52 protein-coding genes and 2 tRNA genes (2 of these 54 only partly in view) are annotated in these 57,015 nt (G+C 64.5%); 34 read left to right on the forward strand and 20 right to left on the reverse strand.

What is annotated here, in order from left to right; translation table 11 throughout:
- Positions 1–200 carry the 5' end (the start) of a TIGR01777 family oxidoreductase gene (locus CKW37_RS23610; protein ID WP_095158637.1) on the reverse strand. The gene continues 703 nt to the left of window position 1, outside the view, so 200 of the gene's 903 nt are visible here — the first part of the coding sequence; it begins with the start codon at positions 198–200; its stop codon lies beyond the left edge, outside the window.
- Positions 201–393: 193 nt separating this feature from the next.
- On the opposite strand from CKW37_RS23610, the gene CKW37_RS23615 reads away from it, so the two are divergent.
- The 5 genes from CKW37_RS23615 (at position 394) to CKW37_RS23635 (ending at position 5,462) form a co-directional block, all read left to right on the forward strand.
- A complete protein-coding gene (locus tag CKW37_RS23615; protein WP_095158638.1) occupies positions 394–1,380 on the forward strand; it encodes an NAD(P)/FAD-dependent oxidoreductase in 987 nt (328 codons plus the stop codon).
- Between the two features lie 109 nt (positions 1,381–1,489).
- Positions 1,490–2,446 (forward strand): DUF523 and DUF1722 domain-containing protein, encoded by a 957-nt coding sequence (locus tag CKW37_RS23620; RefSeq protein ID WP_095158639.1) that lies wholly within the window; start codon positions 1,490–1,492, stop codon positions 2,444–2,446.
- The gene (locus CKW37_RS23625; protein WP_095158640.1) at positions 2,436–3,335 is read left to right on the forward strand and encodes a MerR family transcriptional regulator; all 900 of its coding nucleotides are present in this window, start codon (positions 2,436–2,438) and stop codon (positions 3,333–3,335) included. Before CKW37_RS23620 ends, CKW37_RS23625 begins: the two co-directional genes overlap by 11 nt.
- A complete protein-coding gene (gene phrB, locus CKW37_RS23630; protein ID WP_095158641.1) occupies positions 3,335–4,774 on the forward strand; it encodes a deoxyribodipyrimidine photo-lyase in 1,440 nt (479 codons plus the stop codon). Before CKW37_RS23625 ends, phrB begins: the two co-directional genes overlap by 1 nt.
- A complete protein-coding gene (locus CKW37_RS23635) occupies positions 4,764–5,462 on the forward strand; it encodes an SDR family oxidoreductase (protein ID WP_159985310.1) in 699 nt (232 codons plus the stop codon). Before phrB ends, CKW37_RS23635 begins: the two co-directional genes overlap by 11 nt.
- Before the next feature lie 49 nt (positions 5,463–5,511).
- Here CKW37_RS23635 and CKW37_RS23640 read toward each other — a convergent pair whose 3' ends face one another.
- The 6 genes from CKW37_RS23640 to hemA form a co-directional block, all read right to left on the reverse strand.
- Positions 5,512–6,030 carry an acyloxyacyl hydrolase gene (locus tag CKW37_RS23640; protein WP_095158643.1) on the reverse strand — a complete coding sequence of 173 codons (519 nt, stop codon included), beginning with the start codon at positions 6,028–6,030 and terminating at the stop codon, positions 5,512–5,514.
- 115 nt (positions 6,031–6,145) lie between these two features.
- A complete protein-coding gene (gene murI / locus CKW37_RS23645) occupies positions 6,146–6,946 on the reverse strand; it encodes a glutamate racemase (protein WP_095158644.1) in 801 nt (266 codons plus the stop codon).
- The gene (locus tag CKW37_RS23650; protein ID WP_095158645.1) at positions 6,939–7,694 is read right to left on the reverse strand and encodes a molybdopterin-synthase adenylyltransferase MoeB; all 756 of its coding nucleotides are present in this window, start codon (positions 7,692–7,694) and stop codon (positions 6,939–6,941) included. The genes murI and CKW37_RS23650 overlap by 8 nt, the downstream gene beginning before the upstream one ends.
- Complete coding sequence (prmC, locus tag CKW37_RS23655) at positions 7,688–8,518, reverse strand: peptide chain release factor N(5)-glutamine methyltransferase (RefSeq protein WP_095158646.1); 831 nt, start codon at positions 8,516–8,518, stop codon at positions 7,688–7,690. Before prmC ends, CKW37_RS23650 begins: the two co-directional genes overlap by 7 nt.
- Positions 8,519–9,601: a peptide chain release factor 1 gene (gene prfA / locus CKW37_RS23660; protein WP_095158647.1), complete on the reverse strand. Its 1,083-nt coding sequence runs from the start codon at positions 9,599–9,601 to the stop codon at positions 8,519–8,521. It abuts the gene before it with no gap.
- Positions 9,598–10,875, reverse strand: a complete 1,278-nt coding sequence (gene hemA, locus CKW37_RS23665) for a glutamyl-tRNA reductase (RefSeq protein ID WP_095158648.1) — start codon at positions 10,873–10,875, stop codon at positions 9,598–9,600. The genes prfA and hemA overlap by 4 nt, the downstream gene beginning before the upstream one ends.
- 177 nt (positions 10,876–11,052) lie before the next feature.
- Between hemA and CKW37_RS23670 the strand changes: the two genes are divergently transcribed.
- The 8 genes from CKW37_RS23670 to ychF all read left to right on the forward strand — a co-directional run bounded on the left by CKW37_RS23670 (position 11,053) and on the right by ychF (position 17,866).
- Positions 11,053–12,780, forward strand: coding sequence for a tetratricopeptide repeat protein (locus CKW37_RS23670; protein WP_095158649.1), 1,728 nt, complete (start codon positions 11,053–11,055; stop codon positions 12,778–12,780).
- Between the two features lie 3 nt (positions 12,781–12,783).
- Positions 12,784–13,401, forward strand: coding sequence for a lipoprotein insertase outer membrane protein LolB (gene lolB / locus CKW37_RS23675; protein WP_095158650.1), 618 nt, complete (start codon positions 12,784–12,786; stop codon positions 13,399–13,401).
- Between the two features lies 1 nt (position 13,402).
- On the forward strand, positions 13,403–14,248 hold the full coding sequence (gene ispE / locus CKW37_RS23680; RefSeq protein WP_095158651.1) for a 4-(cytidine 5'-diphospho)-2-C-methyl-D-erythritol kinase: 846 nt from the start codon (positions 13,403–13,405) through the stop codon (positions 14,246–14,248).
- Between the two features lie 34 nt (positions 14,249–14,282).
- Positions 14,283–14,357, forward strand: a tRNA-Gln gene (locus tag CKW37_RS23685).
- A 48-nt stretch (positions 14,358–14,405) separates the two neighbouring features.
- Positions 14,406–15,347: a ribose-phosphate pyrophosphokinase gene (locus tag CKW37_RS23690; protein ID WP_009405962.1), complete on the forward strand. Its 942-nt coding sequence runs from the start codon at positions 14,406–14,408 to the stop codon at positions 15,345–15,347.
- A gap of 139 nt (positions 15,348–15,486) precedes the next feature.
- On the forward strand, positions 15,487–16,083 hold the full coding sequence (locus CKW37_RS23695; RefSeq protein WP_095158652.1) for a 50S ribosomal protein L25/general stress protein Ctc: 597 nt from the start codon (positions 15,487–15,489) through the stop codon (positions 16,081–16,083).
- A gap of 76 nt (positions 16,084–16,159) precedes the next feature.
- Positions 16,160–16,744 carry an aminoacyl-tRNA hydrolase gene (gene pth / locus CKW37_RS23700; protein WP_095158653.1) on the forward strand — a complete coding sequence of 195 codons (585 nt, stop codon included), beginning with the start codon at positions 16,160–16,162 and terminating at the stop codon, positions 16,742–16,744.
- A gap of 21 nt (positions 16,745–16,765) precedes the next feature.
- Positions 16,766–17,866, forward strand: coding sequence for a redox-regulated ATPase YchF (gene ychF, locus CKW37_RS23705; RefSeq protein WP_095158654.1), 1,101 nt, complete (start codon positions 16,766–16,768; stop codon positions 17,864–17,866).
- A gap of 72 nt (positions 17,867–17,938) precedes the next feature.
- On the opposite strand, the gene CKW37_RS23710 is transcribed toward ychF, so the two are convergent.
- Both CKW37_RS23710 and CKW37_RS23715 read right to left on the reverse strand, forming a co-directional pair.
- On the reverse strand, positions 17,939–18,958 hold the full coding sequence (locus CKW37_RS23710) for an LLM class oxidoreductase (RefSeq protein ID WP_218241357.1): 1,020 nt from the start codon (positions 18,956–18,958) through the stop codon (positions 17,939–17,941).
- A 14-nt stretch (positions 18,959–18,972) separates the two neighbouring features.
- Positions 18,973–19,596, reverse strand: a complete 624-nt coding sequence (locus CKW37_RS23715) for a glutathione S-transferase family protein (RefSeq protein WP_095158655.1) — start codon at positions 19,594–19,596, stop codon at positions 18,973–18,975.
- A 144-nt stretch (positions 19,597–19,740) separates the two neighbouring features.
- Here CKW37_RS23715 and gcvA point away from each other — a divergent pair, with 144 nt between their 5' ends.
- A complete protein-coding gene (gene gcvA, locus CKW37_RS23720; RefSeq protein WP_095158656.1) occupies positions 19,741–20,631 on the forward strand; it encodes a transcriptional regulator GcvA in 891 nt (296 codons plus the stop codon).
- Between the two features lie 102 nt (positions 20,632–20,733).
- Positions 20,734–21,633 (forward strand): sterol desaturase family protein, encoded by a 900-nt coding sequence (locus tag CKW37_RS23725; RefSeq protein WP_095158657.1) that lies wholly within the window; start codon positions 20,734–20,736, stop codon positions 21,631–21,633.
- Here CKW37_RS23725 and CKW37_RS23730 read toward each other — a convergent pair.
- Positions 21,610–22,296, reverse strand: coding sequence for a helix-turn-helix domain-containing protein (locus tag CKW37_RS23730; protein ID WP_095158658.1), 687 nt, complete (start codon positions 22,294–22,296; stop codon positions 21,610–21,612). The two genes, CKW37_RS23725 and CKW37_RS23730, sit on opposite strands and share 24 nt — an antisense overlap.
- A 237-nt stretch (positions 22,297–22,533) precedes the next feature.
- Between CKW37_RS23730 and CKW37_RS23735 the strand changes: the two genes are divergently transcribed.
- The 9 genes from CKW37_RS23735 to CKW37_RS23775 all read left to right on the forward strand — a co-directional run bounded on the left by CKW37_RS23735 (position 22,534) and on the right by CKW37_RS23775 (position 34,513).
- Complete coding sequence (locus tag CKW37_RS23735; protein ID WP_095158659.1) at positions 22,534–23,043, forward strand: sigma-70 family RNA polymerase sigma factor; 510 nt, start codon at positions 22,534–22,536, stop codon at positions 23,041–23,043.
- Positions 23,040–23,999, forward strand: coding sequence for a FecR family protein (locus tag CKW37_RS23740; RefSeq protein ID WP_095158660.1), 960 nt, complete (start codon positions 23,040–23,042; stop codon positions 23,997–23,999). Before CKW37_RS23735 ends, CKW37_RS23740 begins: the two co-directional genes overlap by 4 nt.
- Before the next feature lie 102 nt (positions 24,000–24,101).
- Positions 24,102–26,870 (forward strand): TonB-dependent receptor, encoded by a 2,769-nt coding sequence (locus CKW37_RS23745; RefSeq protein ID WP_095158661.1) that lies wholly within the window; start codon positions 24,102–24,104, stop codon positions 26,868–26,870.
- A 15-nt stretch (positions 26,871–26,885) separates the two neighbouring features.
- The gene (locus CKW37_RS23750) at positions 26,886–28,712 is read left to right on the forward strand and encodes an iron ABC transporter permease (RefSeq protein ID WP_095158662.1); all 1,827 of its coding nucleotides are present in this window, start codon (positions 26,886–26,888) and stop codon (positions 28,710–28,712) included.
- A 2-nt stretch (positions 28,713–28,714) separates the two neighbouring features.
- Complete coding sequence (locus CKW37_RS23755) at positions 28,715–29,890, forward strand: ABC transporter ATP-binding protein (RefSeq protein WP_095158663.1); 1,176 nt, start codon at positions 28,715–28,717, stop codon at positions 29,888–29,890.
- Positions 29,887–31,008: an ABC transporter substrate-binding protein gene (locus tag CKW37_RS23760; protein WP_095158664.1), complete on the forward strand. Its 1,122-nt coding sequence runs from the start codon at positions 29,887–29,889 to the stop codon at positions 31,006–31,008. The genes CKW37_RS23755 and CKW37_RS23760 overlap by 4 nt, the downstream gene beginning before the upstream one ends.
- 21 nt (positions 31,009–31,029) lie before the next feature.
- On the forward strand, positions 31,030–32,079 hold the full coding sequence (locus tag CKW37_RS23765) for an amidohydrolase family protein (protein WP_095158665.1): 1,050 nt from the start codon (positions 31,030–31,032) through the stop codon (positions 32,077–32,079).
- A 13-nt stretch (positions 32,080–32,092) separates the two neighbouring features.
- The gene (locus CKW37_RS23770) at positions 32,093–32,620 is read left to right on the forward strand and encodes a DOPA 4,5-dioxygenase family protein (RefSeq protein ID WP_095158666.1); all 528 of its coding nucleotides are present in this window, start codon (positions 32,093–32,095) and stop codon (positions 32,618–32,620) included.
- A gap of 87 nt (positions 32,621–32,707) precedes the next feature.
- A complete protein-coding gene (locus CKW37_RS23775) occupies positions 32,708–34,513 on the forward strand; it encodes an ABC transporter ATP-binding protein (protein ID WP_095158667.1) in 1,806 nt (601 codons plus the stop codon).
- Between the two features lie 177 nt (positions 34,514–34,690).
- Here CKW37_RS23775 and CKW37_RS23780 read toward each other — a convergent pair whose 3' ends face one another.
- Positions 34,691–35,782, reverse strand: a complete 1,092-nt coding sequence (locus CKW37_RS23780; RefSeq protein ID WP_095158668.1) for an NADH:flavin oxidoreductase/NADH oxidase — start codon at positions 35,780–35,782, stop codon at positions 34,691–34,693.
- Between the two features lie 50 nt (positions 35,783–35,832).
- Between CKW37_RS23780 and CKW37_RS23785 the strand changes: the two genes are divergently transcribed.
- A complete protein-coding gene (locus CKW37_RS23785) occupies positions 35,833–36,168 on the forward strand; it encodes a helix-turn-helix transcriptional regulator (RefSeq protein ID WP_095158669.1) in 336 nt (111 codons plus the stop codon).
- 7 nt (positions 36,169–36,175) lie between these two features.
- Here the strand turns inward: CKW37_RS23785 and CKW37_RS23790 are convergent, their stop codons facing one another.
- Positions 36,176–37,375 (reverse strand): MFS transporter, encoded by a 1,200-nt coding sequence (locus tag CKW37_RS23790; protein WP_095158670.1) that lies wholly within the window; start codon positions 37,373–37,375, stop codon positions 36,176–36,178.
- 127 nt (positions 37,376–37,502) lie between these two features.
- Between CKW37_RS23790 and CKW37_RS23795 the strand changes: the two genes are divergently transcribed.
- The 4 genes from CKW37_RS23795 (at position 37,503) to CKW37_RS23810 (ending at position 41,854) form a co-directional block, all read left to right on the forward strand.
- The gene (locus CKW37_RS23795) at positions 37,503–38,093 is read left to right on the forward strand and encodes a TetR/AcrR family transcriptional regulator (protein WP_095158671.1); all 591 of its coding nucleotides are present in this window, start codon (positions 37,503–37,505) and stop codon (positions 38,091–38,093) included.
- 278 nt (positions 38,094–38,371) lie between these two features.
- Complete coding sequence (locus tag CKW37_RS23800; protein WP_095158672.1) at positions 38,372–39,427, forward strand: aromatic ring-hydroxylating dioxygenase subunit alpha; 1,056 nt, start codon at positions 38,372–38,374, stop codon at positions 39,425–39,427.
- Positions 39,428–39,449: 22 nt separating this feature from the next.
- Positions 39,450–40,808, forward strand: a complete 1,359-nt coding sequence (locus CKW37_RS23805; protein WP_095158673.1) for an FAD-dependent oxidoreductase — start codon at positions 39,450–39,452, stop codon at positions 40,806–40,808.
- A 116-nt stretch (positions 40,809–40,924) separates the two neighbouring features.
- The gene (locus tag CKW37_RS23810) at positions 40,925–41,854 is read left to right on the forward strand and encodes a LysR family transcriptional regulator (protein ID WP_095158674.1); all 930 of its coding nucleotides are present in this window, start codon (positions 40,925–40,927) and stop codon (positions 41,852–41,854) included.
- 24 nt (positions 41,855–41,878) lie between these two features.
- Here the strand turns inward: CKW37_RS23810 and CKW37_RS23815 are convergent, their stop codons facing one another.
- The 4 genes from CKW37_RS23815 to CKW37_RS23825 all read right to left on the reverse strand — a co-directional run bounded on the left by CKW37_RS23815 (position 41,879) and on the right by CKW37_RS23825 (position 46,049).
- Complete coding sequence (locus CKW37_RS23815; protein ID WP_095158675.1) at positions 41,879–43,036, reverse strand: MFS transporter; 1,158 nt, start codon at positions 43,034–43,036, stop codon at positions 41,879–41,881.
- Between the two features lie 100 nt (positions 43,037–43,136).
- Entirely contained in the window at positions 43,137–43,280 is a 144-nt protein-coding gene (locus CKW37_RS33020; protein ID WP_177454474.1) for a hypothetical protein, read from the reverse strand.
- 95 nt (positions 43,281–43,375) lie between these two features.
- Positions 43,376–44,740 (reverse strand): diguanylate cyclase, encoded by a 1,365-nt coding sequence (locus tag CKW37_RS23820; protein ID WP_095158676.1) that lies wholly within the window; start codon positions 44,738–44,740, stop codon positions 43,376–43,378.
- 100 nt (positions 44,741–44,840) lie between these two features.
- Positions 44,841–46,049, reverse strand: a complete 1,209-nt coding sequence (locus CKW37_RS23825; protein WP_095158677.1) for an MFS transporter — start codon at positions 46,047–46,049, stop codon at positions 44,841–44,843.
- Between the two features lie 146 nt (positions 46,050–46,195).
- Between CKW37_RS23825 and CKW37_RS23830 the strand changes: the two genes are divergently transcribed.
- The 4 genes from CKW37_RS23830 to CKW37_RS23845 all read left to right on the forward strand — a co-directional run bounded on the left by CKW37_RS23830 (position 46,196) and on the right by CKW37_RS23845 (position 50,333).
- Positions 46,196–46,717, forward strand: coding sequence for an RNA polymerase sigma factor (locus tag CKW37_RS23830; protein ID WP_095158678.1), 522 nt, complete (start codon positions 46,196–46,198; stop codon positions 46,715–46,717).
- Positions 46,714–47,646 (forward strand): FecR domain-containing protein, encoded by a 933-nt coding sequence (locus CKW37_RS23835; protein WP_095158679.1) that lies wholly within the window; start codon positions 46,714–46,716, stop codon positions 47,644–47,646. Before CKW37_RS23830 ends, CKW37_RS23835 begins: the two co-directional genes overlap by 4 nt.
- Before the next feature lie 93 nt (positions 47,647–47,739).
- Positions 47,740–50,163: a TonB-dependent receptor gene (locus tag CKW37_RS23840; RefSeq protein WP_095158680.1), complete on the forward strand. Its 2,424-nt coding sequence runs from the start codon at positions 47,740–47,742 to the stop codon at positions 50,161–50,163.
- Between the two features lie 93 nt (positions 50,164–50,256).
- A tRNA-Met gene (locus CKW37_RS23845) sits at positions 50,257–50,333 on the forward strand.
- A 190-nt stretch (positions 50,334–50,523) separates the two neighbouring features.
- Here CKW37_RS23845 and metE read toward each other — a convergent pair.
- On the reverse strand, positions 50,524–52,821 hold the full coding sequence (metE, locus tag CKW37_RS23850; protein WP_095158681.1) for a 5-methyltetrahydropteroyltriglutamate--homocysteine S-methyltransferase: 2,298 nt from the start codon (positions 52,819–52,821) through the stop codon (positions 50,524–50,526).
- 218 nt (positions 52,822–53,039) lie between these two features.
- On the opposite strand from metE, the gene CKW37_RS23855 reads away from it, so the two are divergent.
- Entirely contained in the window at positions 53,040–54,515 is a 1,476-nt protein-coding gene (locus tag CKW37_RS23855) for a methylenetetrahydrofolate reductase C-terminal domain-containing protein (RefSeq protein WP_095158682.1), read from the forward strand.
- On the opposite strand, the gene CKW37_RS23860 is transcribed toward CKW37_RS23855, so the two are convergent.
- The 3 genes from CKW37_RS23860 to CKW37_RS23870 all read right to left on the reverse strand — a co-directional run.
- A complete protein-coding gene (locus tag CKW37_RS23860) occupies positions 54,516–54,974 on the reverse strand; it encodes a type II toxin-antitoxin system HipA family toxin (protein WP_095158683.1) in 459 nt (152 codons plus the stop codon).
- A gap of 130 nt (positions 54,975–55,104) precedes the next feature.
- On the reverse strand, positions 55,105–55,434 hold the full coding sequence (locus CKW37_RS23865; protein WP_095158684.1) for a DUF3325 domain-containing protein: 330 nt from the start codon (positions 55,432–55,434) through the stop codon (positions 55,105–55,107).
- A gap of 1 nt (position 55,435) precedes the next feature.
- A protein-coding gene (locus tag CKW37_RS23870; protein WP_095158685.1) for a PepSY domain-containing protein crosses the window boundary here: on the reverse strand, positions 55,436–57,015 show its 3' portion. Its footprint extends 19 nt past the window's final position; 1,580 of the gene's 1,599 nt are visible here — the last part of the coding sequence; its start codon lies off the right edge, out of view; the stop codon is at positions 55,436–55,438.

Consider the following 57,015-nt stretch of genomic DNA (forward strand, 5'->3'; position numbering starts at 1 on the left):
CCGGCCAGGTTGATGACCGCATCCAGCGGCCCGTCGCCGTAAGCCTCCAGCTCGCTGATGCCGCGAACGCCGGCACCGCAAAGCCGGCCAACCTGATCGGCACGACGGCTCCAGACCGTCAGTCGATGACCCTGGTCGAGCCAGTGGCGACACAGTTGCTGTCCAATCAGGCCGGTACCACCGGTCAGCAATATATTCATGGCCGTGTCCTCATGATGGCGCTCGCTGGTCTACTTTTAAAAGCAAGGCACTTTTTTGACCGTTCACTCTGGGATAAACATAGGCCAACCTGTTGCAACGAGCCGACTGATCTTATACAAAACCCTGGAGTTGTACAGGTTTGTCCGACAGCGTGGCTGTCTGTACCTACTAGAAGGTTCAAAGAGGCCCATCATGACCGTACCTATCGCCATCATCGGTGCCGGCATTGCCGGACTCTCTGCCGCCCAGGCCTTGCAGAAGGAAGGACTGACCGTCCACCTGTTCGACAAGGGGCACGGCAGCGGCGGACGTATGGCCAGCAAGCGCAGCGAAGCCGGGGCGCTGGACCTCGGTGCGCAATACTTCACCGCCCGCGACCGCCGTTTCGTCGAGCAGATCCAGCACTGGCAAGCCAAGGGCTGGGTCGCGGAGTGGAAGCCACAGCTCTACAACTACCGCGACGGCCAGTTGAGCCCTTCGCCGGACGAACAGACCCGCTGGGTCGGCACGCCGCGCATGAGCGCCATCACCCGCGGCCTGCTCAAGGACGTCACGGTGAACTTCAGTTGCCGCATCAGTGAAGTCTTCCGCGGCAAACAGTACTGGCACCTGCAAGACACCGAAGGCTGCAGCCACGGCCCGTTCAGCAAGGTCATCGTCGCCGTGCCTGCACCGCAGGCCGCGGCCTTGCTGGCCGCCACGCCGAAACTCGCCGCCGCCGCGGCCGGCGTGCAGATGGAGCCGACCTGGGCCATCGCCCTCGGCTTCGACACCCCGCTGGCCACGCCCATGCAGGGCTGCTTCGTGCAGGACTGCGCGCTCGACTGGCTGGCGCGCAACCGCAGCAAGCCGGGACGCGAGGAGCGCCTGGACACCTGGGTGCTGCACGCCACCTCGGCCTGGAGCAAACAGCACATCGACTTGCAGAAAGAGGCGGTGATCGAACAGTTGCTGGGCGATTTCGCCGAGCTGGTCGGCTGTGCGGTCCCGGCACCGAGCTTCACCCTGGCGCACCGCTGGCTCTACGCACGCCCCGCCAGCAACCATGAGTGGGGCGCACTCGCCGATGCCGACCTGGGCCTCTATGCCTGCGGCGACTGGTGCCTGTCGGGCCGGGTCGAAGGCGCGTGGCTCAGCGGCCAGGAAGCCGCCCGCCGATTGATCGAACACCTCGAATAAACCCCGCGGGCAACGCGACCTCTACAGAAATATTGACTTGTACAACTTCCGGCTTATGCTGAGCGAAGTTGTACAGGTTTTTATCTTTGTACAAGAAAGGTTGCCCACCATGCCCGCTACCAAGCCCAAAATTGCCCTCAGCGCCTGCCTCGCCGGTAAAGAAGTCCGCTTCAATGGCGGTCACAAGGAATCGCGCCTGTGCACCGAAGCGCTGGCGGAGCATTTCGAGCTGGTGCCCATCTGCCCCGAAGTGGCGATCGGCCTGGGCACGCCCCGTGCCGCGATCCACCTTGCCGGCGATCCCGCCCAGCCTCGCGCCGTCAACAGCCGCGACGACACCATCGATGTTTCCGATGCGCTGATCCAGTACGCCGACCAGATGGCCGTCGAGCTGGACGATATCTGCGGCTACATCTTCATGCAGAAATCGCCGTCCTGCGGGCTGGAGCGCATCAAGGTCTACCAGGCCAACGGCTACCCCGCACGCGAGCGCGCCAGCGGCCTGTATGCCGCGCGTTTTCGCGAACTGCGCCCGGACCTGCCGCTGGAAGAAGAAGGCCGGCTGTGCGATCCGGTGCTGCGGGAAAATTTCATCATCCGCGTGCTGGCCTATGCCGACTGGCAACGCCTGTGCGCCGAGGGCCTGAGCCGTCACGCGCTGATCGCCTTCCACTCCCGCTACAAGTACCAATTGATGGCGCACAACCCCGAGCAATACAAAGTGCTCGGCAAGCTGCTGGGCAGCATGAGCCGCCAGGACGACCCGCAGCAGATCGGCCCGGCGTATTTCAGCCAGTTGATCGCCGCGCTGCGCCGCTGCGCCAACCGCGGCACCCACGGCAATGTGCTGATGCACCTGAGCGGTTACCTGCGGCGCTTCCTCGACGCCGGGGACAAGCAGGAAATCCGCCGCGTGATCGAGCAATACATGGCCGGGATCGTCCCGCTGGTGGTGCCGCTGACGCTGCTCAAGCACCACCTCAATCATCATCCCGATGCGTACTTGCTGAGCCAGGTCTACCTGCAGCCGCACCCGGAAAACCTGAGCCTGCGCAATGCCATCTGAACCGCTGCTGCCCATTCGCGAAATCTCACGGCTGACCGGCGTAAACCCGGTCACCCTGCGCGCCTGGGAGCGGCGTTATGGCCTGGTGGTGCCGCAGCGCACCAGCAAGGGCCACCGGCTGTACAGCAGCGATCAGGTGGAACGCATCCGCAGCATTCTGTCGTGGCTCAACCGTGGAGTTGCGGTCAGTCAGGTGCTGCCGCTGCTCGACAGCGACAAGTCGCCCGAGCAGAGCATTCCCGGAGACGACTGGCAGGCGCTGCGCACCCACCTCACCGAGTGCATCGCCCACCTCGCCGAGCGCCAGCTCGACCAGCAGTTCAACCAGGCCATGGCGCTCTACCCCGCCACCACCTTATGCGAACAATTGCTGTTGCCCCTGCTCGGCCACCTCGAAGCACGCTGGCAAACCCACCCTACCGCCCGCCTCGAACAGGGCTTCTTCCACAGTTGGCTGCGCAGCAAGCTGGGGCTTCGGGTGTACCACAACAACCGCCAGTGCAACGGCGCGCCGGCGATGCTGATCAATGGCGGAGCCCTGCCATTCGATCCGCAGTTGTGGCTGTGCGCCTGGCTGGTGAGCGATGCCGGCTGCCCGGTGGAAGTGTTCGACAGCACCCTGCCCGCCCGCGACCTGGCACTGGGCGTCGAGCAACTGGGCGCGAGGGCGGTGCTGGTCAGCATTAATACCGCCCAGGACAGCGACCGCCTGCAACGCACCCTCGCGCCGCTGAGCGTACCGAAACTCCTGTTCGGCGCCGCGGTCACTTTACACAAGCATGCGTTGCCGACAGATCCCGATTGGCACTTGCTCGACTCGCCCCTGGCGGCGTGCCGGTGCCTGCAAGACCTCAAGCCGCTTGCCGCGGAAAAAAACGGACCCGAATAATGCAATTGATCTGGCTGCGCAGCGACCTGCGCCTGCATGACAACACCGCCCTGGCCGCCGCGTGCGAGCGCGGCCCGTGCCTGGCGCTCTGGCTGGTCAGCCCGGCGCAATGGAAGCGTCACGATGACGCCGCCTGCAAGGTGGACTTCTGGCTGCGCAATCTGGAGGCGCTGAAACAGGCGCTCGGCGAACTGAACATCCCGCTGCTTATTCGTGTAGCCGATGACTGGAAAGACGCACCCCGGGTGCTCCACGAGGTATGCCGGGAGCACGGCGTGCAGGATGTGCACGTCAACGAGGAATACGGGATCAACGAACAGCAGCGTGATCGCGACGTCGGCGAATACCTGCAACAGCATGGCATCGGCCTGCACAGCTACCTTGATCAGTTGCTGTTCAAACCGGGCACGGTGCTCACTCGCCAGGGCGGTTACTTCAAGGTCTTCACCCAGTTCCGCAAGCTCTGTTACCAGCGCCTGCACCACGGCCTGCCCGCCTTGCAGCCGTTGCCGCGCAAGCAGGCGAAGACTGCCATCGCCAGTGACGATGTCCCACGACATATCGAAGGCTTTCCCACTCCCGCAGCGTCGCTGCGCGAGCAGTGGCCGGCAGGCGAAGACCACGCCCGCGAGCGACTGGCCGGCTTCGTCGAAGACGACATGGCGGACTACACCGAACAACGCGACCTGCCCGCCGTCGACGGCACCAGCCAACTGTCGCCCTACCTCGCCGCCGGGGTGATTTCCGTGCGCCAGTGCCTGCACGCCGCGATTGCCAACAACTACGGCGAGTTCGAAAGCGGCAATCCCGGCGCCGTTACCTGGGTCAACGAGTTGCTCTGGCGCGAGTTCTACAAACATGTACTCGTCGGCTATCCAAGGGTTTCTCGCCACCGCGCCTTCCGCCCGGCGACCGAAGCGGTGAAATGGCGCGACGCCCCCAAAGACCTCGCCGCCTGGCAGGAGGGCCGCACCGGCATCCCGATTGTCGATGCCGCCATGCGCCAATTGCTCGCCACCGGCTGGATGCACAACCGCCTGCGCATGGTGGTGGCGATGTTCCTGAGCAAGAACCTGCTGATCGACTGGCGCGAGGGCGAAGCTTTTTTCATGCGCCATCTGATAGACGGCGACCTGGCCGCAAACAACGGCGGTTGGCAGTGGAGTGCGTCCACGGGCACCGACGCTGCGCCGTATTTCCGGGTGTTCAACCCCGTCAGCCAATCCGAGCGCTTCGACAGCAAGGGCCGCTTCCTGCGACACTGGCTGCCGGAGTTGAAAGCGCTGGACGATAAGGATATCCACAGCCCCGGCGGGCTGTTCGGCGTGCAAGGTTATCCACAGCCCATCGTCGACCTTGGCCCAAGCCGCCAGCGCGCCATCGACGCTTTCCGACAACTGCCCAAAGAGCACAGCAACGAAGATGCCCTTGAATACTGAGGATCCGAAACGTATCTGGGTAACCGGCGCCAGCGGTGGTTTGGGCCATGCGTTGGCAGCACAGTTGCTCATGCTCGGTCACCATGTGGCGATCAGCGGCCGCGCGCCATTCGACCCCCTTCCCGACAGCCTCGCCCGGCACTGCCTGGTACTGGACGGTGACTTGAGCGATGCCGCGCAAGCCGAGCAGATGAGCCAGCGTATCCAGCAACGCTGGGGCGCGCTCGACACCCTGATCCTCAACGCAGGGACATGCGACTACCTCGACGCGGAGTCCAGCGGTACGGACATGTTCGAAGCACTGATCCAGAGCAACCTGTCTGCCAGCACCCAGTGCCTGCAAAGCGCCCTGCCGCTCTTGCAGGCGGGACAGACGGCCCACGTCGTGGCCATCCTGAGCAGCATCACCGCGCTCCAGCAACATGAGAGCAGCCAGTGGCCCTCGGCGCAGAACAGCCTGGGGCAGTGGTTCAGTGAGGTTCGCAGCGTGCTTTCGCCCAAGGAAATCGACCTCACGCTGGTCGCGCCGCAGAACCTGAAAAAGCCCGTCACCCTGGCCGTGGCACTGCCGCAGAACTGGGACGCGCAAAGCGCCGCGCAAGCGATTATCCAGCGCTTGTCTCAGCGGATGCCCGTAATGGTTCTGGAAGCGTTGTCGGTCAGCAGTCTGTGGCCGTTGCGGCGTTGACCGAAAATGAAACCGGGGCCGCAATAGCGGCCCCGGTCACGTGTAGCGATCAGAGCGACATGCGGTAATGCAGGGCGAAACTCTCGACACCATCGTTCGGCTGGCTGAGGCCCGCGTTGGAATAGTGGATCGCCCGAATCCCCACTTCATGCCCCCCGGCAAAGCGCAGGCCAAAGCCGATGCGGTCTTCGAACTGGAAGGACGAACCCAGTTTGTTGCTTTCAAGTTCGGTGTGAGCAAATGCGGCCACCCCGACGCCGGCCTCGATGTACGGCTTGACCGACTCGCCGGCGAATTCATAAACGAACACCGGCGCGAACGACAGGCTGTGGTTGTTCGACGTCTTGTCCCCGTCCCAGAAGGTGTAGCCGCCGTCCCAGTAGCCGGTCAGACGGCCGACACTGGTCTGCCACCAACTGGCATCCCAGTTGGATTGCACGCCGATGCGGTAGGTCATGGTGGAGTCGCTGGTCTGGCCGACAGCGAAGGTGATATCCGCGGCCTGTGCGGTGAAGGTGTGCCCCAGGGTTGCGGCTGCAACCACAGCCAAGCAAAGCAGTTTCTTCATGAGAAACGTCCTTTTAAATCCGTTTGTTGGTTTTTTTGTCTCATCAGACAACGTAGTAGAAATCAGCGCATGCAAAGGAGTTCACTGGATTTCGACGTTTTTTTTCCTACGTCGATTACCTATTGAAGCTTTGCACACAGTCAGATTTATTCCACAACAAAGGCAGGATGTTTCGCAGATGTTCGGGGTCGGCACTGGTCCAGAACTGTGTAGGACGCGCGGGGCCGGCCGCCAGAAGGTGGCGCTCGGCCAGCAGCCGCTGGAGTTGCCGGGCCACGGCGGCGCCAGTGTCGATGATGGCCACCGATGCCGGGACCATTTCGGCCAGCAGGGGCTTGAGGAAGGGGTAATGGGTGCAACCAAGAATGATGGTGTCGCACCCTGCCGCCAGGAGCGGTTCGACATAGCCTTGCAAGAGCTGGCGCAAGGCCGGGCTGTCGAGGTCACCCGACTCGATCAATTCCACCAGCCCCGGGCAGGGCTGGGTCACCACCCGCACATCCGTGGCGAAGCGATCGAGCAAGGCCGCGAACTTGGCGCTCTGCAGGGTGCCGGTGGTGGCCAGCACCCCGACCACGCCGCTGCGGGTTGCCGCCGCGGCCGGTTTCACCGCCGGTTCCATGCCCACCAGCGGCCATTGCGGGAAACGCTCGCGAAGGTCGGCGGCGGCGGCAACGGTGGCGGTATTGCAGGCCAGGACCACGGCCTTGACGCCCTGCTCCTGGAAGAATTCGGCCACCTTGCGGCAGCGCTGGCGAATGAACTCCGGGGACTTCTCGCCATAGGGAATATTGCCGCAGTCGGCCACGTACAGCAGCGACTCATTGGGCAGCAGCCGGTTGATTTCCGCCAGCACCGACAGGCCGCCGACACCGGAGTCGAACACGCCGACCGGCGCTGCCGAGGCCTCAGCCATGGACGGTCCCACAGACGGCGCAACCCGGATCGCGCTTGACCCGCAACTCGCGGAAACGCGTGCCCAGTGCATCGATCAACAGCAGGCGTCCCACCAGCGGCTCGCCGAAGCCCGCAAGCAGCTTCAGTGCTTCGAGCGCCTGAAGGCTGCCGACCAGCCCCACCAGCGGCCCGACCACACCGGCTTCGCTGCAGGTCAGTTCGGCATCGCTGCCGTGGCCGTAGAGGCAGTGGTAGCACGGACTTTCAGGGCGACGGGGATCGAACACCGACAATTGCCCTTCCAGACGGATCGCCGCGCCGCTGACCAGCGGCTTGCCGGCCTTGACGCACGCCGCGTTGACCGCTTCGCGGGTAGCGAAATTGTCCGAGCAGTCCAGCACTAGGTCCACGGCATCCACCGCTGCGGCCAGGGAATCTTCATCGAGCGCCTGGCGATGCGGCACCAGATTGATATCCGGGTTGATCGCGCGCAGCCGCGTCAGCGCCGAGTCCACCTTGGGCTGACCGACCGAAGCGCTGTCATGGATGATCTGCCGTTGCAGGTTGGTCAGGTCAACCGTGTCGAAATCCGCCAGGTGCAGGGTGCCGACACCTGCGGCCGCCAGGTACAAGGCCACCGGCGAGCCAAGGCCGCCGAGGCCGATAATCAATGCGCGGCTGTCCTTGAGGCGCAACTGGCCGTCGATATCGATCTGCGCCAGGAGGATCTGGCGGCTGTAACGCAGCAGTTCCTCGTCGGTCAGCACGACAGGCGCCCCAGGGTGATGCGCTCGTGGCCACCCAGGTCGAGGCGGCTTTCGATCTGTTCGAAGCCGTGCCGGGCCAGCAGTTCGCGGACCGCGGCGGCCTGGTCGTAGCCGTGCTCCAGCAGCAGCCAGCCACCCGCCAGCAGGTGAGCCGGCGCCTCGGCGACGATCTGGCGCAGGTCGTCCAGGCCATCATTGCCCGCCACCAGCGCACTGCTGGGCTCGAAACGCACATCGCCGGCGACCAGATGCGGGTCTTCGGCGGCAATGTAAGGCGGGTTGCTGATGATCAACTGGAAACGCTGTTCGGCGAGTGCACTGAACCAGTGGCTGGTGAGCACGGTGACGTTGTCCAGTTGCAGGCGCTGGCGATTGCGCTCGGCCAGGGCCACGGCTTCCAGCACCCGGTCGACTGCGGTCACCTGCCATTGCCGGCGCTCGCTGGCCAGGGCCAGAGCAATGGCGCCGGTTCCGGTGCCGAGGTCGAGCACTTTCGCCGGCTCGGCGGGCAGCAATGCCAGGGCGGTTTCCACCAGCAGCTCGGTTTCCGGGCGCGGGATCAGGGTATGCGGCGCGACTTCCAGGTCCAGGTTCCAGAACCCTTGCTGGCCGAGAATATAGGCCACCGGCTCACCCGCGCGACGGCGCTGCAGGTAGCTGGCGAACGTCTGCGCCGCCTCGCTGCTGACGATGCGCTCCGGCCAGGTGTGAAGGTAACTGCGGGATTTGCCGATGGCGGCAGCCAGGAGCAGTTCGATATCCAGACGCGCGGTCGGCGAGTCGGGAAGCTCCGCGCCGCGAAGCAGGCTGGCAATGATGGTCATTTAGTCACCCAGTGCGGCCAGTTGATCGGCCTGGTATTCGGCCAGCAGCGGCTCGATGATCGCATCCACGCCACCCGCGAGCACTTCGTCCAGCGAGTAGAGCGTCAGGTTGATGCGGTGGTCGGTGACCCGACCCTGTGGATAGTTGTAGGTGCGGATGCGCTCGGAGCGGTCGCCGGAACCGACCAGCAGCTTGCGCTCGCTGGCGATGGCATTCTGCGCGGCGCTGGTCTGCATGTCGTTGAGCCGCGCCGACAGCCAGGACATGGCCCGCGCGCGGTTCTTGTGCTGCGAGCGCTCTTCCTGGCACTCGACCACTGTGCCGGTAGGCAAGTGGGTGATGCGGATCGCCGAGTCGGTCTTGTTCACGTGCTGACCACCGGCGCCCGAGGCGCGGTAGGTATCGACGCGCAGGTCGGCCGGGTTGATCTCGATCGCCGCTTGTTCATCCGGCTCGGGCAGCACCGCCACGGTGCAGGCCGAGGTGTGGATACGGCCCTGGGATTCGGTTTCCGGCACCCGCTGCACGCGGTGCGCGCCGGACTCGAACTTGAGCTTGCCGTAGACACTGTCGCCCTCGACGCGGGCGATGATTTCCTTGTAGCCGCCGTGCTCACCCTCGTTTTCCGAGAGGATTTCCAGGCGCCAGCCACGCCGCTCGGCGTAGCGCGAATACATGCGGAACAGGTCCCCGGAGAAGATCGCCGCCTCGTCGCCGCCGGTCCCTGCGCGGATTTCCAGGAACACGTTGCGGCCGTCGTTGGGGTCCTTGGGCAGCAGCAGGCGTTGCAACTGGGCTTCCAGTTCCTGCAGTTGCTCCTTGGCTTCACGAACTTCTTCGACAGCCATTTCCCGCATGTCGGGGTCGCTGTCCTTGAGCAGTGCCTGGGCCTGCTCGAGGTCGTCCTGCAACTTGCACCACTGGGCATACCCGGCAGCCACCGGTTCGACCTCGGCATACTCGCGGGAGTAGGCGCGGAAACGGGTCTGGTCGGAAATGACCTCGGCATCGCCCAGCAGGGCGGTCAGTTCCTCGAAGCGGTCCTGGAGGATTTCCAGTTTTCTGAGCAGCGACGCTTTCATTGCGGGGTTTTATCCGTGGAGCCCTCGTTGAGGGCAAAGAGTTCCTGGGCCATGGCCAACGCATCGTGGCGGCCTTCGGCGGAGAGCTTTTTCAGTTGCACGCTGGGCGCATGCAGCAGCTTGTTGGTCAGGCCGCGGGCCAGTTGCACCAGGACCTCCTCGGCGCTGGAACCGTTGGCCAGCAGGCGCTGGGCCTTTTGCAGTTCCTCGTCGCGCAGACGCTCGCTCTGCTGGCGGTACGCCTTGAGCACGTCCACCGCGGCCAGCGCGCGCAGGCGCGACATGAAGTCTTCGGCGCCCACCGTCACCAGTTCTTCTGCGGCCTGGGCGGCGCCTTGACGGCTCTTGAGGTTTTCCGCGACCACGTCGTGGAGGTCGTCGACCGTATAAAGGTAGACGTCATCCAGTTCGCCCACTTGCGGCTCGATATCCCGCGGCACGGCGATGTCGACCATGAAGATCGGCTTGTGCCGGCGCAGTTTCAGCGCACTTTCGACCGCGCCCTTGCCAAGAATCGGCAACTGGCTGGCGGTGGAGCTGATGACGATGTCGCTGTTGACCAGCTCTTGCGGAATGTCCGCCAGCAACACCGCATGGGCACCGAACTGCTCGGCCAGGATGCTCGCGCGCTCCAGTGTGCGGTTGGCCACGACAATGCGGCGTACGCCCTGCTCGTGCAGGTGCCGGGCGACCAGGGTGATGGTCTCGCCGGCGCCGATCAGCAGCGCCTGGCTGCGGCCCAGGTCACTGAAGATCTGCTTGGCCAGGCTGACTGCGGCGAAGGCCACCGACACCGGGTTCTCGCCGATGGCGGTATCGGTGCGCACCTGCTTGGCGGCGCTGAACGTGGCCTGGAACAGCCGGCCCAGCAGCGGCCCGATGGTCCCGGCCTCGCGAGCCACGGCGTAGGCGGACTTCATCTGGCCGAGGATCTGCGGCTCGCCCAGCACCAGCGAGTCGAGCCCGGAAGCCACGCGCATCATGTGCCGGACGGCGGCATGATCCTCGTGGATATAGGCACTGGCGCGCAGTTCATCGACGCTCAACTGGTGATAGTCGGCCAGCCAGCGCAGCACCTCATCGGCCGTCAGGTGGTCCTGCTCGATGTACAGTTCGCTGCGATTGCAGGTCGAAAGGATTGCGGCTTCCCGGCTGGTAGTCAGTCGGCAGAGCTGCTGCAAGGCTTCCACCATCTGCTCGGGGGTAAACGCCACGCGCTCGCGTACGTCTACCGAGGCAGTCTTATGATTGATACCGAGGGCAAGAAAGGCCATTCAAGGTCGCTGGTTGTGACGTGAAGCCGATAATTGTCCTACTTCGCTGGATCGAGAACAACCACCGCTCGCGATTGTCTCTAATACACTGTATCCACACCCCCCATCGCGAGTGGGTTTGCCATGACGCTTGTGTCATGATGGCCCGACCGCAGGTTAGTCGCCCAAAATCTCCTTATGAATAGATCTTCCGCGTTGCTCCTTGCCCTTGCCCTGCTCCAGGGTTGCCAGGCTTTGCCAGGTGCCCGGGACGCCACACCGCCCGCCGGACAGCAGGTCGCGCCGACCGCCGCGCCCGAGCCGACGGTCTACGGCTCGTTCACCCAGGACACCCTCTATAGTCTGTTGGTCGCCGAGCTGGCGGGGCAGCGCAATCGCTTCGATATCGCCCTGGACAACTACGTGATCCAGGCCGAAAAGACCCAGGATCCGGCCATTTCCGAGCGCGCCTTCCGCATCGCCGAATACCTCGGTGCCGACCAGTCCGCGCTGGACACCTCGTTGATCTGGGCGAAAAACGACCCTGAAAACATCGATGCGCAGCGCGCCGCCGCGATCCAGCTGGCCCGCGCCGGGCGCTACGACGACTCCATGGTGTTCATGGAAAAGGTGCTGCAAGGCCAGGGCGACACGCATTTCGACTTCCTTGCCCTGTCCGCCGCCGAAACCGATCAGGACACCCGCGACGGCCTGCAAAAAAGTTTCGACCGCCTGCTGCAAAAGTACCCGGACAACAGCCAGTTGGTGTTCGGCAAGGCCCTGCTGCTGCAACAGGACGGCAAGTCCCAGGCGGCCCTGAGCCTGCTTGAAGAACATCCGCCGCAAGACGACGAAATCGCTCCGGTGCTGCTCCGCGCCCGCCTGCTGCAAAGCCTCGACCGCGGCCCGGAAGCCCTGCCGCTGCTGCGCAAGACCATCGCCCGCCACCCCGACGACAAGCGCCTGCGCCTGACCTACGCGCGGATGTTGGTGGAACAGGACCGGGTCGATGACGCCAAGGTCGAGTTCGCCAGCCTGCTGCAGCAATACCCGGACGACGACGAACTGCGCTATTCCCTGGCGCTGGTCAGCCTCGAGGCCAAGGCCTACGACGAAGCGGCCACCTACCTGGAAGACCTGATCACCCGCGAAAGCCATGTCGATGCCGCGCACCTGAACCTGGGCCGCATCCGCGAGGAGCGCAACGACCTGGAAGGCGCGCTGGCCGAATACGCCCAGGTCGGCCCCGGCAACGATTACCTGGCGGCGCAATTGCGCCAGGCCGATATCCTCATCGCCAACGGCCGCGCAGACGAAGCAACGCGCCGCCTCGACGCCGCCCGCGAAGCCCAGCCCGACTACGCGATCCAGCTTTATCTGATCGAAGCCGAGACCCTGGGCAACAACGGAAAGGATGCACAGGCGCTGCGGGTGCTGGAAAAAGCCATCAAGCAGTACCCCGACGACCTCAACCTGCTCTACACCCGCGCCATGCTCGCCGAGAAACGCGACGATCTGTCGCAGATGGAAAAGGACCTGCGCAGCATCATCACCCGCGAGCCGGAAAACGCCATGGCGCTCAACGCCCTCGGCTACACCCTCGCCGACCGCACCACGCGCTACGGCGAAGCCAAGGACCTGATCGAAAAAGCCCACCGGATCAACCCGGACGACCCCGCCGTGCTCGACAGCCTCGGCTGGGTGAACTACCGCCTGGGCAACCTCGACGAAGCCGAGCGCCTGCTGCGCCGGGCCCTTGAGCGCTTCCCCGACCATGAAGTCGCGGCGCACCTGGGCGAAGTGCTCTGGGCCAACGGCAAGCGTCGCGAGGCGCGCCAGGTCTGGGCCAAGGCCTTTGAAGCGCAACCCGACAGCACCATCCTGCGCAAGACCGTCCTGCGCCTGACCGGATCCGAGACTCTTTAAACCATGTTCTTGCGCCATCTCATTACGTTCAGCCTGATTGCCCTGCTCGCCGGTTGCACCGGCTTCGGATCCCGCGAAGCCGTCGAAGGCCAGGGCAGCCCGCAACTCTGGCGTGAGCACAAACAGCAGTTGAGCACCCTCGACGGCTGGCAGATCAACGGCAAAGTCGGCATTCGCGCACCGAAGGATTCCGGCAGCGGCACCCTGTTCTGGCTGCAACGCCAGGATTACTACGACATCCGCCTGTCCGGCCCGCTGGGTCGCGGCGCCGCCCGCCTGACCGGTCGTCCGGGCCAGGTAGTGCTGGAAGTCGCCAACCAGGGCCGTTTCGAAGCGCAATCGCCGGAAACCCTGCTGGCCGAGCAACTGGGCTGGGAGTTGCCGGTGTCGCACCTGGTCTGGTGGGTCCGTGGCCTGCCGGCTCCCGACAGCAAAAGCCGCCTGACCCTCGACGGCAACAGCCGCCTGGCCAGCCTCGAGCAGGATGGCTGGCAGGTGGAATACAGCAACTACACCCTGCAGAACGGTTACTGGCTGCCGGAACGCCTGAAGATGCATGGCCAGAACCTGGACGTGACGGTGGTCCTCAAGGAATGGCAACCGCGCCAACTGGGGCACTGACATGAGCACGCTGACCCTGCCCGCCCCGGCCAAGCTCAACCTGATGCTGCACATTCTTGGCCGTCGCCCCGACGGTTATCACGAGTTGCAAACGATCTTCCAGTTCCTCGATCACGGTGACGAACTGCGCTTCGCCGTTCGCGAAGACGGTGAAATCCACCTGCGCACCGAGATCGACAGTGTTCCCCACGACAGCAACCTGATCGTCCGCGCCGCACGCAAATTGCAGCAGTTGACCGGCACCCCGCTGGGCGCCGACATCTGGCTGACCAAGGTGTTGCCCATGGGCGGCGGCATCGGTGGCGGCAGTTCGGATGCGGCCACCACGCTGCTCGGGCTGGATCACTTGTGGAAAACCGGTTGCAGCGAAGATCAACTGGCTGAACTGGGCCTGGGCCTGGGCGCCGACGTACCGGTTTTCGTCCGCGGACACGCAGCGTTCGCCGAGGGCGTGGGTGAAAAACTCACGCCCGTGGACCCTGAAGAGCCGTGGTATGTCGTGCTGGTCCCACAAGTGTCTGTAAGTACAGCAGAAATTTTTTCACACCCTTTGTTGACACGTGATTCAAAGCCCATTAAAGTGCGCCCCGTTCCCAAGGGAAACAGTCGTAATGACTGCCAAGCGGTAGTTGAGCAAAGTTACCCAGAAGTACGTAACGCCTTGAGTTTGTTAAACAAATTCACTGATGCAAGGCTCACCGGAACTGGAAGTTGTGTGTTTGGGGCCTTCCCAGACAAAGCTGAAGCTGATAAAGTTTTGGCCCTTCTTGCAGAGACCCAAACAGGGTTCGTGGCAAAGGGAAGCAACATATCAATGTTGCATCGCACGTTACGAAGTCTGCTCTAGGAATCGAGTACAAGGTACTCGCAGCAACAGATACAGGGGCGTCGCCAAGCGGTAAGGCAGCAGGTTTTGATCCTGCCATGCGTTGGTTCGAATCCAGCCGCCCCTGCCATTTTCCTTATACTCATCCAGGTATACCCTCAGCCTTCAGGTACTGCGCGTGTCCAAGATGATGGTCTTTACGGGGAACGCCAACCCCGATCTGGCTCGGCGCGTCGTGCGTCAGCTGCATATCCCACTGGGTGATGTTTCTGTCGGTAAGTTCTCCGACGGCGAAATCAGCACTGAGATTAATGAAAACGTCCGCGGTAAAGACGTCTTTATCATTCAGCCGACTTGCGCGCCAACCAACGATAATCTGATGGAACTGGTAGTGATGGCTGATGCCTTCCGCCGCTCCTCAGCGTCTCGAATCACTGCCGTGATTCCTTACTTCGGATATGCCCGCCAGGATCGCCGTCCGCGTTCGGCGCGTGTAGCTATCAGCGCCAAAGTTGTCGCTGACATGCTCACCGTCGTAGGTATCGACCGTGTTCTCACCGTCGACCTGCACGCTGACCAGATCCAGGGTTTCTTCGATATTCCGGTAGATAACATCTACGGCTCCCCCGTTCTGGTGGATGACATCGAAGACCAGCGTTTCGAAAACCTCATGATCGTTTCCCCGGACATCGGTGGTGTCGTGCGTGCACGTGCCGTCGCCAAGTCCCTGGGTGTCGATCTGGGGATCATCGACAAACGCCGCGAGAAGGCCAATCACTCCGAAGTGATGCATATCATCGGTGATGTCGAAGGACGTACCTGTATTCTCGTCGACGATATGGTCGATACCGCCGGCACGTTGTGCCATGCGGCCAAGGCCCTGAAAGAACACGGCGCTGCCAAGGTTTACGCCTATTGCACGCACCCTGTCCTCTCCGGTCGCGCGATCGAGAATATCGAGAATTCCGTGCTCGACGAGCTGGTGGTGACCAACACCATCCCGCTGTCCGCCGCCGCACAAGCCTGTGACCGTATCCGTCAACTGGATATCGCACCGGTAGTTGCCGAAGCGGTTCGCCGCATCAGCAATGAAGAATCGATCAGCGCGATGTTCCGCTGAGGGCTTGCCCTCGCGAACACCCCGTTGACGTAAAGCGCCCCGCCCCAACACCTGTTGTTGGGGCGGGGCTTTTTTGCCCACCCCGCTTTGGCGCTGGTCGCAAACGCCACTCGGGGGATGGCTACTCTGGAGATACAAAATGACTGATTTCACTCTGAACGCCCAAGCGCGTACCGACCTGGGGAAAGGTGCGAGCCGCCGCCTGCGTCGTCTCGCCGCCCAAGTTCCTGCCGTTGTATACGGTGGCGACAAAGCGCCTGCATCGATCGTAATGCTGGCTAAAGAAGTGGCCAAGCTGTTCGAAAACGAAGCTGCCTACAGCCACGTTATCGAGCTGAACATCGACGGCGTTAAAGAAAACGTCGTGGTCAAGGCCATGCAACGTCACCCAGCCAAGCAGTTCATCCTGCACGCCGACTTCGTTCGCGTTGTTGCTGGCCAGAAACTGACCGCCAAAGTACCGGTTCACTTCATCAACGAAGAAGCCCCGGTCAAGAAAGGCGGCGAAATCTCCCACGTAGTGGCCGAGATCGAAGTTTCCTGCGAAGCCAAAGACCTGCCTGAGTTCATCGAAGTCGACCTGGCCAACGCCGAAATCGGCACCATCATTCACCTGTCGGACCTGAAAGCTCCGAAAGGCGTTGAGTTCCTGGCTCTGACCCACGGTGATGACAAGGCTGTTGCCAACGTCCACGCCCCGCGCGTAGCACCTGAAGCAGAAGGCGCTGCCGAGTAATCCACTCGGTACGCCGGTGTTGACCGGGTTGCGGTGCTGACACCGCAACCCCCAACTCCAAGGAAGAGCCCCTGACGTGACAGCCATCCAGTTGATCGTCGGCCTGGGAAACCCGGGCCCCGAATACGAACAGACCCGGCATAACGCAGGGGCTCTTTTCGTTGAACGCATTGCCAGCGCCCAGCGTGTCAATCTGACTGCTGACCGCAAGTATTTCGGCCTGACGGCAAAATTCAGCCATCAGGGCAACGATGTTCGTCTGTTGATCCCGACCACCTACATGAACCGCAGCGGCCAGTCCGTTGCTGCACTGGCCAATTTTTTCCGTATCGAGCCAGATGCCATCCTGGTGGCCCACGACGAACTCGACCTGCCTCCGGGCGTCGCCAAACTCAAGAAAGGCGGCGGCCACGGCGGGCACAACGGCCTGCGCGACATCATCGCGCAGCTCGGCAACAAGAATGACTTTCACCGTCTGCGGCTTGGCATTGGCCACCCGGGTGATGCCAAGCTGGTGTCCAACTTCGTCCTGGGCAAGGCGCCGCGCGCCGAGCAGGAGAAGCTGGACGCCAGTATCGATTTTGCCCTCGGCGTGCTGCCGGACATCCTCGCCGGTGACTGGACGCGTGCGATGAGAGAGCTGCACAGCCAGAAGGCCTGACTTCACGAAGAGGGATTCACCATGGGATTCAATTGCGGCATCGTCGGCCTGCCCAACGTCGGCAAGTCCACCCTGTTCAACGCCTTGACCAAATCCGGTATCGCGGCGGAGAACTTCCCCTTCTGCACCATCGAGCCGAACAGCGGCATCGTGCCAATGCCCGATGCGCGCCTGGACGCCCTGGCTGCGATCGTCAAACCGCAGCGCATCCTGCCGACCACCATGGAATTCGTCGACATCGCCGGCCTGGTGGCGGGCGCGTCCAAGGGTGAAGGCCTGGGCAACAAGTTCCTCGCCAACATCCGCGAAACCGATGCCATCGCCCACGTCGTGCGCTGCTTCGAAGACGAGAACGTGATCCACGTTTCCAATAGCGTCGACCCCAAGCGCGACATCGAGATCATCGACCTGGAACTGATCTTCGCCGACCTCGACAGCTGCGAGAAGCAACTGCAGAAAGTCACCCGCAACGCCAAGGGCGGTGACAAGGAAGCACTGGCGCAGAAAGCCATCCTGGAAAAACTCATCCCCCACTTCACCGAAGGCAAGCCTGCGCGCAGCCTGATGAAGACCATGGGCGAAGACGAGAAAGCCGTGATCCGTGGCTTCCACCTGCTGACCAGCAAGCCGGTGATGTACATCGCCAACGTTGCTGAAGACGGCTTCGAGAACAACCCGCACCTGGACGTAGTCCGTGCCATCGCCGAAGAAGAAGGCGCGGTCGTGGTGCCGGTGTGCAACAAGATCGAAGCGGAAATCGCCGAGCTGGACGAAGGCGAAGAGAAGGACATGTTCCTCGAGGCCCTGGGCCTGGAAGAGCCGGGCCTGAACCGCGTGATCCGCGCCGGTTACGGCCTGCTCAACCTGCAGACCTACTTCACCGCCGGCGTGCAGGAAGTTCGCGCCTGGACCGTGCGCATCGGCGCCACCGCCCCGCAAGCGGCCGGCGTGATCCACACCGACTTCGAGAAAGGCTTCATCCGCGCCGAAGTGGTCGCCTACGACGACTTCATCCAGTACAAGGGTGAAAGCGGCGCGAAGGAAGCCGGCAAATGGCGTCTGGAAGGCAAGGACTACATCGTCAAGGACGGTGACGTGATGCACTTCCGCTTCAACGTCTAAGCGCCACGCCCGCATCACCCAAAACCCCTTGAGGCCAACCGCCTCAAGGGGTTTTTCATTTCCAGTGCCCCGTCACCACGGCACCGGCAACGCGGGCGGCCCCTGCAACGACGGGAAATGCGGCAACACCTCCTCGGCCAGTTCCTGGATCACCTCCGCCGCGGGGCGTTGCGAGAACTGGATGCCCAGCGCCGCATGATTCACCCCCGCCGCCTGCCAGCGCTCCAGCAGGGCGATCAGGCCATTGCGCCCGGTGCGCAGGACGAAGCCGCCGCGCAGCGGCGTCGGTGGGTGGTCGGGGTCGTCCATCAGGTCCAGCCATTCATTGGTCATGTGCGGGCGAAAACCACCGTCCGGGATCCGCTCGCGCCACGCGCGGATCTTCTCGGCCAAATGCTGCGGCCCGCGCACGGTGTGGGTCGCGTCCGGGTAGGTCAGCCAGCCGTCGGCCTGCTCGGCGATCCAGTCCAGCGACTGGCCGGATGAACGGGTGACGATCAGCGGGACCGAGCCGGTAGCCGGCTTTGGCAGCAACTGTGCGACGCTGACGTGCCCCAGCGGCGAGTCCACCTCCAGCGCCCCCGCCGCCATGAGCTGACGGAAGTAACGCACCGACTGGGCGAAGCGCTCGCCGCGCCGGGCATGCTCCAGGCCATAGGCGGGAAATTCGATGGGCCGGTCACCCGAGGCGATACCCAGCACCAGTCGTCCACCGGACAACTGGTCGATGGTTGCGCTGGCCTTGGCCAGGTCGATCGGATGGCGCAGCGAGAAAATGATGCTGCCGGTGGCCAGCGCGACATTCCGCGTGCGGGCGGCGAGAAAGGCCAGGTAGGTGAACGGATCGAACACCTGCCCGGCGTCGCCGAAGTGCGGATCGAACAGCGGGATATCACGGACCCACACCGCGGCGAACCCGAGCCGGTCGATCGCGCTCACCCGTTCCGCCTGGCCGGCGAGGACGCTCATGTCGCCCTCGTAGAATCGCAGCGGCAGGAAGATCCCGAGGGTCAGGCGGTCCGGGGCGAACATGCGCCGATAGCCAGGATGGTCGTGGAACGCGGAATACGGGGCGCCTTTGAAGCGACTCATGTCCTCTCCCCCACTCATGCGCCGGTCGCCACGGCGGGCAGCGTCACGCCTTTCTGTACCGCCGGCCGCGCCGCGACGCGTTCATGCCAGGCGCTCAGGTGACGGTACTGGCTGAAATCGAAGTCGATGATCCGGGCGATATGGCTCCAGCCGAACTGGGCGATATCGGCGATGGAGTAGCGGTCGCCCGCCAGCCAGGGGTGCGCGGACAGGCGCTGATCGAGCACGGCGAAGGCATCGGCGGTCAGCCGCCGGAAACGCTCGATGGCGGCGGGCACCGGCTGCTCGGCGAACACTTCGAAATGAACACGCTGGCCCATGATCGGCCCGACGCTGGAGGCGTGAAACTGCAGCCACTTGATCGCCTCCCAGCGTCCTTGCAGGTCTCGCGGCAGCAGTTGCCCGGTCTTCTCGGCGAGGTACAACAGGATGGCGGCGGACTCGAACAACGTCACGCCGGTGTCGTCGTCGACCAGCACCGGGATGCGCCCGTGGGGATTGAGCGCCAGGAATTCCGGCAGGCGGTGCTCCCCGGCGTCGATGCGAATGTGGTGCAGGCGATACGGCAGGCCCAGTTCTTCCAGAGCGATGCTGGCCTTGAAACCATTGGGCGAGCTGTCGGAGTAGAGGTGGATCATCAACGGGCTCCTTGCGGGTGATGCCGACTTTCTCCTTGAGAAAGCCTGGCTAAACCAGAACAATCCGGCTCAGCCCATGGTCGCCTCGTCTGTGCCCAGACAGAAACGATTTGATCTTCACTCACTCTTTAGGTCAGCTAAACCTTGAATCCTGTCTTTCCACTGCTCGCACTGCGCGCGTTCGCCGAAGTCGGTCGCCACGGCAGCATCAAGCATGCGGCCGCCGCGTTGGGCGTCACCTCGGGGGCGGTGAGCCAGCAGATCCGTCACCTGGAAGAGCGTGTCGGCCTGCCGCTGTTCGTGCGCAGCCGTCTGCGCATGGAACTGACCGAGGCCGGTGCGCGGGTTTATCCAACGCTGCTGATGGCCTTCGACCAGATCGAACAGGCCCTGCACCTCCTCGAAGCCAGCCGCGCACGCCGCACCCTGACGATCAGCACCGTGCCCTCCTTTGCCGCCTCCTGGCTGGTGCCGCGGCTGGGGCGCTTCAATGCTCGTCATGCGGATATCGAAGTCCGCGTCGAAGCGTCGGCGGGGTTGGTGGATCTTCAGCGTGACCGAGTCGATGTCGCCATCCGTCATGGCCTCGGCGACTATGCCGGGCTGCTGTCGGAGCACCTGATGGCCCCGGTGCTGTTGCCGGTCGCCAGCCCAGCGTTGCTGGCGTCGGGACCGCCGCTGCGGGAGCCGGCCGACTGCCTCGACTATCCGCTGCTTCAGGATTCCGACCGCGCCGACTGGGCGCTGTGGCTCGCGGCACATGGCGCGGCCGAAGACCCACGAGCCGAGCGCGGCACCGCGTTCGACGATGATTATTTGCTGATTCGCGCCGCAGTCGCCGGACAAGGACTGGCGCTGGTGCCGCAGGAATATGCGCGGGAGGAAATTGCCGAAGGCCGCCTCGCGCTGGCGCTGGATAAACCCTGGCCGGCGCGCTTCGCGTATTACCTGGTGATGCTGCCCGAGGCCGGGCAGCGGCAGGAAGTGGCGGCGTTCGTGGCGTGGATCCGGGAAGAGGCACACGCTGCGCACTGACCCGGAAACGCCTTGAGCAACGACCGTCATGCGCCGTTTGTTCAAGCGCGGCCAAGGCCCCCTGGCCGAAACTCGCGGCTCCACTTTTCAAGGAGCAGCGAGATGCGCAGCCTGTACGGTCCAGTGTTTTTCTTCGGTTTCATCGGCGCCGGCGTGTACCTCGTCACACGCGGCGCGAGCCCCGGCTGGCTGCTATTGTTGCTGGTGGCGGCGATAGCCGTGAGCGCACTGTGCGAGCAGCTATGGCCGTATCGCCCGCACTGGAACACACCGCAGAACGACAGCCGCCGGGACGCCATTCACGCCGCCGTCAATGAAAGCCTCAACGTGATGAGCATCGCGGCCATTCCACTGATCGCCATGCTGCTGCCCGATGTCGGGATCTGGCCGAGTCACTGGCCGGTCGGTGGGCAATTGCTGCTGGCGCTGCCGATCGCCGACCTGGGAATCACCCTGGTGCACTACGCCAGCCACCGTTGCGCGCCGTTGTGGCGGTTGCATGCGGTGCATCACAGCGTCACCCGGCTCTATGGTTTCAATGGCCTGATGAAGCATCCGTTGCACCAGTTGCTCGAAGCGCTGGGCGGAACCTTGCCCCTGCTGCTGTGCGGGTTGCCGCAAGAGGTGACGGCGCTGCTGGCGTTCAGCATTTCCATCCAGTTGCTGCTGCAACACAGCAATGTTGACATGCGCATCGGCGCGCTGCGCCATGTGTTCGCCTGGGCGCCCGTGCACCGCCTGCATCACTTGAAGTACGGGACCAACGGCGATGTGAACTTCGCGCTGTTCTTCAGCGTGTGGGATCGCCTGCTGGGCACCGCCCTGCATTTGCCGGGTTACCCGCTGGCCAACGATGACCTGGGAATCGGCGACCATCCCGACTACCCGGTGGCCTACGGGGCGCAACTGCGCCAGCCGTTCACCGGCGCCCAGGCGACGCATCCGCCCGCACCCTTGCCCGCCGGTCTGCGCGATGCACTAGCCGATCACGTGCAGGCGTAGATGGCGCACGCTGTGGTCGGCGCGAATGCCGAAGTGGCGGCGGACACAGCGCGACAAATGCGCGGAATCGGAGAAACCGGCAGTCGCCGCCGCCGTGGTCAGGCTGCTGCCCGACAAGGCGAGCTGCAAGGCGAAACGCAAGCGCTGCCACAACACCAGCCGGCGCACGGACGCGCCCAGTTGCCCGCTGAACAACCGCTCCAGTTGACTGATGGAAAGCGCCGCCTCGTTGGCCAACACCGAGGCCGGCAACGTATCGGCGTCGAGCAGGCGAATGCGCTGCAACGCTTTCGATAACCGGGGCTGCAAGGGACGGCGGGGACGGTTGTTCAGCATTTCGATCAACTGACCGGGGTCGGCCCCGGCCTGTTCGCAAGCGTACCGCAGTGCCGGCAACTCGAACGCCAGCGGCTCGGCGAACAGGCTGATCAGCGGTTGCTCGGTGAGGATCGCGTGCTGTCGGCCCGACTCGATCGGCACCACGGCGCCGCGTTCGAGCGTGCCGTCGACCAGCGCCTCGACGCTGCCTTCACAAGCGATCAGCACCTGATGGGGATAGTGCGCGTGGTAATCGGTGTGGCCTGCCCGGCCGGCGATCAGGCAGTAGTCGGTTGCCAGCCAGAGGTCGCCTTGCCAGCGCGGGTCCGGTTGCTGCTGTTGCACGGGTTCCTCCGAGGTTTTTTACGAAAAGTCGCCAAACAGCGGCGCGCCCTTCTTATTCAAAAACGGCATTTACTTCGCCGTTTTTATTCTTTCACCCCTCAGTACCATTCGTTCATAGTCCGCCCACTGTCGACACCAAACTGACAGGGCGCACCGTCACGAAAGGACGCCGAGATCGAATCGCTGGCCGAACACCTTACACAGGGGCAAGGCAGCAGCTTCTTTTGCGTGAAAGACATGACTGCTTCAAGCGCGGAAAATCGGGAACGAATCGGGCAACTGTTCAAACTCAATTACCAGTGGCTATGCGCGCGCGTCCGTGCGCGCATGGACTGCCCACACAACGCGGAAGACATCGCCGCGGAAACCTTCGCCCGGGTACTGACCATGCCCGATCCAGCCGCCTTTCGCGAGCCTCGGGCATTGTTGAGCACCATCGCCCAGCGGCTGATCTATGAAGGCTGGCGGCGTCGCGACCTGTCGCGCGCCTATCTCCAGGCCATGCAAAACATCCCCGAAGTCTTTCATCCCTCGCCGGAAGAACAAATGATGCTGATTGAAAGCCTGATGGCAATCGACCAGTTGCTCGACGGGCTTAACCGCCAGGCCAAAGCGGTGTTCATCCTCAACCAGATCGAGGGCCTGCCGTATTCGAAGATCTGTGAACGGCTGGGTATTTCCCTCGGCACCGTGCATGGCTACATGGCTCAGGCACTGCGTTGCTGTTACCACGTGTTCGAATCATGAAGACCGCACCTGACCGGGCACTGAAGGATCAGATCGCCGAAGAGGCCATCCTGTGGATGGTGCGTTTGCAGTCCGGCGAAGTCAGCCCGGGTGAGCACCAGGCGTTCGAAGCGTGGCGCGCTACCGACAGCCGCCACGCCGACGCCTTCAAGCGCATCCAGAACGGGCTCGATACCGCGCAAGGCTCGCCGCTGCGCGGACGTCCGAGTGCGCCGCTACTTCACGCCATCAACGCGCCGTCCGGGCGCCGCACGTTCCTGCGCAACAGCCTGGCACTCGGCGGCCTGGCCCTGTCGGTCGGCTTGCTGGGCCGAGCGGTACAGTGGTCCTCGTCCAATGACCTGCAAACCGGCACGGCCGAGCGCCGCAACTGGCAGTTGGCCGACGGCAGCCGCCTGCAACTCAATGCCCGCAGCCGGGTGTCCACCGCGTTCGTCGACAACCAGCGCCAGTTGCAACTGCACCAGGGCGAGCTGGTGCTCGATGTCGCCAAGGACGCTCACATACCGTTTGTCCTGCGCACGGCTCAAGGCGTGATCAGGAGCAACGGCGGGCGCCTGATGGTTCGCCAAAACCCCGATGCGACGCGCATTGCCACCCTCGACGGGCCGCTGCGCCTGATGCCCGAGCGCGGCGCGGTGGTCACCATCGAGTCGCGCCGCAGCGTGCTGTTCGACGACAGCACCATCGTCCATCAGCAGCCGATGATGAGAGGCGAAGCGGCCTGGCTGGATGGCTGGCTGGAAGCGCGTAACCAGCCTCTGGCCGAGGTCGTCGAGACGATCCGCAGCTATCGCCCCGGCATCGTCAGGCTCGACAGCAGCCTTGCCGACCTGACCGTCAGCGGCCTGTACCCACTGGACAACAGCGATCAATCCCTGGAGATGCTCGAACAGCAACTGCCCATCAGGGTGCGGCGCTTCAGCGCGTACTGGATCAGCATCGAGCGCGCCTGAGCCGGTTCTATCGATAAGCCAAAACGATCTAGGGCAAAAATGAAAATTCACTGAAGCAGTTGCTCATGGAGGATTACATCTCCGTGAATAGTGAAATTCGAAATGCCGAAACAGACCCGCAACTTCGCCCTTGCCCCCCTCGCCTATGCGCTGATGCTGAGCCTCGCGGCAGTGCCGGAAATCGCTGCTGCCGAAGACAGCGCCAAAGCCGATCAGCACCACGAGTACTTCGCCATCGATGCAGGCCCGCTCGCCGACACGCTGCTGACGATCTCTCACCAGACCCGCACCCCGATCTCCTTCGACCAGGCCTCGCTGGAAGGCTTGAACAGCCCGGCCATCCGCGGCGACCTCAGCCGCGACCAGGCCATCGAACGAGCCCTGCGCGACACCGGCCTGCAGGCCAACTACACGCCCAGCGGCGCCATCGTCATCAGCCTGGCCGGGGCGAAGCGTGCGGCGGCGCAACCGGTCAAAGCCCCCCGGGCGCACAGTTCGTCGCCGGCGGCGCAATCCGATACGACGCTGGCCACCGTGGTGACGCTCGGCACCCGGCGCCAGGACGTCACGGCCCTGAAAAGCCTGGCCCCCGTGGAACTGATCTCCCCCGAGCAAATCCAGAACACGGGTGCCGTCACGCTCAACCAGGCCCTTACCCAACTGGTGCCGTCGTTCAACTTTCCGCAGGGCCAGAACGCCTCCAAAGGCACCAGCGCGGTGCGCGCCGCCTCACTGCGCGGGCTGAGCCCCGCCTACACGCTGATCCTCGTCAACGGCAAACGCCGCAACCCCACCGGGCGCCTGTCAGGCGTCGATCCGTGGGGCGCCGATCAACTGGTGGAGCTGAACAACATTCCCATCAGCGCCATCGAGCGGGTGGAAGTCCTGCGTGATGGTGCATCGGCCCAGTACGGCTCGGATGCCATCGCCGGCGTGCTCAATATCGTGCTCAAGGAGCGCGACAGCGGCGGCGCCCTGCAGAGCCGCTACGGCCAGTACAAAAAGGGCGACGGCGAAACCCGCAACGCCAGCGGCTGGTGGGGCACCAGCCTGCCGGGCGACGGCTTCCTCACCCTCAGCGCCGATGGCCTGAGCAACAACCCGGTGGACCGCAGCGGCGTCGACCACCAGTACGTCAACGCCGGCCCGGCAGGCGACCTGAGAACTGGGCGCTGGGGCCAAGGCGGACGCGAACAGGGCTCGCTGCTGGCCAACGCCGAGTTGGGGCTGAACGACCAGGCCAGGCTCTACACCACGCTCAACTACGGCTACTCGAACAACATCAACGATGTGAACCCCAACTACTCGAGCTCGCGAGACAACATCAAGGCGATCTACCCCAACGGCTTTCAGCCGCGGGTGTCGGAAAAGCGCTATGACCAGTCAGCGGTCGCCGGCCTGAAATACACGGACGACCTGCTCGGCAACTTCGACCTGTCGGTGTCCTACGGCAAGAACGAGGTCAAGGGCTACCTGGAAAACAGCCTCAGCCCGAGTTACGGCCTGGCCTCGGCGACGCACTTCTACCGCGGCGCCAGCGAGAGCAAGACCACCAACCTGGCGCTCGACTGGGACCACGACCTGGACTTCAGTTGGGCACCGTCGCCCTGGACCCTGTCGGGCGGCGTCGCCTACCGGCATGAAAACTTCGCCATCAACGAGATCGGCGACGAGCAATCCTGGGACTACGGCGGCGGGCTGATCCCCGCGGGACAACTGGGTGCCGGGCAGCGCGCGCGGTTTGGCGCCGTGGACATCGCCGGCATCAACCCGGACGACCTCGGCAGCCTGTCGCGCAACGTCTACGGGCTCTACGCGGGCCTCGAAGGCCACCTGACCGAAAAGCTCGAACTGGGCACCGCCTTGCGTGCGGAAAACTATTCGGACTTTGGCGATACGGTCAACGGCAAGCTCTCGGCGCGCTACACCTTCACGCCTGAGTTCGCCGTGCGCTCCACCTTCAGCACCGGCTACCGGGCCCCGAGCCTGGGCCAACTGTCGACCCAGACCACCACCTACACCGGTAACTGGAGCTTCGACGGCGGCGCGGCCGCGCCAGGCCGCACCCGCCTGTTTCGCCCTGGCGACAGCGCCGTGTCGGCCTTCGGCGCCAAGGCGCTGGACGCGGTAAAAGCCAAGAACCTGTCGCTCGGATTCGTCTGGACCCCCACCGATCGCACGTCCCTGACCATCGATGCCTACCGCATCGACATCGACGGCAACATCCTCGCGACCTCGACGCTGCAAGACCCCGCCAACAACAGCTCCACCGCCGTGCGCGACATCCTCGCCCAGGCCGGCCTGAGCGCCTTTACCGGCGCCTCGTTCTACACCAACGGTTATGACACCAAGACCCGCGGCGTCGATGCCCAACTCAAGCATCGCCTGGACCTGCAGGAACTCGGCCGGCTGGATCTTGGCGCCGGTTTCAGTGTCACCGACACCAAGGTGAGCAACGTGAAGCAGGGCAGCGTGCCGACCCGCACGGGCACCACCCTGTTCACCCGCGATGTGCTGCTCAACCCGGAAAACGGCACACCGGAAAACAAGCTGATCCTGTCCAGCGACTACACCCTCGGCAAGTGGGGCGTGAACGTCCAGGCCACCCGGTTCGGTGAGTACACCTACAACCACCCCACCCTCGCCAGCCAGGACCAGACCTTCAGCGCGCAATGGGTCGTGGACCTCGACGTGCGCTACCAGTTGACCCGCGAGCTGGGCCTGAACCTGGGCGCCAACAACCTCTTCGATACCTATCCCGAGAAGTACAAGTCGTTCAATCAGGTCAACGGCATCAACCGCTACGGCTTCATCGCCCCGGCCGGGGCGTCCGGCGCGTTCTATTACGTCGGCGTGAACTACCAGTTCTAAACGGGGAGCAGCAGCATGCATCGAGACATTCACAGCGCCCCGCCGCCGCAGCGTTTCTTTATCCAGTTGGCGAGGCTGAGCGGACACCGGGCCAGCCCGCGCGCGCTGGTGAAGACCGCGTGGTTCATCCCCTTTCTCGGCCTGATCGCGGTGTTGTTCGTCTGGCCGCTGATCATGCTGGTGGTGGGTGCGTTCCGCAGCAAGGCGCCGTTTCTGCCGGGCGAGTGGACGGTTGCCGCGTGGCGAGTGGCGTTCCACAACCCCGGCATGCTCGCGGCGGTCTGGGCTTCGGTGAAGATCGCGCTGGTCAGCACCGCCGCCTCGCTGCTGTTGGCCATCGGCCTGGCGTTTATCAGCGAGCGCACCGACTTGCGGGTCCGGCGCTGGATCATGCCGAGCATGCTGCTGGTGTTCGTCACGCCCGGGATCTTCTACGCCATCGCGTTCACCCAACTGGCCAACCCATGGACCGGCCTGCTCAACGACGCCCTGCGCCACGGGCTGGGTATCGACACGCCCTGGCTGAATATCCAAGGCTGGTGGGGCATTTACACCGTCCTGATCCTCAAGAAGGTGGCGCTGACCTACCTGTTTATCGCCGGGGCATTCCGGGCGCTGGACAGCTCGCATGACGAGGCGTCCTACCTGTCCGGCGCCGGGCCGTTGCGCACCTTCCTGAGCGTCAATCTGCCCAGCCTCGCGCCGGCGCTGACCAGCGTCGCCTTGCTCGGGATCATTGCCGGCCTCCAAGTGTTCGAACCGATCCTGATCCTCGGCGGCCCCGACAACATCGTGGTGATTGCCACCTTGCTGCTGAACCTGCTGGGCGGTGGCGCCGGCCCCGCCGACTATGCCCAGGCGAGCATCCTGTCGAGCCTGTTCGTCGCGTTCGTCGCGCTGATCTACATGGGGCAACTGCGGGTACTCGGCCGCAAGGGTTTCGTGTCGGTCAGCGGCAAGTTTTCCCGGGCCCGTCTGCTGCGCCTGCGCGGCCTGCGCGCCGTGATTTCCACGCTGGTCGTGCTGTTTCTGCTGGTGTCATTCATCTTGCCGCTGGGCGCCCTGGCGTTCTCTTCCATCCAGCCGTACCCCGGGGTCTACAGCGGCTTGTCGCTGGCCCGCTACGCCAGTGTTCTGGAACAGCCGCGAGTGATCGAAGCGATCCGGGTGACGCTGGTGCTGGGGGTGATCGTCGGCGCCGTGGTCATGACCCTCGCGTTCAGCGTCGCCACCCTGGCCCGGCAATTGGGCCGCCGCAGCCAGGCCGCGCTGCGCTTCGCCACCCTGATTCCCCTGGCGATGCCCGGCGTGGTCACCACCGTGGCGATTTCGTGGGCCTGGCTGAGCATCCCGGCGTTCGCCCAGTTGTACGGTTCCATCTGGCTGGTGGCCCTGGCGCTGATCGTCACCGCCATGCCCTTCGCCAGCCAGATCGCACTGTCGGCAACCTCGCAGATTGCCCCGTCGTTGTCCGAGGCCGCGCGCATGAGCGGCGCCGGGCCCGTGCAGACATTCTTCGAGATCGTCCTGGCGCTCGCCGCGCCCAGCTTCATTGCCGGCTGGTTCATGAGCGCGCTGATGGTCTCCGGCAACCTGGAAGTGCCGCTGCTGCTCAAGTCCCCCGGCGTGAACACGCTGGCGGTCATCACCTACAACCTGCAAAGCGCCGGCGACTACAGCATGGCCGCCGCCCTGCTGATGGTGCTGATGGCGTTTTCGGTCGCGCTCTGGGGCGCGAGCCTTTTGACCCTGTGGGCCTTTCGCCGCGCACGTCACCTCAACAATCACCGCAACAAGCAACGTGCCCTCGGTCTGACCGCCGGCACCTCGGGAGGCTTTTGAACATGAGCAGCGTGACCCTCAACCATGTACGCAAAGCCTTCGACGGGCGCGTCAATGCCATAGAACACCTCGACCTGCACATCGAGGACGGCGAGTTCTTCGTCCTGCTCGGCCCCAGCGGCTGTGGCAAAACCACCACGCTGCGCTGCATCGCCGGCCTGGAAGAACCCGACGCCGGGCAGATCCTGCTGGGTGATCGAACCGTGGCCGATACGCAACAGGGCCTGTTCGTCGCGCCGGAAAAACGCAACATCGGCATGGTGTTCCAGAACTACGCGCTGTGGCCGCACATGACGGTCAGGCAGAACGTCGCCTACCCGCTCAAGACCCGCACCCGCCTTGGCGATGAGCAACACCGCCAGGTCATCGAAGCGCTGCAACTGGTGGGCCTCGAAGGCTACGCCGACCGTTACCCGGCGGAGCTGTCGGGCGGCCAGCAGCAACGCGTGGCCCTGGCCAGGGCGCTGGTGGCCCGCCCGGCCCTGATGCTGTTCGACGAGCCGCTGTCGAACATGGATGCGCAATTGCGCATTCGCCTGCGCCAGGACTTGCGCCGCATTCATGACGAACTGGGCTACACCGCGGTGTACGTGACCCACGACCATGCCGAGGCCCTGGCGCTGGCTGACCGCATCGCGGTGATGAATGCCGGCAGGCTGGAGCAGATCGGCACGCCCAGCGAAATCTTTCTGACACCGCGCACTCATTTCGTCGCTGAATTCGTCGGCTTCGAAAACCTTCTGCGCGGTCATATCAGCAAGACCTCGGGCGAGCTGGCTCACGTTGCCCTCGCCGGCAGCGACTTGCAGCTTGTCTCCGGCAACCCCGCCGGCCTCGCCGCCGAAACGCCGGTGTGGCTGGCACTGCGGGCCGCGCAGATCGTCGCGGTGCCGCTGGACCATCCGGTGCCCGACAACGCCACCCTGCTGACCGGCATCCTCTCGCAGGTCACCTACGCCGGGGACCGCTACCTCGCCCAGGTCGTGGTCGAAGACCGGACGCTCGCCGTCACCCTGGCGCTGGATGTCTGGGGCACGTCAGCGCATACCCGCGAGTCGGTGTCCGGGCGCTCCGTGCATGTGCTGATCCAGCCCGGCGCCGCCGTGGTGATGCCGCGGGACGAACAGCCCGCGCACGACACCGCCGCCGCCACACCCGCCGAGCGGGAGGCCGCATGAAGCGCCTGCCTTACAGCCTGCGCCTGACGCTGGTGGTCGCCGCCCTGGCCGGGGTGTTCGCGCTGGGCACCCGGCAAGACGCATTCAGCGATGAGGAAGCGACCCAACGCACCCGCGAACTGACCGGCAGTGCCTCGCAACAGGCGGCGATGGAGTCGCTGTACCGCGAAGCGCTCAAGGCCGGCGAGCATCAGGTGGTGGTCTATCAGGCGGCCATGGACTACGAGTGGCAGCCGCTGTGGTCGAGGTTCGCCCAGGCCTTCCCCGGCATCCGGGTGACCTACATGCACCTGTCGCCGACCGCCGTGACCGACCGGCTCGACGTGGAGAAAGTCACCGGCGCGCACTACGGCGACCTGATCAGCCAACCGGTCAACGTGGTCATGGGCATCGCCGACCGCGGCTACCTGGAAGGCTGGCGTCCGCCGACCGCGGACGACCTGGATACGCGCTGGCACTACAAGGACCAGGTCTGGTTCACCTTCAACAAGGTCTACGGCCTTGGCTACAACACCCAGCGTGTTGGCGAGGAGTCGCTGCCGACCAACCTCGAACAACTGCTGGCCGACAAATGGCGCAACAGCTTCGAATACGGCGCGCCGGGCGGCGGCGCGGGCACCACCGACGTGGCCTTGCTGCAACTGCTGGTGCAGCAGCGTATCGGCGTCGAGCAACTGACCGCCCTGCGTGATCGCGGCGGTGCCGGCGGTGCCCAGGAAGCCGGCGTCATCAGCCTCGCGCAGGGGCGCCGCGCATTGAATCCATGGGCCTACCTGCCGCCGCTGATGCGACAGCAGCGGCTGGGCGTGCCCATCGCCATCGACTACCCGGCGGACTTCACCTTGCTGGTGCCGTTCGGCCAGGGGCTGGTGCGCCAGCCCGCCCACCCCAACGCCGCGCGCCTGCTGCTCACCTGGCTGATGACCCCCGACGCCCAGGCGCTGCTCGCCAGCGAGGCGTTCTCGCTGGGCAACATGCCGGACGCGCCACTGCCACCGGGCCTGCCCGCCCCGGCAGCGGAGCAGGCCCGGCACACCATGCTGAGCCCGCAGGAAACCGCGCGCGGCCTCAAAGAGTGGGTGCCCCGGCTACGGGCGCTCTGGCAACAAACCCTGTGAGCAACGATCAAGGAATTTCACATGCCTGAACCGAAGATTGACCTGCACAGCCACTGGTTTTCCCCCACCGTCACCCGCCTGCTGAGCGAGCGCCGCCAGGGTGTCCGAATCGAACGCGCAAGCTCCGGGCCGGTGGCCCTGGTGCGCGGCGTCGACGATGCCCTGCCTGCACGCTTCGACCTGGGACCGCAATGGTTCGACCTCGACCTGCGCCTCGAACACCTGGCCTCGGCGGGCATCGTTCACCAGCTCATCTCGTGGCCCACCACCCTGGGCGTCGACCCGCTTTCCGCGCCCGGCGAAGCCCTTGAACTGTGGCAGGCCTACAACAAGGACCTGGGCCAGTTGGTGCGCGAGCATCCCGCCCGTTTCTCCGCCGTGGCCGCGCTGTCCACCTCGGACATCGGCTGGTCCGTCGACGAGTTGGCCCGCGCCCATGAGCAGTGGGGCCTGATCGGCGCCGTGCTGCCGGTGAACGTGTTCGCCTCCAGCGAAGCGGCGGCGCACATCCGGCCACTGCTGGTCGAAGCGCAAAAACACCGCTCGCACCTCTACCTGCATACCGGCAATGGCCACGCCAGCATCAGCGGCCAGCCGCCCGCGCCTGACGCCCGGGATATCGCGGCCGTCCGTTCGGCGGTCGCCACCGCCAGCGGATTCGCCAACGCGGTGTTCACGCTGCTGTTCACCGACCTGTTCGACGAGTTCCCGGACATCACCGTGCAGTTCGCCATGCTGGGCGGTTCCGGCACCTTCGCCAACCTGCTGGAGCAGTTCCTCGCCGCGCCGGAACGCTACGGCGCCACCGACCTCCGCAAGCGCCTGGCACGCCTGACGTTCGACACCGGCGCCGCCGGCCGCGGCACTGAAGCCATCACCCATGTAGCCCGCGTGCTGGGCCACGAGCACATCGTGTTCGGCACCGACTACGCGCCGTTCGCCGACACCCGCGAGGTGATCGAAAACATCCGGCGGACCCCGCTGGATGCCGCCGCGCAACGCGACATCTTTTTCCACAACCCTGCCCGGCTGCTGCGCAGCAAAGGCGTGAACCTGACTGACCTGACCTGATCGAGAGCCCACCATGACCGTGACCACCCAACGCGTTGCCGTACCCGATGTCCCCGCCGAAATCGACGAAATCGTCGCCTGGCACAGCCACATCTACTTCTCCGAGGACACCCGCCACATCGCCGAGCGCCTGAACGAAGAACTGCAGGACCGCTTCAAGATCTGGGACTACCGCTGGCTGGATCAATCCAACGGCCTGCACCCGACGCCGATGTTCCGCTTTGCCCTGCTCAAGGAAGATTTCGAGCGCTATGTGTACTGGATTCTCGAAGCGCGCCAGGGGCTGAGCGTGTTGCTGCATGCGATCACCGAGAACGTCTACATCGACCACTCCTACCTCACGCTGTGGTTCGGCAAGCAGCTCGACCTGGGGTTGGACGGCATGCGCGAAAAAGAAGCGCAACGCCTCGCCGGCGAACCGACCGAAGTGAACAGCGTGCTGCTGGTCGGTCAGCAACGTCACCTTGCCGGGACGGTGCGCTACCGCCCGGGCGATGACACCTACAAGACCCGCGACTGGCCCGCGCCGAAACTGGCCTGACCCTCACTGAAAGCGCCAGCCCTCCCGGCGAGGGCGGCGCTGCCTGCCAGAACCGGTCATCCGGCCTGTTTGAATCCAAGGACTTCCATGACGTCGACCACGGTTCCCGACTCGCATATCCCCACACTGGCTTCGAGTCCGTTTCGCTTCACCCTGCAATTCGCACGGCACTTTCTCGGTTGGTATTTGCTGATCGTGACCTTGCAAATCCTCTCCTCGGCCTGCGGCGTCACCGTGTCGCTGGCGCTGGGTCAGGTGGTCGGCGCGCTCAGCCACGACTTTTCCGGCCCGCGCGACCTCAACGCCGTCTGGCCGCCGCTGATCCTGTTCGTGGCGCTCAATCTGGGCGAACTGGTGTTTGGCCGCGTCGCCGGTTTCTGCCGCGTGCACGTGGCGCCGCTACAGCGCACCCGCGTCACCGCCCACCTGTTCGCCTACCTGCAACACCACTCCCAGCGCTACATCGGCAGCAACTTCGCCGGTTCCCTGGCCAACCGCATCTCGGAAACGTCGATGGGCGTCAACATGACCCTGTGGGCGCTGATCTTCGACGTGATGCCGGTGCTGGTGACCATGGCCGTGGCGGTGATCATTCTCGCCGGCGCCAGCCCGTTGCTGGCCGGCTTCACCTTCGTCTGGTCCATCGCCTTCGTGCTGCTGTCCTATGTGCTGGCGCGGCGCTGCCAGCCGTATTCCCGGCTGTTTTCCGCCGCCCGCAGCGAAACCACCGGCCGCGTGGTCGACGCCGTGAGCAACCTGACCGCGGTGCGCCTGTTCGCCCGCATCGGTTTCGAACGGGCCCACCTGCAGCAATTCCTCTCCCGCGAAGTGGACGCCGCGCGGCGCGCCTGGGGCTTCAACGAGAAGATCGTGCTGTTCCAGACCAGTGCCTCACTGGTGCTGAAAATCGGCCTGCTGGGTTTTGCCCTGTGGCAATGGCGCGAGGGCGTGATCGGCGTGCCCGAGTTCGTCATGAGCACCACGCTGTCGTTCGTGGTGATCGCCGAAGCGCGCAACATCAGCCGGCGGTTTCTCGACCTGTTCGAGTACTTCGGCAACATCGAAAACGGTGTCAGGACCATCGTCGTGCCCCACGAGATCGTCGACAGCGAACAGGCGCGCGAGATCAAAATCGCCGCGGGCAGCATTGAAATCCGCAACCTCAGCTTCGGCTATCAGCCCGGCCAGGTCCTGTTCCACAACCTCAATCTGGTGATCCCGGCCGGACAGCGCGTCGGCCTGGTGGGTTATTCCGGGTCGGGCAAGTCGTCGCTGCTCAACCTGCTGCTGCGTCAGTACGATCCACAGCAAGGCGTGATCAGCATCGACGGCAAAGACATACGCCAGTTCACCCAGCACTCGCTGCATTCGCAGATCGGCCTGATCCCCCAGGAACCGGGCCTGTTCCACCGCAGCCTGCTGGACAACATCCGCTATGGCGATCCAGACGCCAGCGAGTCGGCGGTCGAGTCCGCGGCGCGGCAGGCCCATGCGCACGACTTCATCGAGAAAATGGACAAGCGCTACCACTCGCTGGTGGGTGAGCGTGGCGTGCGGCTGTCGGGTGGGCAACGGCAACGCATCGCGATCGCGCGGATCATCATCAAGAACGCGCCGATCCTGATCATGGATGAAGCGACCGCGAGCCTCGACTCCATCACTGAACAGGCCATCCAGGACACGCTGACCGACGTCATGCGCGACAAGACCGTACTCGTCGTCGCCCACCGCCTGTCCACGGTGGCACAACTGGACCGGATTCTGTTTTTTGATAATGGGCAGATCATTGAAGACGGTTCGCACGAGGAACTGCTGTCGCGGCCCGAGGGTGCGTATCGACGGCTATGGGAGCGTCAGGTGGGGGGTGTGTTGCCGCTGCATGCGGTGGGGTGATCTTTGGGTTTGGGCTTGGGTTTTGTGCGTTTATCCATTGGATGCAGCGAGCCTGCCGGTGAAGTTACGGGCAGCACCTGGGCTCGCGCATCGTCCTTCGCGAGCAAGCTCGCTCCTACAGCATCGGTGGGTTGCGTGCCAGCGATAGACGCCGGCAGGCAGGTCGTGCGCTCGAACTCAGCGATAACGCTCAAGCCAATGCGCGTAAGGCGCCGGCAAGGTCCACGACGCCTTCTCCACGCCCAATTCCTTGGCCGCGAAATACGCCCAATGCGGATCGGCCAGATGAGCGCGGCCCACCGAGACGATATCCAGTTGGCGCGAACTCACCGCTTCTTCCGCCAGTTGCGGCGTACCGAAGCCCCACGCGGAGGTGACCGCCAGGCCGCTTTCGTCACGCACACGGCGGGAGATTTCACCGAGGAACGCCGGGCCCCACGGGATGTTGGTTTCGGCGATGGTGAAGCCGACGCTGACGCTCAGCAGGTCAAGGCCACCGGCCTTGAAGCGGCGGGCCAGTTCGATGGATTCGCTGAGGGTCTGCTCGTCGCGACCGTCGTACTCGATCACGCCGAAACGCGCGGTCAGCGGCAGGTGCTCGGGCCAGACTTCGCGCACGGCGGCGAGGGTTTCAAGCAGGAAACGGCTGCGGTTGTCGAAGCTGCCGCCGTAGGCGTCGGTGCGTTGGTTGGAGTGTTCGGAGAAGAAGCTTTGCGCCAGGTAACCGTGGGCGAAGTGCAGTTCGATCCACTCGAAGCCGGCTTCAAGGGCGCGACGGGCACCGTCGACGAATTCCTGTTTGACCCGGGCGATGTCGTCCAGGGTCATTTCCCGCGGTACTTTCGGCAGGTGGTGACCGAAGGCGATGGCCGACGGCGCGATGGTCTGCCAGCCACGGGCGTCGTCTTCGGCGATATGGTCGTCACCTTCCCACGGACGGTTGGCGCTGGCCTTGCGGCCGGCGTGGGCGATCTGGATGCCCGGCACCGAACCCGCGGCCTTGATTGCCTTCACCACCGGCACGAACGCCTGGGTGTGCGCGTCGCTCCAGATACCGGCGCAACCGGGGCTGATGCGGCCTTCAGGCGCCACGGCAGTCGCCTCGACCACCACCAGACCGGCACCGCCACGGGCCATGCTGGCGTAGTGAACGTGGTGCCAGTCGTTGACGATGCCGTCTTCGGCCATGTACTGGCACATCGGTGGAATGGCGATGCGATTGCGCAGGGTGAGGTCTTTCAAGGTGTAGGGTTGGAAAAGTTTGGACATGCAGGAGGCTCCGACAGGTTTTGATACGATTGTTCGATAGTATTCGAACTATGGCATTTAGTGAAGCGTCCGTTATCATCAGCACCATGCGCGCCTACAAACACCCCGATCCCCAAGACTTCGTACTCGAACGTATCCTCTACGCTCTGAGTGACCCTGTTCGCATGGAAATCGTTCGCTGCCTGGCCGGTGTCACGGAAGCCACCTGCGGCGAACTCGACGGCGGGCGACCGAAGTCGAGCATGTCCCATCACTTCCGTGTGCTGCGTGACGCCGGCCTGGTGCAGACCCGTTCGGTCGGCACCACGCATATGAACTCCCTGCGCCTCGACGCGCTGGACGGGCGTTTTCCGGGGTTGATCGGGGCGATCCTGTCGCACAAGTGAGGCGGGCTCAGGCCGGCGCCGTCTGACGCTCGCGCAACCGCCAGTACCCCAACACCGCCACCAGCAGCACCGCGCCGCCCGCCGCCAGCGCCACCGTGAAACCAGCCTGCGCCCCGCCCTCGTCCAGCACCTGCCCGGACAACGCCGCGCCCGCCGCCACGCCGACATTCAAACCAGCCAGCAGCCAGGTCATGCCTTCGGTCAGCCGCTGTTCGGGCACCACCCGCTCCACCAGCGACATCGCGACGATCATGGTCGGCGCGAAGAACACCCCCGCCACCAGCACCGCGGCAATCAACGTCGCAATACCTCCGACCAGCGACAACGGCACCGTCGTCGCCGCCGTCGCCAGGCCGCCCAGCAGCAACAGGCGATGCAGCGGCTGATTCAAGCGCAGCGCGCCGAATACCAGCCCCGCCACACACGAGCCCAACGCATAGGCCGACAGCACCAGGCTCGCGGCGGCCGGTTGTCCGAGTGCTGCGGCGAAGGCCACGCTGACGATATCGACCGTTCCGACGATCACGCCCATGGCCACCATCAGCAGCGTCAGCAGCCGCACCTCGCCCAGGCCCATCACGGAACCACCGACCTGCCCCGCCTCCCCCGCCGCCAGCACCGGCGGCTCGCTGCCGCGCTGCGCCACCAGCGCCAGCACACCGATCACCAGCAACAGCGCCGCCATCAAGGGCCCGGCCTGCGGGAACCACGCCACGCACAACCCCACCGACAGCGGCGGTCCGGCGATAAAGCTCACTTCATCGAGCACGGTTTCAAGCGAATACGCCGTCTGCAACTGCGGCTGCCCGCGATAAAGCGCCGTCCAGCGTGCCCGCACCATCGCCGACAGGCTCGGCATGAAACCGCTCAGCGCGGCGCCGAGAAACAGGCTCCAGTCGCCCAACGGCCAGCCGCTACCGAGCAGCAACAAGGCCATGCCCAGCACGCTGATCGCGGTCGCCAGCGGCAACACCCGGCGTTGCCCGTGACGATCCACCCGCCGGGAAATCTGCGGCGACAGCAGCGCGTAAGTCAGCACGAAGGTCGCCGACACCGCCCCGGCCAGCGCGTAGCTGCCGCGCAGTTGCGCCAGCAGGGTGATGATGCCGATGCCGGTCATGGGCAACGCGAGGCGCGCCAGCAGACCAGCCAAAACAAAGGCCCGCGTACCGGGCTGGTCAAAAAGCGATCGATAAGGATTGTTCAATGTTGCGCTCCTTGGCACCTCGCGCTTGCCATTGCGGCAGGCGACGGGAAAAATACATACGGCTCGTATGAATAAAAGCCTATTTACATACGCAGCGTATGTAAAGTCCCTCTTCAAGGAGAAACGGATGGCCCGCCGTACCCGCGCCGAAATGGAAGAAACCCGTGCCGCCCTGCTGGCCACGGCCCGCAAGGCGTTCAGCGAAACCGGCTACGCCGCCGCGTCGATGGACGAACTCACCGCACAGGCGGGCCTGACCCGGGGCGCGCTCTACCATCATTTCGGCGACAAGAAAGGTCTGCTGGCGGCGGTGGTCGAGCAGATCGACGCGGAAATGGATGAGCGCCTGAACGTTATTTCCGACACCGCCGAAGACACCTGGGAAGGCTTCCGCACGCGGTGTGAGGTGTATCTGCAAATGGCCCTGGAACCGGAAATCCAGCGCATCGTCCTGCGCGATGCCCGCGCCGTGCTGGGCGGTGCCTCGGCGGACTCACAGCAGCATTGCATTGCGTCGATGCAGGTGCTGATCGAGCAGTTGATCGAGGAGAAAATCGTCGTGGCACTGGACCCGCGGGCGCTGGCGCGGTTGATCTACGGCAGCCTGGCCGAAGCGGCGGTGTGGATCGCCGAAACCGAAGCGGGCGACGAACGCTTGGCCCAGGCCAGTGAAGCGTTGGCGGTGTTGTTGCGGGGCATTCTGAGGCTGAGTCGCTAGCCGGCAGATCTTCAGCGCCCTTGAGATCCAGCGCCGCCCGCGCGGCGCATCGCCGGCAAGCCGGCTCCCACAGGGGTTTGTCTGTCAGTCAAGGCCATGGCGCGCGGCAACCATTGTGGGAGCCGCCGCCGCGATCAAGGCAACATAAACGATTCCACATAAGGAACATGTTCTTCACGACATGGGCGCGGTGGCTCTGTCTCTCTAGCATGGATCTCGCACTCGGACCCGGACTCGCCCCCAGCGCCAGTGCCACGCCCATAACAAGGAGAACAATAATGTCCACCGCCGCCTTGGCCTGCCAGACCGTGACCTGGAACCCGATCACCAAGACCAGTAGCTTCACCGACCACGACCGCGAGGTTCTCACCCGGCACTGGCACCCTGTCGCCTTCAGCGCGGACGTCACCGACAAACCCTACGCCGTCTCCCTGCTGGATGAGCCAGTGGTGCTCTACCGCACCGGCAACAAGGTGAATGCCGCCCGCGACATTTGCAGCCACCGCGGCGCGCCCCTGAGCAAGGGCTGGGTCCAGGGGGAAAACATCATTTGTCCGTACCACGGCCTGCACTTCGGCACCGATGGGCGCTGCACCCGCATACCGTCGGAACCCAACGCCAACCTCACCGAACGCCACCGCATCCAGATGTACGCGACCCGCGAGGACTACGGGCTGATCTGGGTATTGATGTCCGGCACCGAAGCCCCGTTCGCGCAGATGCCGTCGTGGCATGACGAGAGCTTCCAGCGCATTCTTCCTCCGTCGATCGATATCGCGGCATCCGCTGGCCGCCAGGTCGAAGGCTTCATCGACGTGGCCCACTTCGCCTGGATTCACCACGAAGCCTTTGCCGACCGCGACAATCCCGTGGTGCCAACCTACAAAGCCGAGGTCACGCCATACGGGGTACACGCCGAGTACGTCAGCAGCGTCAGCAACTTCCCCAAGTCAATGCAGCACCGGGCACCTGAGGGCTTCCAGTGGAAGCGTACCTTCGATGTCTTTGCGCCCTTCACCGCGCGCCTGACGGTCAATTTCCCCGACCCGGAGCACCGCCTGGTAATCCTCAACGCGGCCAGCCCGATTTCCGCGCGCAAGACCCGGATGTTCTGCGCCATCACCCGCAACTTCGACAAGCAGATGCCGCTGGACGACGTCTATGCCTTCAACCAGCAGGTCTTCGAAGAGGACCGCGACATCGTCGAACTTTGCCGCCCGGAAGACTTGCCGCTGGACCTCTCGCTGGAAATCCATATTCCCGCCGACCGCTCTTCCACCGCCTACCGTCGTGCCCTGAGCGCGCTGGGCCTGGGCCGCGCCTTTACCAGTTGATCAACTGACGGGAGTTTCGACCATGTACACATGGGAATGTCTGGTGTGCGGCTTCATCTACGACGAAGCGGCCGGAAGACCGGAAGACGGTATCGCGGCGGGCACCCGCTGGGAGGAGGTGCCGCAGGACTGGTACTGCCCGGAGTGCGGCGTCGGCAAGGCCGACTTCGAGATGGTCAGGATTGCCGGACCGGGGGTGGCGGCGACAGCCGCGGCCCTCCAGCCGGACCCGGTGGTCATCCTCGGCTCGGGGCTGGCCGGCTACACCCTGGCCCGCGAACTGCGCAAGCTGGATGCCGACACGCCGATCCTGATCGTCACCCGCGACGGTGGCGAGTTCTATTCCAAGCCGGCACTGTCCAATGCCTTTCAGACCGGGCGCCTGCCCGATCAGTTGGTGACCTCCAGCGCCGAGCAGATGGCGACGCAGTTGCGCGCCCGCATCAAGACCCGCACGACCATCGAACACATCGATGCCCAGGCGCAGGTGGTCTACATCGATGATCAGCCGCAACGCTACAGCGCGCTGGTCCTGGCACTGGGCGCCGATGCCCGCCGCCCGGACCTGGCCGGGGATGGCGTTGACGCCATCGTCACCGTCAACGACCTGGAGGACTACCGCGAGTTTCGCCAGCGGATCGGCGTCGACAGTCGCATCGCCATTCTCGGCGCCGGGCTTATCGGTTGCGAGTTTGCCAACGACCTGCGCCATGCCGGCCACCACGTCCACGTCATCGACCGCGCCACCTGGCCGCTGAGCCGGCTGCTACCGTCCGAAGCCGGAGACGAGATGGCGAATGCGCTGGGCGCCATCGGCGTTCACCTGGCGCTGGGCAATGCACCGGTAGCCGTCCAGCGGAGCGGAGATGGCTTCAGGTTGCAGATGGCCGACGGTGCCGTGCTCGACGTGGACTACGTGCTGTGCGCCATCGGCCTGGAGCCTCGCGGCAAACTGGCTCAGGCGGCGGGAATCGCCGTCTCGGGCGGCATCATCACCGATGCCTGCCTACGCACCAGCGCCCCGAACGTGTATGCCTTGGGTGATTGCGCGCGGGTTCATGACCTGGTGCTGCCGTATGTGATGCCGATCATGCTGCAGGCCCGCGCCCTGGCCCAGACCCTCGCCGGGCAACCCACGCCGGTCGCCTACCCGGCGATGCCGGTGACCATCAAGACCAGCGTCCTGCCCACCGTCGTGGCTTCGCCGCTGGACAGCAACGGCCGGTGGTCAACCGACCTGGGCGAACGCTGCGACAAGGGCATCGCCACCGTGAAATCGCTCTATCACGACGAGCACCGCCGCATGCTGGGCTTCGTGCTGATGGGCACGGCGATCCAGGAGAAGGCTGAACTGCTCAAAGCGCTCCCGGACTGGCGCTAGCAGAGGGAGCTGACGAGCATCTGTGTGCATGGACGCACTTCTGGGCATCGTTATATATTTCAATACATAACGATGCCATTTTTTGCCAACGCCAGGCCTTCGACACAGACACTGCCATGCCCAACTGCGACGCCCAACTCCTGCGCACGCTCTACACCCTGCTGACCGAGTGCAGCGTGTCGCGCACCGCCGAGCTGCTCGGACAAACCCAGCCCGCCGTCAGCGTCGCCTTGCGCCGGCTGCGCGAACTGACCGGCGACCCCTTGCTGGTGCGCAGCGGCAGTCGCATGCTGCTGACCAGCCACGCCCAGACCCTGATCGACCCGGTGGCCCAGGCGCTGGAAGGTATCGAGCAGATCCTGCACCCGATGGACCGCTTCAACCCCGCCACCACCCGCCAGACCTTTCGCATCAGCACGCCGGATTACCTGAGCGTGTTTTTCGTGCCTGCAATCGTCGAGCGCTTCTATGCCCAGGCGCCACTCGCCACGCTGGAGCTGACCCACCTGCAAGCCGAAGGCGGTTATTCACGAGGCCTGGAGGAAGGCTATCTGGATTTGGTGATCGGCAACTGGAGAACCCCCGCCGATCACCTGCACCTGCAACCGTTGTGCGACGACGATCTGGTGTGCCTGATGCGCGACGAACACCCCATCCGGCCTGGCGAGCTGACCCAGGAGGCCTACACCCGGGCGGACCACCTCGCCGTGATGACCCACAATGCCTCCGGCCAGGGCACCATTGGCGCCGAACTGGCCGGAAGCGGCCTGGCCAGACGGGTGACGACCACCCTGCCCTACTTCTGCATCGCCCCGTATGTGCTGGTCAAATCGAACCTGGTCTTCACCACTACGCGATCATTTGCCAAGCACTACAGCGAATTGTTGCCGCTGCGTATCGAACCCTTTCCCGTCCCCGCCCAGCCCTTGCGTTACTACCAACTCTGGCACGCACGCAAACATCGCTCGGAGGCCTCGAAGTGGCTGCGTGGGGTGGTGCTGGCAGCGGCCAGGGCGATTGCGCCCGAGCCATCGCTTCCGGGCTGATCCCTGGCGAAGACAGCAGCCCCCTCACTCCGCCACCGACACTCGATACGCCTTGCGATTCGCCGACCGCGCAAAGCACACGAACAACGCCGCCATCACCGCCAGTGCCATCGGCAAACCGTGCGGTGCCACGTCCATCGCCGCGCCGCTGACCAACGGCCCGATCAGGCTGCCCACGCCCCACAGCAAGCCGACACTGGCATTGGCCGTCACCAGATCCTGCCCCTTGAACTGCTGCCCGATCAGCACCAGCGCCAAGGTATACACCCCGCCCGCCACCGCCCCGAGCAACACCAGCGCCGGCCACAACAGCCACTGCACCTGGATCAGCCACGGCAATGCCAGGCCGATCAGCATCGCCACCACGCCACAGACCAAGTGCACCAGCGTGCGCTCGCAGCGATCCGCCAGCCAGCCGATGGGCAACTGGAACAGCATGTCGCCCGTCAGGATCACCGTCACCATCAACGCCGCCACACCCACCGCGTAAGCGTGGTTAGTGGCGTACACCGGCAGCAGCGAGAGGATCACCGCGTCGAAGAACGAGAAGAACAGCACGCCCATGCACAGCGCGGGCGCGACGCGGAAGAAGCCGGCGAGGGAGAAGCTCTTTTCAGCGTCCTCGCCGTGCTCGACATGATCGTTCGGCACGCACCAGACAATGCAGCCCAGCGCCAGCGCATACCCCACCGACACCATCACGATCAGCCACGGTCCCTGCGCGCCGAGCAGCGAAAGCATGGCCGGGCCGAGCATCTGGCAACCGGTGAAGGCCGTGGCGTACAGCGCCATGACCTTGCCGCGGTTGTGTTCTTCGCTCAGTTCATTGACCCAGGATTCGCCGAGGATGATCGCCACCCCCATGCCGAGCCCGAGGCCCAGGCGCAACGCGCCGAGCAGGTAGATCGACGAGAACGCCCACTCGATCAACCCGACACTGAGGGCGCAAATGCTGAAGCTGAGCAGGTAGATCATGCGCCGGGTCAGGTGCCGGCAGCAGGCGTCGACCATGAAGGCCGACAGCATCATGCCGGCCGCGGGCGCGGCGGACAGAACGCCGATCTGCAGGCTGCTGGCCCCGGCGTCGAGCAGGCGCAGCGACACCAGCGGCAGGGTCGCGCCGAGGCTGAAACCGATGATGGAAACGACAAACAACAGACCGACGAGAAAACGCTTGTTCATGACTCACTCCACAACCGCCGGCGCGCGAGGCAAAGGGCTCACGCGCGGGCGCAACACGCTCGATGACAGAAGACGAACGGACCACGACGGCCCGCGAAGGTCAGGCGGCGATGGTGTGTGGCGAGAAGGTGAACGCGAACAGCACGCTGCGCCGGCGCTTGAGCACCGTGTCACTCGGCCAGTCACGACGAACGGCCCGGACGACGGGCTGTTGAGCGATGAGGTGGCAGTTGACGCGGTTCATGGTCGGGCTACAGCAAGGGGATTGGAAAGGGCCGGCACTCTAGGCCATGGGCTTCGGTGCCGTCAATCAGCCACTGGTCGGGCGTGGCGACGGGGTCACGACAGCCGCGACGGCAAGGCTTCCTCATCAGGCGCCGTTCCCACCACTAAACGATTGCGGCCTTCTTGTTTGGCGCGGTACAGCGCGAGGTCCGCGACACTGAGCAATGAGGTCAGGGCAACACTGTCGCCGGGGCGGTCGGGGTCGTAGCTGGCGCAACCGATGCTCAGGGTCACCCGCCCCATGGGGCTGGCGGCATGGTTGAGGTTGGCGTCGTAGATTTCCTGGCACAGCTCGCGGGCGACGGTGCGCGCGCCATGGGCGTCGGTGTCGGGGAGGATCACCGCGAACTCTTCGCCGCCATAACGGCAGACCTGATCCCCCGGGCGCAGCAAGGACTGGCCAAGCAACATGGCGATCTTGCGCAGACACTCGTCGCCGGCCTGATGGCCATAGTGGTCGTTGAACACCTTGAACTGATCGACATCCACCATCAGCAGTGACAGCGGCCGGCCTTCGCGGCGGGAGCGCGCCTTCTCCTGCAACAGCGCTTCGTCGAAGCGCCGGCGGTTGGGCAGGCCGGTGAGGAAGTCTTCGCTGGCCAGGGCCTGCAGGCGGGCATTGGCCTGGGCCAGTTGCGCATTGCTTTCGGCCAGGGCCTGGCGCATCAGGCATTGCTCGGTGATGTCACTGAGGGCCAGGGTCATGCCGAGGACTTCGTGGTCGAGGTCGCGCACCGCGCCGATTTTCATCAGGTACGTGTGGCCCTTCCAGTCCAGTTCGCGGTCCGCCAGCGCCTGGTCGCGCTCCAGTTCCGCGAGGCACTGCGCCAGGTCCAGTTGCTCGACGGGCAGCAGCGCGGGCAGCGGTTGCCCGACCAATTGCGTGGCGTCGCCGCCGAGCAGTTGGCCGAGCGCACGGTTGACGTTGACCAGCACGCCCTGCCGGTCCACCAGGCCCAGCGCCACGGAAGCCGCGGCGTACAGCGCTTCGAGTTGCACTTCGCGGCGGTCCAGCGGGCCGATGCCGGGCGTGACGTCACGGTCGATGCCGCGGTAGCCGGTGAAGGTCCCCTGCGCGTCGAACAGCGGCACGCCGCTGGTTTCCAGCACTACCAGGCGGCCATCGGAGCGGATATTGCGGTTGATCAATCCGGCGAAAGGACGTTGCTCGGCCACGATCCCGCCGAAGATCGCGCCGACCCGCGCGGCTTCGTCCGGCGGCATGAAATCGAACGGTGTCTTGCCCAGCACCTCGCTCGGGGCGAAGCCGAGCATCTGTCGGCTGTGCTCGGAACAGAAGGTGTAGCGGCCCTGGCTGTCCACTTCCCAGAGCCAGTCGGAGTTGTGCGCGATGATTTCCCGCAGGCGCAGGACTTCCTGTGCTTCGGGGAGTGGCTCAGGAGCGGAGGCGTTGGGCATAGGGGCTACTTCGGAGAACAACCGGAAGATTGCAAAGCGCCACGTTACTGGATCGGAGCCCAACCGGGCAAATCCGGCGTAACGTGGCGCTTCAGACCTGTCAGCGCTTCTTCGTCGACGGCAGCAGGATCGCCAGAATCCCCAACAGCGGCAGGAACGAGCACAGGTAGTAGACGTACTCGATACCGTGGATATCCGCGAGGTAACCCAACAGCGCCGCGCCGATGCCACCGAAGCCGAACATCAGGCCGAAGAACACCCCGGCGATCATGCCGACATTGCCCGGCACCAGTTCTTGCGCGTACACCACGATCGCCGAGAACGCCGAGGCGAGGATGAAGCCGATGATCACGCTGAGCACGCTGGTCCAGAACAGGTCCGCGTAGGGCAGCGCCAGGGTGAACGGTGCCACGCCGAGGATGGAGAACCAGATCACCGCCTTGCGGCCGATGCGGTCGCCGATCGGCCCGCCGAAGAAGGTGCCGGCCGCCACCGCCCCGAGGAACAGGAACAGATGCAGTTGCGAACTGCCCACCGAGAGGTCGAACTTCTCGATCAGGTAGAAGGTGTAGTAGCTGGTCAGGCTGGACATGTAGAAGTACTTGGAGAACACCAGCAGCCCCAGCACCACCAGCGCGCTGATCACCCGCCCGCGTGACAAACCGTGGGTCGCGGCCTGACCGGCCTTGGCCTTGAACAGGTTCAGGTGCTCGCGATACCAGCGGCTCAGGCCGTAGGTCACTATCACGGCGGCCACGGCGAACAGGCCGAACCAAACGACGTTGCCCTGGCCGAACGGAATGATGATCGCCGCCGCCAGCAGCGGGCCGAACGCCGAACCGGCGTTGCCGCCGACCTGGAAGGTCGACTGGGCGAGGCCATAGCGGCCGCCCGAGGCGAGCCGGGCGATCCGCGAGGTTTCCGGGTGGAAAGTCGAGGAGCCGATGCCCACCAGCCCGGCGGCCAGCAGGATCATCGCGAAGCTGCCGACATACGCCAGCATCACGATGCCCACCAACGTGCACAACGTACCGAGCGGCAGCAGGTTGGGCATCGGCTTGCGGTCGGTGTAGAAACCCACCGCCGGTTGCAGCAGCGAGGCGGTGATCTGGAAGGTCAGGGTAATCAGGCCGACCTGGGCGAAGCTCAGGTCATAGTTGGCCTTGAGCAGCGGATAAATCGACGGCAGCACCGCCTGGATCAGGTCGTTGATCAGGTGCGCCAAGGCGCAGGCGGCAATGATGCGCATCACCAGCGGGCTGCTCTGGCTGGCAGCGGACGCGGTTGGCGCGGCGGTACTTGAGGACATGGGACAGCATCCATCGGAGGGCAGGAAAGGCTCCGATTATGGCGAAATCGTTAGCAAGCGCACTATTCTTTTTGCCGAACGGCTGCTTGTGAATAATTCTCAATAACGCTAGCATCGCCGCTCATTTCACCTGCGCGGCGCCCAGCATGTCCGAGGATCAGGAAGACCGAAGCCTGGCGGGGCTCTACCAGCGCCACCGCAGCGAACTGATGGCCTTTCTCACCCGTCGCACGCGCTGCCGCGAGACCGCCAGCGACCTGCTGCAGGACGCCTTCATCCGCCTGATGCACAGCGAGCGCGGCGAAGTCGGCAACCTGCGCGCCTTCCTTTACCGCATCGCCAGCAACCTGAGCATCGACCACGCCCGCCGCAATCAGGTGCGCGGGGTCAATGACGAGCAGGCGCTGGAACAGTTGCTCACCGAAACCAGCCCGGAACGCAGTGCCGTGGCGGGCAACACCCTGGCGCACCTGGAGCGGCTGATCGACGGCCTGCCCTCGCCGACCCGCGAGGTTTTTCTGCTGGCCCGGGTCGAGCAAATGAGCTACAAGGACATCGCCGCAAAACTGGGCCTGGAGCATCGCGCCGTCGAGCGCCACCTGAACAAAGCCTTGAGCCACTGCGCAGCCGCCGCTCTGCATGCGCGCAACCAGACCGAATCGTCATGACCGTCCCGTCCTCTCCCGCCGACCTCGCCGCCGATCCCGCGCAACAAGCGCTGGACTGGTTCACCCGGCTGCGCGCCGAGGACCTGAGCGCGGCCGAGCGGCAGGCTTTCGAGCAGTGGCGTGAGGCGCCGGACAACGCGCGGGCGTTCGCCGAAGTCGAGTCGCTGTGGCAGGTGCTTGAACTGCCGGCGCGGCGGGTGCGCAAGGCCGAGCGCGCGCGCGGCAAGCGCTGGCCTCGGCTGGCGACCGCGGCCTGCCTGCTGCTGGCGGCGGGTGTCGCCTGGTCGCAATGGCCGGCCTTGCAACGCCTGAACAGCGACTACGCCACCCACGCTGGCGAACGCGGCAGCTTCACCCTCGCCGACGGCTCGCAACTGCGCCTGGACAGCAACAGCGCGGTGGATGTCGAACTGGACGGCGCGATTCGAACGCTGCACCTGCGCCAGGGGCGACTGTTCCTTGAGGTGAAACACGATGGTCGGCCGTTCGTGGTCAACGTCGATGACGCCCAGGTGCGGGTGCTCGGCACCCGGTTCTCGGTCGCGCGCGGCGACGGGATCGATGAAGTGGTGCTGGAGAGCGGCAAGGTGCAGGTGCTCGCCGGCGCGCAAACCCAGGTCCTCACGCCCGGCCAGCGCCTGACGGTGCACGGCGAGCAGATCGATCCGCCGCAGGCGGTGGATGCCGAACGCCTGCTGGCCTGGCGCGACGGTCAGTTGCGGGTCCGCGATGTGCCGCTGCGCGAGGTCCTCCAGCGACTGGCCGACTATCAAGGCCAATCCTTGCTGCTGCTCGACGCCGCTGCCGGACAGCGCCTGGTCAGTGGCAGCTTCAACCTCGACCAGGCCGACAACGCCCTCGATGCCCTGCTCAGCAGCCAGAAATTGCGCGCCGATTCCCTCGCCGGGCGCTGGCTGATCGTGCGCTGAAAATTATTTTCGCGAGCGTCCGGTAATTCCTGAATCTACTGCGTCACACCTCCACATAAGAAGCATTACCATTTGTATTCTGGGGGAGGACACATGCAGTACCCATTCGATTTCGCCTTCAAACGCCTGCCATTGGCCCGCGCCATCCTGGCCGCGACCCTGGTCACCGCGCTGCCGGCCGGCACCTTGCAGGCCGCCGAGACCAGCACCCGCGAAGCCCAGGCGCAGCGTTTCGACTTCACCATCGGCGCCCAGCCGCTGGCCGACGCGCTCGATCAGTTCAGCGCGCAGAGCGGCTATCAGGTGATCTACCAGAGCAGCCAGGTCGGCGGCATGCAGTCGCCCGGCGTGCAAGGACGGCTCAGCGCCGACGAGGCGATCCAGCGCCTCACCGCAGGCACCGGCGCACGCCTGAGCCAGCCCAACGCCAACAGCTTCCTCCTCGACCTGCCGGTGAACCTCGACGGCGGCAGCCTGCAACTGGATGCCCTGAGCATTTCCGGCAAGGCGCCGGGCTCGACCACCGAAGGCACCGGGCTGTACACCACCTATTCCTCCAGCAGCTCGACACGGCTGAACCTCAGCCCGAAGGAAACCCCGCAGTCGCTGACCGTGATGACGCGCCAGCGCCTCGATGACCAGCGCCTGACCAACCTGTCCGACGCGCTGGAAGCCACGCCCGGAATCATCGTCACCCGTGACGGACTCGGCGCCGAAAGCGACGCCTATTGGTCCCGCGGCTTCGCGGTGCAGAACTACGAGATCGACGGCGTACCCACCGTCGCGCGCATGGACAACTACACCCAGAGCATGGCCATGTACGACCGCGTCGAAGTGGTCCGCGGCGCCAGCGGCCTGATCAGCGGCATGGGCAACCCGTCGGCGACCATCAACCTGATCCGCAAGCGCCCGACCTATGAAAGCCAGGCGAGCATCACCGGCTCGGTCGGCAATTGGGATCGCTACGGCAGCGGCTTCGACGTGTCCGGCCCGCTGAATGAAAGCGGCAACGTGCGCGGGCGGCTGGTGGCGGACATCAAGAGCGAGCATGCCTGGGTTGATCGCTACAAACTCGATGCCCAGACGCTCTACGGCATCACCGAATTCGACCTGAGCGAAGACACCCTGCTGACCGCGGGCTTCAGCTACCAGCGCACCGACGTCGACTCGCCCCTGCGCACCGGCTTGCCCACCCGCTTCGCCTCGGGCGAGCGCACCAACCTGAGCCGGTCGATCAACAGCGCCCCGACCTGGTCCTACAACGACCACGTGCAGACCAGCTTTTTCACCTCGATCGAACATCAACTGGGCAACGGCTGGAGCGGCAAGGTCGAGTTCAGCCACTCGGAAAACCAGTTCGACGAGGTGTTCGGCTTCCTGATGGGCAACCTGAATACCGACGGCAGCGGCCTGTCGCAATTGCCTGTGCGCTTCTCCGGCACGCCGCGCCAGAACAACCTCGACGCTTACCTGACCGGCCCGTTCAGCCTGCTGGGGCGCGAGCATGAGTTGATCACCGGCGTGACCCTGTCGCAGTACCGCGAGCATGTACCGAGCTGGGGCGGCTGGCGCTATGACTACAACGCCACGTCCGATGCGGCAGTGGGCAATATCTTCGATTGGGACGGCAAGCAGCTCAAACCGGAATTCACCGAATCCGGAAAATCGCGCATGAAAGAAAACCAGTACGCCGCGTATGCCACCACGCGCCTGAACCTGACCGACGACCTGAAACTGATCCTCGGCAGCCGGGTGATCGACTGGAAACGCGACACCGAGGACAAGCCCTACGGCGCGGAGACGACCGAGGTCAATCGCAAGGAAACCGGCGTGTTCATCCCGTACACCGGGGTGGTCTACGACCTGGACGACACCTGGTCGGTCTACGCCAGCTACACCAAGATCTTCAGCCCGCAGGGTTCGTGGGTCCGCGACGAAGACAACAAACCGTTCGACCCGATGGAAGGCGTGGGCTACGAGATCGGCATCAAGGGCAGCCACCTGGACGGCAAGCTGAACTCCAGCCTGGCCGTGTTCAAGCTGGAGCAGGACAACCTCGCCATCTGGCAGCACGACAACGTGTACTCGGCCGAGCAGGACACCACCTCCAAAGGCGTGGAATTCGAACTCAGCGGCGAATTGGCGGAAGGCTGGCAAGCGGCGGCGGGTTACGTCTACACCACCACCACGGACAAGGACGACGAACGCATCTACACCATCCTGCCGCGACACAGCCTGAAGACCTACACCAGCTACCGCCTGCCGGGCGCGCTGGACAAACTGACAGTGGGAGGCGGCGTGAATTGGCAGAGCAAGGTGGGCAGCGACCTGCACACCTTCACCCAGGGCAGCTACGCCGTGACCAACCTGATGGCGCGCTACCAGATCAGCCAGAACCTGAGTGCGACGGTGAACCTGGACAACGTGTTCGACCGAAAATACTTCAGCATGACCAGCAGCTACGGCAACTACGGCACGCCGCGCAGCCTCATGACCGGCTTCAAATACGACTTCTGACGCCGCATTCGGCTAAGCGGTTGATAGCGCGCAAAATTTTTTGAAATAGAGTGTTGACAGATATTCGTTTCAGGCGAATAATGCGCGCCACTTGGCTACATAGCTCAGTTGGTTAGAGCATAGCATTCATAATGCTGGGGTCCGGGGTTCAAGTCCCTGTGTAGCCACCATACCCCGCCCCGAAGTTGCGAAAGCAATTTTGAGGCAAACAGAAAAGCCCGCCTTGCGCGGGCTTTTTTGTTTCTGTCGTTTGGGTTTTCCCGCACCCAGAACCAGGAAAGACATGGCCTCTTTAGGCGCGGGTTTACCCGCGCCTAAAGAGGCCATGTCATTTGAGCAATCACCTACTACTCACGGGCATCACACCAACGCCTTATCCCCGCGCAACTCCCGCGCCGCCGCCACCATATTCACCAGTGCCGCCTCCGTCTCCGGCCAGCCTCGCGTCTTCAGCCCGCAGTCCGGGTTGACCCACAGACGCTCGGCCGGAATTCGCCTGGCCGCCTTGCGCAGCAGTTTGACCATCTCTTCCTTGGTCGGCACGCGCGGCGAGTGGATGTCGTAGACGCCCGGGCCGATTTCGTTCGGGTAGTCGAACTTCTCGAACGCTTCCAGCAGTTCCATGTCCGAACGCGAGGTCTCGATGGTGATGACGTCGGCGTCCATCGCGGCGATCGATTCGATCACATCATTGAACTCGCTGTAGCACATGTGGGTGTGGATCTGGGTGTCGTCACGCACACCGGAGGCGCACAGGCGGAAGGCTTCGGTCGCCCACTCCAGGTAGTGCCCCCACGCGCTCTGGCGCAGCGGCAGGCCTTCGCGGAAGGCGGCTTCGTCGATCTGCACGATCTTGATGCCGGCGGCTTCCAGGTCCAGCACTTCGTCGCGGATCGCCAGCGCCAACTGCCGCGCCTGGACTTCACGGCTCACGTCTTCCCGCGGGAACGACCACATCAGCATGGTCACCGGGCCGGTCAGCATGCCCTTCATCACTTTGTCGGTCAGGCCCTGCGCGTAGCGGATCCACTCCACGGTCATGGCTTTCGGACGGCTCAGGTCACCGAAGATCACCGCCGGTTTCACACAACGCGAACCGTAGCTCTGCACCCAGCCAAAGCGGGTGAACACATAACCGTCGAGCTGCTCGGCAAAGTACTCGACCATGTCGTTGCGCTCGGCTTCACCGTGCACCAGCACGTCGAGGCCCAGTTGTTCCTGGATCTGCACGGCGTGACGAATCTCGCTCTGCATCGCTTCGACGTAATCGGACTCGGTCAGCTTGCCCTGCTTGAAGGACTGCCGCGCCAGACGGATCGCCGAAGTCTGCGGGAAAGAACCGATGGTGGTGGTCGGGAACGCCGGCAGATCAAGGCCGGCACGTTGCTTGGCGATGCGCTGCTCGAAGGCGGAAAGGCGCTGGCTGTCGGCGGGTTTGATCGCCGCCAGACGCGCCTGTACCGCCGGCTTGTGAATGCGTGGCGACGCGGCGCGGCTGGCTTGCACCGCGCGGCTCTGTTCCAGCGCGGCAACCACCTCGGCGGCTTCGGGCGCGTTGACAGCCTGGGTCAGCACGGCGACTTCCTGGCACTTCTGCACGGCGAAGGCCAGCCAGCTTTTCAGTTCGGTATCCAGCTTGTCTTCGCGGCCCAGGTCTACCGGGCTGTGCAGCAGCGAGCAGGACGGCGCGACCCACAGACGGTCGCCCAGGCGAGCAGCGGCGTGACGCAGGACGTCCAGCGCCTTTTCCAGGTCGCAGCGCCAGACGTTACGGCCGTTGACCACGCCCAGGGACAGCACTTTGTAGGCCGGCAGACGGTCGAGGATGGTCGGGTACTGCTCCGGCGCGCGGACCAGATCGATGTGCAAACCCTCCACCGGAAGATTGGCGGCCAGGCCGAGGTTGTCTTCCAGGCCACCGAAGTAGGTGGCGATCATTTTCTTCAGCGGCGCCCGCTGCAGGATGTTGTAAACGCGCTCGTAGGCATTCTTCCAATCCTGTGGCAGATCGAGGACCAGAATCGGCTCATCGATCTGTACCCACTCCACGCCTTGCTCGGCCAGGCGATTGAAAATCTGGTCATACAGCGGCAGCAGGCGATCGACCAGGTCGAGCTTGTCGAACTCGACCCCCTTGGTCTTGCCCAGCCACAGGTAGGTCAGCGGACCGATCACCACCGGCTTGACCGCATGACCAAGGGCCTTGGCTTCTTCGACTTCGTCGAACAGTTGTTCCCAGCTCAGTTCGAACTGCTGGTCGCCGCTGAACTCAGGCACCAGATAGTGGTAGTTGGTGTCGAACCACTTGGTCATTTCCTGGGCGTGGGCGCCGCCGCAACAACCGCCACTGACGCCACGGGCCATGGCGAACAGGGTCTGCAGGGTCGGCTTGGCAGCGCCGTGATTGCGGAAGCGCTCGGGGATCACGCCGAAGGTCAGCGAGTGGGTCAGCACCTGGTCGTACCAGGCGAAATCGCCGACCGGCAGCAACTCGATGCCCGCATCTTTCTGCGCCTGCCAATGGCTGGCACGCAGGTCGCGGCCAACGGCGCGCAAGCCGGCTTCATCCAGTTCGCCTTTCCAGAAGGCTTCCTGTGCCTTTTTCAGTTCACGGTCGCGTCCGATGCGTGGAAAGCCCAGGTTATGTGCCAAAGCCATTTGCAGTTCCCTCAACATAAAAGTGAATGAGGGAATTGTCGGGGCTCGCCTAAAATGAGACAAACTCATTTTCCTAACGATGATCTAGAGATCCCCTCATGTTGCATTTTTCCGGGAATGTCTTTTTCAAAGCAGTTTCGTACGGTCTCGGGCATGGACTCGCAGCCGACATGGCCCAGAATGGCCGCACGGTCAGCCCCCGCGGGTAACGAGAAATCATGAATGTGTTGAAACAGGCGCTACGGCAAAAGCAGTTTGTGTGCGTCATGGAGTTCGTGCCCAAGCCGCAGCGTTTCGCCGCGTTCGAACAGGTGATGGCGCGTGGCATGTTCCGCGGCTGGCCGATGGTCGCGGCCATTGGCGATCGCGTGGGCAGCGCGTTCGACCTGTCGCCCGAAGAGGCCTTCACCACCCTCACCCAGCCCGTCCCCGCCCTGCTGCACTTCTCCGGCAAAAACCGCGAGCGCCACGACCTGCTGGCGCAACTGGAACGGATGGACGCCCTCGGCCTCGACCAGTTGCTGATGCTCACCGGCGACCGCCTGCCGGGCCACCAGCCCGGCCAGCAACCGGTGCGCTACCTGGAATCGGTGCCGGCGTTGCAGATCGTTCGCCAGGCGCGGCCGGACTGGCTGCTCGGCGCTGCCCTCAACCCGTTCAAGTACCGCGAGGAAGAAGGCGGCGCGCAGTATTTCAAGGCCGAAAAGAAGCTGGCCGCGGGCGCGGATTTCATGACCCTGCAACTTGGTTTCGACATGGACAAATTCCGCGAAGCCTTCGACTGGATGAGCCGGCAACCGTCACCGAGGCCGCTGCTGGCCTGCATCATGAGCCTCACCCGCGGGCGGGCGAGCATGCTCGAACAGGTCGCCGGGGTCACGGTTTCACCGTCGATGCACGCGCTGATGGCGGCGGAAGAAGCCGTCTCGAAAGACCATGCCCAAGCCCGCAGCGTCGAGCGGCTGGCGCTGCAGATCATCGGCCTGCGACTGATCGGCTATGCGGGCATCCACCTCTCCGGCATCCACGAAGAGCGGCAATTGCGGGCGCTGGAACAGGCGCTCGATCACTGGGAAGCGAAGGTCCACAGTTCGGAGCAGTGGGCGCAGGCCTGGGCCGCCAGTTGGCAAATGCCAGGCGTACCGCCTGTGACGTTCCATCCGCCAAACATGGACTGGCGCGCAGGCGAATCGCGGGTCAGCGCCTCACCTACGGAAAAGCTCCGCTATCACTTGCTGTCCGGTTTTCACGCGCAACTGTTCAGCCGCACCACCCTGCTGAGCCGCGCCTTCGGCTGGGCGGTGCAGCGACCGCTGTGGTCAACAGCCACGGGAGCACGCTGGCTGCACCGCATCGAACGCAGCCTGAAAAGGCCCTTGGTGGGATGCGACACCTGCGGCCGCTGCCGCCTTGAAGACACCCTCTACACCTGCCCGGAAACCTGTCCGAAAGGCCTGGCCAATGGGCCCTGCGGCGGCACCCAACTGAACCGTTGCGAGTTTGGCGACCGGGAATGTATTCACAGCATCAAGTACCGCATCGCCAAAGCCGTCGGGCAGACGGCGGTATTGAGCGAGCGGCTGATTCCCTGCGTGGAAGTGGGTAGGCGACATCAGAGTTCGTGGCCGCAGTGGTTCGAGGTGCAGACTCCGCCAGTGCCTTCTCGGGAATCCGTGACAACCATGGCGCCGTGATCATTCAACGCCCAGATACAACCGATGCGACTTTGCAATCGCCTCGACCGTCACCTCGGCCACCCCCACACCCCGTGCAATCTCTGGCCAGCGCACCACGGCGTCGTGCACCTCGCGAATGATCTGCTTCGCGTTCATGCCCCTGACCTGGCTGCCCACCGCGAGCAGATCATCCAGGACAAAATTGTCGCGCTTGCCGTTGATGCTCATCTGATGGCTGCCCACCCAGAAGTTGCCGGGCATATACGACCACGTCACGTCATAGGCCGGCGAGAGGTACCAGGTGCCGTCGGTGTCGAGGAGAAAACCGATCTTCTTGGTGTGATCGTCCTGGTTGCGGGCGATGACGTTGAACACCATCCGCCGGAAAAACTGCACGGCTTCTTCCCGCCCCAGCTTCAGTGAGCGCAGGACCGCGAAGGCTTCGGCGTAGGAGTATTCGCCGGGCTTCTTGTTCATTGAAGAGCGCCAGCGAAGACGACCGTTGGCGTGCAGTGCTGAGGGAAAAATCTCTCCGCCATTCACGGCCTGTCTTCAGAAAACAACCGGATCGGTTTGTCATACGGTCCTGACGTTTCCGGCACTGGCATCAGACCAACGCCACACCCAACAACGGCCACCCCGCAACAGCCAACCACACCGCCGTCCGCGCCCGATACGGCAACAACAGCACCAGCGCCAGCCCTGCCAACGAGATCAGCCCGAACCAGCCAATCGGTCCCATCGCCCAGCCCCAGGCCGCGACACTCGCGGCGAAGCTGGCCAACAGCGCCATCCAGCCGCCAACCCGCAGCACACGGCGCAGCATCAGCGAGGGGACGCGCTGCCAGACCTGCTTGAAGTGCCGCTCCAATCCCAGGCACAAAGCCAACATGCCGCTGTAGGCCAGCAGCACGCCTGTGGATAACGCGATGCTCATCTCAATTCACCTCCAGGCTGGCGCTCGCGGCGCGTCGGGCGGGGCGTTCCTTGGGCGGTTGGCCGAGTTTCCAGCAGCACCCGCCGAGCACGGCGCCGATCAGGACGGTGGTGATTTCCAGGAGGAGGAAGTCGCCACGGTTGACGGTGTGGAAGTTCAGCAGCGGTAGGGTCAGGCATAGCAGCGCCGCCAGTCCGAGCTGTTCCTGCCAGGCGCGCAGCCATGGCCGGACGATGGCGTGGCCGAGGGTCGCCAGCCAGATCAGGAAGAACACCCGCACCTCCCAGCCGCCGCGCTGCGCCAGTTCCACCGGCAGCAGGCGGTTGGCCCAGAGCAGGCCGATGCAGGCCAGCGACAGACCGGCGACCGCGGCAACGTTGAAGCGCTCGGCAACGTGATACAGCAGCGCGCCGAGGGCGCCTTCGCTGTCGTGTCGGCGGCGGCGCTTGACGGTGAACAGCACCAATCCGGTGGCGATCATCGCGCAGCTCGCCAGGCCGCAAAGGAAGTACAGCCAGCGCATCGGGTAACCGCCGAACTGGGCGAAATGCATGCCGGACATCACGCGCTGGGTCAGCAGGCTCGGGCGGCTCTCGGCGGGCGCGCGCAGCACCTTGCCGCTGACGCCGTCGAAGACCATGCTCTGGCCCTTGGTCAGTTCGATACGGTTGCCGAGGATCGGCCGTACTTCAATGCGCGCGTCGCTGCGCCCGGGGTTCTGGATCGACAACCCGGACAACGGGCCCATGGCCTTCTCCGCCTCGGCGAGCAGCGGCGCCAAAGGGGTCAATGATGCCGCTTCACCCCGGGCCCTGCCCGCCTCGCCGCCACGTCCGCCACTCGCATGTTCGCCTCGCGGCTGCCCCTGCTGACCCGCGTTTGGCGCGGCCGCATGCTGCGCCACCGGCATGCCGCGCAGGGCGCGGTTGAGCGCATCGCGGTCGCCATCGAACAGCGCGTCGGACGCCGCCGGCATATAGATCAGGTAGAAAATCACCAGCCCGGTGTAGGTGATCATCAGGTGGAAGGGCAGCACCAGCACCGCCGTGGCGTTGTGCGCATCGAGCCAGGAGCGCTGGCCCTTGGCCGGGCGGAAGGTGAAGAACTCCTTGAAGAATTTCTTGTGGATAACGATGCCGCTGATCAGCGCCGCGAGCATCGCCATGGCCGCCAGCCCCACCACCCAGATGCCGATGTTGCGCGGCAGGTTGAGGGTGAAATGGAAGCGGAAGAAAAAGCTACCGCCCGCGGTTTCGCGCACGTCCAGCGACTCGCCGGTGTGCGGGTCGAGCGCGGTGCCGCCGCCACGGCGCTGCTCGCCGGCGGAAACGGTGAGGTTCGGCGAACGCTCGCCGGGCAGGCCGATATTCCAGGCGCTGGCGCCGGGATGATTACTTTGCAGGTAATCCAGCCCGCGCTGCACGGCCTCGTCCTGGCTAAGGTTGTGGGTCGGGATTTCCGGGCGCATCCAGCCGTCGATTTCCTTGTCGAACACCGCGAGGGTGCCAGTCAGAAAAATCGCGAACAGGACCCAGCCAAAGATCAGCCCGCTCCAGGTGTGCATCCACGAGAGCGATTGGG

Source organism: Pseudomonas sp. Irchel 3E13 (assembly GCF_900187455.1).
In the GTDB taxonomy this organism is placed as follows: Bacteria; Pseudomonadota; Gammaproteobacteria; order Pseudomonadales; family Pseudomonadaceae; genus Aquipseudomonas.

Excerpts from the sequence above, each read along its gene's own strand:
- CKW37_RS23615 (WP_095158638.1), top strand. The coding sequence starts at position 394 with ATGACCGTACCTATCGCCATCATCGGTGCCGGCATTGCCGGACTCTCT.
- CKW37_RS23620 (WP_095158639.1), top strand. The coding sequence starts at position 1,490 with ATGCCCGCTACCAAGCCCAAAATTGCCCTCAGCGCCTGCCTCGCCGGT.
- CKW37_RS23625 (WP_095158640.1), top strand. The coding sequence starts at position 2,436 with ATGCCATCTGAACCGCTGCTGCCCATTCGCGAAATCTCACGGCTGACC.
- phrB (WP_095158641.1), top strand. The coding sequence starts at position 3,335 with ATGCAATTGATCTGGCTGCGCAGCGACCTGCGCCTGCATGACAACACC.
- CKW37_RS23640 (WP_095158643.1), bottom strand. The coding sequence starts at position 6,030 with ATGAAGAAACTGCTTTGCTTGGCTGTGGTTGCAGCCGCAACCCTGGGG.
- murI (WP_095158644.1), bottom strand. The coding sequence starts at position 6,946 with ATGGCTGAGGCCTCGGCAGCGCCGGTCGGCGTGTTCGACTCCGGTGTC.
- prmC (WP_095158646.1), bottom strand. The coding sequence starts at position 8,518 with ATGACCATCATTGCCAGCCTGCTTCGCGGCGCGGAGCTTCCCGACTCG.
- prfA (WP_095158647.1), bottom strand. The coding sequence starts at position 9,601 with ATGAAAGCGTCGCTGCTCAGAAAACTGGAAATCCTCCAGGACCGCTTC.
- hemA (WP_095158648.1), bottom strand. The coding sequence starts at position 10,875 with ATGGCCTTTCTTGCCCTCGGTATCAATCATAAGACTGCCTCGGTAGAC.
- CKW37_RS23670 (WP_095158649.1), top strand. The coding sequence starts at position 11,053 with ATGAATAGATCTTCCGCGTTGCTCCTTGCCCTTGCCCTGCTCCAGGGT.
- lolB (WP_095158650.1), top strand. The coding sequence starts at position 12,784 with ATGTTCTTGCGCCATCTCATTACGTTCAGCCTGATTGCCCTGCTCGCC.
- ispE (WP_095158651.1), top strand. The coding sequence starts at position 13,403 with ATGAGCACGCTGACCCTGCCCGCCCCGGCCAAGCTCAACCTGATGCTG.
- CKW37_RS23695 (WP_095158652.1), top strand. The coding sequence starts at position 15,487 with ATGACTGATTTCACTCTGAACGCCCAAGCGCGTACCGACCTGGGGAAA.
- ychF (WP_095158654.1), top strand. The coding sequence starts at position 16,766 with ATGGGATTCAATTGCGGCATCGTCGGCCTGCCCAACGTCGGCAAGTCC.
- CKW37_RS23710 (WP_218241357.1), bottom strand. The coding sequence starts at position 18,958 with ATGAGTCGCTTCAAAGGCGCCCCGTATTCCGCGTTCCACGACCATCCT.
- CKW37_RS23715 (WP_095158655.1), bottom strand. The coding sequence starts at position 19,596 with ATGATCCACCTCTACTCCGACAGCTCGCCCAATGGTTTCAAGGCCAGC.
- CKW37_RS23725 (WP_095158657.1), top strand. The coding sequence starts at position 20,734 with ATGCGCAGCCTGTACGGTCCAGTGTTTTTCTTCGGTTTCATCGGCGCC.
- CKW37_RS23735 (WP_095158659.1), top strand. The coding sequence starts at position 22,534 with ATGACTGCTTCAAGCGCGGAAAATCGGGAACGAATCGGGCAACTGTTC.
- CKW37_RS23740 (WP_095158660.1), top strand. The coding sequence starts at position 23,040 with ATGAAGACCGCACCTGACCGGGCACTGAAGGATCAGATCGCCGAAGAG.
- CKW37_RS23745 (WP_095158661.1), top strand. The coding sequence starts at position 24,102 with ATGCCGAAACAGACCCGCAACTTCGCCCTTGCCCCCCTCGCCTATGCG.
- CKW37_RS23750 (WP_095158662.1), top strand. The coding sequence starts at position 26,886 with ATGCATCGAGACATTCACAGCGCCCCGCCGCCGCAGCGTTTCTTTATC.
- CKW37_RS23755 (WP_095158663.1), top strand. The coding sequence starts at position 28,715 with ATGAGCAGCGTGACCCTCAACCATGTACGCAAAGCCTTCGACGGGCGC.
- CKW37_RS23760 (WP_095158664.1), top strand. The coding sequence starts at position 29,887 with ATGAAGCGCCTGCCTTACAGCCTGCGCCTGACGCTGGTGGTCGCCGCC.
- CKW37_RS23765 (WP_095158665.1), top strand. The coding sequence starts at position 31,030 with ATGCCTGAACCGAAGATTGACCTGCACAGCCACTGGTTTTCCCCCACC.
- CKW37_RS23770 (WP_095158666.1), top strand. The coding sequence starts at position 32,093 with ATGACCGTGACCACCCAACGCGTTGCCGTACCCGATGTCCCCGCCGAA.
- CKW37_RS23775 (WP_095158667.1), top strand. The coding sequence starts at position 32,708 with ATGACGTCGACCACGGTTCCCGACTCGCATATCCCCACACTGGCTTCG.
- CKW37_RS23780 (WP_095158668.1), bottom strand. The coding sequence starts at position 35,782 with ATGTCCAAACTTTTCCAACCCTACACCTTGAAAGACCTCACCCTGCGC.
- CKW37_RS23785 (WP_095158669.1), top strand. The coding sequence starts at position 35,833 with ATGGCATTTAGTGAAGCGTCCGTTATCATCAGCACCATGCGCGCCTAC.
- CKW37_RS23795 (WP_095158671.1), top strand. The coding sequence starts at position 37,503 with ATGGCCCGCCGTACCCGCGCCGAAATGGAAGAAACCCGTGCCGCCCTG.
- CKW37_RS23800 (WP_095158672.1), top strand. The coding sequence starts at position 38,372 with ATGTCCACCGCCGCCTTGGCCTGCCAGACCGTGACCTGGAACCCGATC.
- CKW37_RS23805 (WP_095158673.1), top strand. The coding sequence starts at position 39,450 with ATGTACACATGGGAATGTCTGGTGTGCGGCTTCATCTACGACGAAGCG.
- CKW37_RS23810 (WP_095158674.1), top strand. The coding sequence starts at position 40,925 with ATGCCCAACTGCGACGCCCAACTCCTGCGCACGCTCTACACCCTGCTG.
- CKW37_RS23815 (WP_095158675.1), bottom strand. The coding sequence starts at position 43,036 with ATGAACAAGCGTTTTCTCGTCGGTCTGTTGTTTGTCGTTTCCATCATC.
- CKW37_RS33020 (WP_177454474.1), bottom strand. The coding sequence starts at position 43,280 with ATGAACCGCGTCAACTGCCACCTCATCGCTCAACAGCCCGTCGTCCGG.
- CKW37_RS23820 (WP_095158676.1), bottom strand. The coding sequence starts at position 44,740 with ATGCCCAACGCCTCCGCTCCTGAGCCACTCCCCGAAGCACAGGAAGTC.
- CKW37_RS23825 (WP_095158677.1), bottom strand. The coding sequence starts at position 46,049 with ATGTCCTCAAGTACCGCCGCGCCAACCGCGTCCGCTGCCAGCCAGAGC.
- CKW37_RS23830 (WP_095158678.1), top strand. The coding sequence starts at position 46,196 with ATGTCCGAGGATCAGGAAGACCGAAGCCTGGCGGGGCTCTACCAGCGC.
- CKW37_RS23835 (WP_095158679.1), top strand. The coding sequence starts at position 46,714 with ATGACCGTCCCGTCCTCTCCCGCCGACCTCGCCGCCGATCCCGCGCAA.
- CKW37_RS23840 (WP_095158680.1), top strand. The coding sequence starts at position 47,740 with ATGCAGTACCCATTCGATTTCGCCTTCAAACGCCTGCCATTGGCCCGC.
- metE (WP_095158681.1), bottom strand. The coding sequence starts at position 52,821 with ATGGCTTTGGCACATAACCTGGGCTTTCCACGCATCGGACGCGACCGT.
- CKW37_RS23855 (WP_095158682.1), top strand. The coding sequence starts at position 53,040 with ATGAATGTGTTGAAACAGGCGCTACGGCAAAAGCAGTTTGTGTGCGTC.
- CKW37_RS23860 (WP_095158683.1), bottom strand. The coding sequence starts at position 54,974 with ATGAACAAGAAGCCCGGCGAATACTCCTACGCCGAAGCCTTCGCGGTC.
- CKW37_RS23865 (WP_095158684.1), bottom strand. The coding sequence starts at position 55,434 with ATGAGCATCGCGTTATCCACAGGCGTGCTGCTGGCCTACAGCGGCATG.